Origin of the sequence: Streptomyces sp. NPDC002698, assembly GCF_042888945.1 — a bacterium.
GTDB lineage: Bacteria > Actinomycetota > Actinomycetes > Streptomycetales > Streptomycetaceae > Streptomyces.
Map to the genome: position 1 here is coordinate 1 of NZ_JBIAQM010000001.1, position 56,593 is coordinate 56,593.

A 56,593-nucleotide genomic window follows, 5' to 3' on the forward strand; every position below is an offset into this window, starting at 1 on the left:
GCTGCTTTTCGACGGCGCGCTCCGAGCCGGCGTGCGTCGCTTCCTGGATGCGGCGCTGCAGATCCGCGAGCTTGCCCGCGGTGGTGTGGATGTCGGGGTGGTGCAGCTCTTCCGGCTCGGACATCGGGTTGCGGCTCCCTGCCTGATCTAAGGGGACGTGAGGTGACTGCTCGGAAAACGCGGTGCTCAGAGCGGCGCTCAGAAGGGGGGCTTGCTACTCATCCGTAGCGTAGTGGCGTGCCTACCTATCGGCAGTGCGGCGTTTACCACACCTAGGGTGGGTTGCATGACGCCGCGAGATGCAGCAGACGCGAACGACAACCGGTGGTCCGACCTGGGCCGTCCGCCACTGAACGGGGCCGCCCTGCGCAGGGCGCTGGTCCGCGACGGCGGCCTGTGGTCCGACGTGGAGGTGGTGGAACGGACAGGATCGACCAACACCGACCTGGCGGGCATCGTCACGGGGGAGAAGGGGGCCGACGAGGGCGCGGTCCTCGTCGCCGAGGAACAGAACGCCGGACGCGGCCGCCTGGACCGCCGGTGGACCGCGCCGGCCCGCTCCGGCCTCTTCTTCTCCGTGGTGCTGAAGCCCACCGGAGTCCCCGTCGAACGCTGGGGCTGGCTGCCGCTGCTCACCGGCGTGGCCGCCGCGACGGCGCTCTCGCACTCCGCCGGGGTCGACACGGCACTCAAGTGGCCCAACGACCTGCTGGTCACCGTGGACGGAGAGGAACGCAAGGCCGGCGGCATCCTCGCCGAGCGCGCGGGCGCCGACGCGGTCGTCGTCGGCATCGGCGTCAACGTCTCGCTGCGCGCCGAGGAACTGCCCGTACCGGGCGCCGGATCGCTGGCACTGGCGGGCGCGACGACCACGGACCGTGACACCGTGCTGCGGGCCGTGCTGCGCTCCCTGGAGCAGTGGTACGTGCGCTGGCGGGACGCGGGCGGCGACCCCGTCGCGTCCGGCCTCCAGGAGACGTACGCGGCCGGATGCGCGACGCTCGGGCGCACGGTACGGGCCGAGTTGCCCGGCGGCCGGACGGTCGTCGGGGAAGCGGTGGCCCTGGACGGGGACGGGCGGCTGGTCATCGCGACCGCGGACGGCGTGCAGGAGCCGGTGGGGGCCGGGGACGTGGTGCATCTGCGGCCCGCGTGAGGCGACGGGCACGGCGGGCCGCCACGACCCGAGCGCACCCCGGCATCCTCTTCCGCCCGGTGTGCGGCGCCCTGGCCCGGCCCGACGGGCCGCGCGGGCCGGGGCGTCCCTGCCCGTGCGGCCCGTGCGGCCCGCGCGGTCGGGCCGCCCGTCGGCGCCTCCGTGGACAACCCCGGGGGCGCCCTGGACATCGAGCGGGCGCGCGCCGGGGACCGCACGGGCGCGGCCCGGCGCGGTGGGTGGTGCGAGGGCGTGGCCCGGCGTGGCGGACGGTGCGAGGGCGTGGTCCGGTGAGGGGTGTGACGGCCCGGACCCGCGAGTGGTCCAGGCCTTCGGCACCGCCCCCGGCCTCGGTCCCGCCGTCGGGAGTGAGCCAGCGCACACCTGCCGTAGAGTTGAGCGCGGTCGAACCTGACCGCGGCAGATCGGAAGGGCAGCAGGAGTGACCGTCGACGACACCGGCTCCGGCACGGGCGCCCACCCCGCCCCCGGCGGCGAGCCGGGCCGTACCGCCGGGCCGGTCACGGACGCGGCACCCGCACGGGCCGCCGCGGACGGCGAGGCCCGGCAGGACGCCCGTCCCGACGCCGGGACCGGCAGCCGCCCGAACCACCGCCCGGACGACCGCTCGCACGCGGGAACCGGCCTCCACGGGGACGACCGCTCCGACGAGGGGAGCGAGACCCGCGGGGACGGCCACGGTGGCGACACCCGTCCGGACGTCCGGCCCGACGCACGCCACGAGGCGACCGGCCGGGTGGACCCCCAGGCCGAGCCGGACTCGGGGGAGGACCCGCTCGCGCTGCGCCTGGAGGGGCTGATCCTCGGCGCCGAGCGGCGGTACACCCCGTTCCAGGCGGCCCGCAGCGCGGGCGTCTCCATGGAGCTGGCCTCCCGCTTCTGGCGGGCGATGGGCTTCGCGGACATCGGCCAGGCCAAGGCGCTGACCGAGGCGGACGTGCTCGCCCTGCGCCGGCTCGCCGGTCTCGTCGAGGCGGGCCTGCTGAGCGAGGCCATGGCCGTCCAGGTCGCCCGGTCCACCGGGCAGACCACCGCCCGTCTGGCCGAATGGCAGATCGATTCCTTTCTGGAGGGCCTGACCGAGCCCCCGGAACCGGGAATGACGCGCACCGAGGTGACGTACCCCCTGATCGAACTGCTCCTGCCCGAGCTGGAGGAGTTCCTCGTCTACGTCTGGCGCCGCCAGCTCGCGGCGGCCACCGGCCGGGTCGTGCAGGCGGCGGACGACGAGGAGATGGTCGACCGCCGTCTCGCCGTCGGCTTCGCCGACCTGGTCGGTTTCACACGGCTGACGCGCCGCATGGAGGAGGAGGAACTCGGCGAACTCGTCGAGGCCTTCGAGACCACCGCGGCGGACCTGGTGGCGGCCCACGGGGGCCGGCTCATCAAGACCCTCGGCGACGAGGTGCTCTACTCCGCGGACGACGCCGGTGTCGCCGCCGAGATCGCGCTGCGGCTCATCGAGACGATGGCCAACGACGAGACGATGCCTGAGCTGCGTGTCGGCATCGCCTTCGGCACGGTGACCACCCGGATGGGCGACGTGTTCGGTACGACCGTGAACCTGGCGAGCCGCCTCACGTCGATAGCGCCGCGCGACGCCGTCCTCGTCGACGGCGCCTTCGCCGAGGAGCTGACCCGCACCGGTGACGCGCCCGCCTCCGAGGCGGCTGCCGCGGAGGCGGCGGCCGCGGCGGAGAAGGAGGGCGAGGAACCCCCCTCGTACCGCTTCGCGCTCCAGCCGATGTGGCAGCGGCCCGTCCGAGGTCTCGGCGTCATCGAGCCGTGGCTGCTGGCCCGGCGGGCCGACGAGGCGTAGCAGGTCCCGGTCACCGGCCGTCCCGGCCGGGTGACAGCAGCTCCTTCACGCAGATCCCCACGATCGGCACGCACACGTCCGGCGGCTGATGGGACGGCGCCTGGGCGGTCGGGGTCGGGGACGGGGTGTGCCGCGGTACCTCCGCGGGCGCCGTGGCGGCCGGTGTGGGTCGCGCGGGCGGCGCCTTCGTCACGGGAGCCGTGGGGATGCCGGTGCCGCCCGGCGTCGTGGCGACGGGGGCCGCGCCGCGGGCCGCCGGGACCGTGGCGGCCAGCGTCCGGACCGACGCCGGGATCCGGCTCGCGTCCGAGGTGGGTGCGGGGCTCGTCCCGCCCATCGCGGGGCTCGCCGGTGCGGCCCCGGCCCACGTGGGCGAGGGCATGGCCGCGACGGTGGGGACGGCGTCGCCCGCAACGTCGTTGTCGGTGGCGGTCGCGACCGGCTCGGCCTCCGTGGCCCCCGCGTCCGCGTGCCCGGTCACCGGGTCCGGTGTCATCCGGGCGAGGCTCAGCACCCCCGCGGCGAGCGCGAGTCCGCCCGCGGCGAAGAGCACCCGGCGTCGGCGGGGCTTGCGGTGACGGCCCCGGACGGTACGGAGCCGGACGGGAGCGGGCTCGTCGTCGCGGGGGGCGTACGTGGGCTCGTCGCCGGAGACGTACGCGCGCTCGCGCACCCCGGCCGAACGCGGCGCCGGAACGATCCGTCGCCCCCGGCCGGCACCATCGGCCCCACCCGGCACCTCCCGGGCCCCGACCTCGGCTTCCCGGGCCCCGACCCCGGCTTCCCGCGCCTCCGCTCCGGCTTCCGGTGCCTTCGCCCCGGCTCGCGTCCCCTGAGCGCCCGGCGTGACGGTGGCTTTGCGCGGCTCGGCCGAGGCCTCCGCCTTCTCGGCGGCCGTCTTGGCTTCCGCCCGCCGGGTGTCCGCCGCGACGGTGGCCTCGCGCGTCTCGGCCGCGGCTTCCGGTGTCTTCGCCTTGGCCTGTGTCCCTTGAGCGCCCGGCGTGGCGGTGGCCTCGCGCGTCTCGGCCGCGGCTTCCGGCGCCTTCGCCTTGGCCTGTGTCCCCTGAGTGCCCGGCGTGACGGTGGCCTGTGCCGTCGCTCCGGCTTCCCGTGCCCCGGCCTGGGTGCCCCTTGCCTGCGTGACGGCTTCCCGCGTCTTCGCCCCGGCCTCCGTCCGCTGGGTGCCTGTCGCGACCGTGGCCTCCGTCCTCTCGGCGCCCGCCCTGGCTGCGGCCCCGCGTGCCGTCGCGGCCGCCGAGGTACCGGCTCCTCGTGCTCGCGTGCCCCCTCCGGCTCCGGCGGCCGGCCTCCCCGGTGAGGGGGCCCAGACCTTCGCGGCCCTGTCCGGCGTCGTCCCGGCCTTCCCCGCGGCGGTCGCTCCGCCCCGTGGGCCCGGGGCGCGCCTCTCGGTGGTCCCGGCGTCCTCGGCGCCGGTTCCTCCCGTGGCGGCCGCCGGGGCGGGGGCGGACAACGCCCGGTTGAGCGGCGTGACGCGGATCCACCCGGTGTCCGCCGGCGCGGCCGTGGCCGCCGTGGAGTCGGAGCGCCGGTCGGGCGAGGTACCGGGACCGGTGGCCCCGGACGACGCCCGCTGGGCCGGCGGTCGCGTGAGTGCGGGTCGCGGGCCCGGCCGGGTGCCGGCGGCCTGCGGTGTCTCGCGGTTCGTCATGGTCGTCCCTCCCCGGTGAGCCGGTGCCCCTGATGCGTTGCGGCGGTGCGCAGGTTATGCGCGGTCCGAGGGCGGAGAAACGAAGTCCGGCGACATGTCACTCGAACGAGGAGCTACGGCCCGAGGGGGCGGGTTTCGCCGGACGGCGCCTGCTGCGATGATCGGGGCATCGATTGTTAACCCGCGTTAACCGGGAGGGTGTCATGGCGCAGCACGAGGCGGACCGGACGGCGGAGCCGGCCGAGCGGAGGTTCGGGGAGTTCGTGGCCGTACGGCGGCACGGGTACGTCGCCGAGCTCGTCCTCGACCGGCCCAAGGCCATGAACGCCGTGTCCACGGACATGGCGCGGTCGATCGCCGGCGCCTGCGAGGCCCTCGCCGCCGACCGGGACGTACGCGTGGTCGTGCTGACCTCCACGCACGAGCGCGCCTTCTGCGTCGGCGCCGATCTGAAGGAGCGCAACTCCTTCTCGGACGCCGAGTTGGTGCGCCAGCGGCCGCTCGCGCGAGCCGCGTACACCGGTGTCCTGGAACTGCCGATGCCGACCGTCGCCGCCGTTCACGGCTTCGCGCTGGGCGGCGGGTTCGAGCTGGCGCTGTCCTGCGACCTGATCGTGGCCGACCGTACGGCGGTCGTCGGACTGCCCGAGGTGTCCGTCGGCGTGATTCCCGGAGGCGGCGGTACGCAGTTGCTGCCGCGCCGGGTCGGGGCCGCGCGCGCCGCCGAGCTCATCTTCTCGGCGCGGCGTCTGGAGGCCGCCGAGGCGCGGGAGTTGGGCCTGGTGGACGAGCTGGTGGAAGCGGGGCAGGACAGGGTGGAAGCGCTCGCCCTGGCCGCCCGGATCGCCGCCAACTCGCCGGTCGGACTGCGTGCCGCCAAGCGCGCCCTGCGACTCGGTCACGGACTCGACCTGCGGGCCGGCCTGGAGGTCGAGGACGCGGCCTGGCGCTCCGTCGCCTTCTCCGGTGACCGGGCGGAAGGGGTCGCCGCGTTCAACGAGAAGCGCAAGCCGGAGTGGCCGGGAGAGTAGCCCCGGAACCCTCGTCGTGCGACCCGTACCCCTGTTCGCTCCGCCGACGTCCCAAATGTGCGCAAATATACCTAGCCTGGGGTGATGGGTGAGGACAATCGGCTGAGGGCCGTGGTGACGCTGGCGCAGGGGATGGCGGCGGCGCACACCCCGCGGGAGTCGTGGCGGGCGGCGGCGCTCGGCGCGTGTCACGCGCTGGCCGGGAGCTTCGCCGCGCTCTCCGTGTGGGAGCGCGAACTCGGCCGGCTGCGGGTGCTGGCCAACGTGGGCGACCGCGCCCCGGACGAGGACGAGTTCCCCGACGGGGAGGCCTACCCGGTGCACCAGTTCCCGGAGATCACCGAGTTCCTGCACGAGCGCTGGGCGGGCGGCGGCGAGCCCAACGCCTGGGTCGAGACCTCCGACGGCCCCGTGGCCGGCGCCTTCGGGTACTGCCACCAGCGCGTGGCGGCGCTGCGCAGGCGCGGCCGCGGCTGCTGTGTCGTCGCGCCGATCGTGATGCACGGGCGGGCGTGGGGGGAGCTCTACGTGGCCCGTCCGGCCGGAGCCCCCGTCTACGGCCCGCAGGACGCCGACTTCGCGACCGTCCTCGCCTCCGTCGTCGCCGCCGGGATCGCGCAGACCGAGCGCCTGGAGGAGGCCCGGCGCCTGGCCTACACCGATTCCCTGACCGGACTCGCCAACCGCCGCGCCGTGGACGTACGGCTCGAGGAGGCCGTGGAGCGGCACAGGGAGGACGGTGTCGTGGTCAGTCTCGTCGTGTGCGACCTCAACGGACTCAAGCGCGTCAACGACACCCGGGGGCACGCCGTCGGCGACCGGCTCCTCGAACGGTTCGGGTCGGTGCTCTCGCTGTGCGGGGCCATGCTCCCGGGCACCCTGGCGGCACGGCTGGGCGGCGACGAGTTCTGTCTGCTGGCGGTCGGCCCGCCGGCCGACGACGTGGTCCGTGTCGCCGGTGAACTCTGCTGCCGGGCGGCCGAGTTGGAGCTCGGCGAGGGCGTGGCGTGCGGGGTCGCCTCGACCGGGGACGCGATCGGCCCCGTACGGTCGGCGCGTCGGCTGTTCCGGCTGGCGGACGCGGCGCAGTACCGCGCGAAGGCCGTCCGGGCCGCGAAGCCCGTGGTCGCCGGGCGCGAGGGCCCCGACGATCCCGTGGTGCGCCTCGCGGACGCGCCCCCGCCGGCGGCGGGCGAGCGCCGCAGGTTCCGCGGACGGCACGACAGGCCCCGCACGTGACGACGGCACGGCCGCCGCGGGCGGGGCGCGGCACGGTCGGCGCGTCCGTGACACGCCATCGGGCGGCGGCCGTGGCGGACGGAGCGGCCGTTGTGACGTACGCCGGAGTAAGGGGTCAACCCCCCGCCCGCTAGTGACATCATAGAATTCACTGCGTACGCTCCTGAATATGGATATGCACACTGTGGTGGTGGGGACGTCCGGAGTGACCGCGTCCGACGTTCTCGCCGTGGCGCGCGAAGGCGCCCGGATCGAGCTCTCCGGCGAGGCGGTGGCGGCCCTCGCCGCGGCCCGCGAGATCGTGGAGGCGCTGGCCGCGAAGCCGGAGCCCGTCTACGGCGTCTCCACCGGGTTCGGCGCCCTGGCGACCCGGCACATCAGCCCGGAACTGCGCGCCCAGCTGCAGCGCAACATCGTCCGCTCGCACGCCGCCGGCATGGGCCCGCGCGTCGAGCGCGAGGTCGTCCGCGCGCTGATGTTCCTGCGGCTCAAGACCGTCTGCTCCGGCCACACCGGTGTGCGGCCCGAGGTCGCGCAGACCATGGCGGACATCCTGAACGCGGGCATCACCCCGGTCGTCCACGAGTACGGCTCGCTCGGCTGCTCCGGCGACCTGGCGCCGCTGTCCCACTGCGCCCTGACCCTGATGGGCGAGGGCGACGCCGAAGGCCCCGACGGAGTCGTGCGCCCCGCGGGCGAGTTGCTCGCCGAGGCCGGCATCACCCCCGTCGAACTGCGCGAGAAGGAGGGGCTCGCCCTCCTCAACGGCACCGACGGCATGCTCGGCATGCTGGTCATGGCCCTCGCCGACCTGGAGACGCTGTACAAGTCGGCCGACGTCGCCGCCGCGCTCTCCCTCGAAGCGCTCCTCGGCACGGACAAGGTCCTCGCCCCCGAGCTGCACGCCATCCGCCCGCACCCCGGCCAGAGCGCCAGCGCCGCCAACATGCTGGCCGTGCTGAAGGGTTCGGAGCTCACCGGCCACCACCAGGACGGCGCCCCGCGCGTCCAGGACGCCTACTCCGTGCGCTGCGCCCCGCAGGTCGCCGGCGCCGGCCGGGACACCCTCGCGCACGCCCGCACGGTCGCCGAGCGCGAGCTGGCCTCCGCCGTCGACAACCCGGTCGTGCTGCCCGACGGCCGCGTCGAGTCGAACGGCAACTTCCACGGCGCCCCCGTCGCCTACGTCCTCGACTTCCTCGCCATCGCCGCCGCCGACCTCGGCTCGATCGCCGAGCGCCGCACCGACCGGCTGCTCGACAAGAACCGCAGCCACGGCCTCCCGCCGTTCCTCGCGGACGACGCCGGCGTCGACTCGGGCCTGATGATCGCCCAGTACACGCAGGCCGCGCTGGTCAGCGAGATGAAGCGGCTCGCCGTACCGGCGTCCGCGGACTCCATCCCCTCCTCCGCCATGCAGGAGGACCACGTCTCCATGGGCTGGTCGGCGGCGCGCAAGCTGCGCACCTCCGTGGACAACCTGACCCGGATCGTGGCGATCGAGCTGTACGCCGCCACCCGCGCGATCGAACTCCGCGAGGGTCTGACGCCCGCCCCGGCGTCGCGGGCGGTCATCGACGCGGTCCGCGCGGCCGGCGTCCAGGGCCCCGGCCCGGACCGCTTCCTCGCCCCCGACCTGGCGGCGGCGGACGCGTTCGTGCGCGCCGGCGGTGTGGTGGCCGCGGTGGAGCCGGTGACCGGCCCGCTCGCGTAGCGGAGTGCGCCGTATGTGGGCCGGGTGTGTCCCGGCCCACATACGGCACCTCGCCCCCTGGTGTCAGGGTGTGCTACTGTCTCATTGATACGTTTTTGGTACCCATTTACTTTGTGCGCCTGATCGGAATCCTCCGCAGGCGCGTTTTGTTTTACCGGCATCTCCGGCATTACCCGGTGCATCTCCGGATGGGGGCCCAACTACCTGTTCAGGAGAACAACATGGCTACTGGCACCGTGAAGTGGTTCAACTCGGAAAAGGGCTTCGGCTTCATCGAGCAGGACGGCGGCGGCCCCGACGTCTTCGCCCACTACTCGAACATCGCCAGCTCCGGCTTCCGTGAGCTCCTCGAGGGCCAGAAGGTCTCCTTCGAGGTCACGCAGGGCCAGAAGGGCCTGCAGGCGGAGAACATCGTTCCCGCCTAGTTCGAGCGCGCTTTTCCAGAGCCGGGTCCCGCGCCTTCGGGTGCGGGTCCCGGCTCAGCGCTGTGACAGCTCATGCAGTCGGTGAGCGCTGTGTGTGCAGTCCGTGGGCCCAGGAAGGAAATCCAGATCCAGCATGACTCGATCCGAACGTCCCGTCCGTAAGCGGCCGGCAAACGCGCGCGCCGCACAGACCGGCGGTTCCGCGAGGAACGCGGGCCGGAGTGCCGGGCGCCCCGGCGCCCGCAAGGTCGCGCCGCCGCAGGAGTTCTCCCTGCCCGAGACCATCACCCCGGCGCTGCCCGCGGTCGACTCCTTCGACGCGCTGGACATGCCGGCCGCCCTGACGAAGACCCTCGCGGCCCAGGGTGTCACCGATCCCTTCCCGATCCAGGGCGCCACGCTGCCCAACTCCCTCGCCGGGCGCGATGTGCTCGGCCGCGGACGCACCGGCTCCGGCAAGACGCTCGCCTTCGGGCTCGCGCTCCTCGCCCGTACCGCCGGCCGCCGGGCCGAGCCGCGCAGTCCGCTCGCGCTCGTCCTCGTCCCCACCCGCGAGCTCGCCCAGCAGGTCGACGACGCGCTGACGCCGTACGCCACCGCCGTCAACCTGCGCGTGACCACGGCCGTCGGCGGGATGTCGATCGGCCGGCAGGCCGGCACGCTGCGCCGCGGTGTCGAGGTGCTCGTGGCCACCCCCGGGCGGCTCAAGGACCTCATCGAGCGCGGCGACTGCGCCCTCGGACAGGTCGCGATCACCGTGCTGGACGAGGCCGACCAGATGGCGGACATGGGCTTCATGCCCCAGGTCACCGCGCTGCTCAAGCAGGTCGAGCCGGACGGCCAGCGGCTGCTCTTCTCGGCCACGCTCGACAAGAACATCGACCGGCTCGTCAAGATGTTCCTCACCGACCCCGTGGTGCACTCCGTCGACCCGTCCGCGGGCGCGGTGGTGACCATGGAGCACCACGTGCTGCACGTCGCCGACGAGACCGACAAGAAGGCGGTCGCCACGCGGATCGCCGCCCGCGACGGCCGGGTGATCCTCTTCGTCGACACCAAGCGCGGCGCCGACCGCTTCACCAAGCGGCTGCTCGCCAGCGGTGTCCGGGCCTCCGCCCTGCACGGCGGGCGCAGCCAGCCGCAGCGCAACCGCACCCTCGACCAGTTCAAGAACGGTCAGGTCACCGCCCTCGTGGCCACCAACGTGGCGGCCCGCGGCATCCACATCGACGACCTCGACCTCGTGGTCAACGTCGACCCGCCGACCGACCACAAGGACTACCTCCACCGCGGCGGCCGCACCGCCCGCGCCGGAGAGTCCGGCAGCGTCGTCACCCTGGTGCTCCCCGAGCAGAAGCGTGAGATGACCCGCCTGATGGCGGACGCGGGCATCACGCCGCGTACCGCCCGCGTCAAGTCCAGCGACGAGGAGCTCGCCCGCCTCACCGGCGCCCGCGAGCCTTCCGGCGTGCCGGTCGTCATCGAGGTCCCGCAGCAGGCCGAACAGCCGAAGGCTCGGCCCAAGGCGCGGCGTGCCACCGGAGGCGGGGCCAGGCGCCCGGCGGTCGCCGGCGGCGACACGGCCGGACGCACGGGCACAGGCTCCGACGGTCAGGCCCGCCGGCAGCGCGGCGGACGTCCGGGCACGGACGCCGCGACGGGCGACACGGCCGCCGGACGCCGCGCGAACACCGGGGGAGCGGCCGCGGGTCGTCGTGCCGAGACCGGTGGCGGCGCGGGTCGTCGTACGGAGGCCGGCGGTGGCGCGGGTCGTCGTGCCGAGACCGGCGGTGGCGCGGGTCGTCGTACGGAGGCCGGTGGCGGCGCGGGTGCCGGTCGCTCCGGTGGCCGCGGGCGTGCTCCGCAGCGCGGTGGCCAGAACGGCGGCCAGGGCGGTGGCGGCCGCAGGGCCGCCTGACCGGACCGGATCGTTCGGCTTCGCCGCGGTCCCGCACCCCCTGGCATCATGCCCGTGGGGTGCGGGACCGCCGCGTGAACGGACCACGCCCTGCGGCCGGGAGACCGCCTCTCGCGGTTCCCGGAGCTGAACCGGGCCGCGTAGCGCGGGGGTTCAGACGTCGCCGAGGAAACCCGGGTCGACCCCGTCCAGTTTCAGGGCGAAGTCCCGGTGCAGGCTGAGCAGTTCCGCCAGCGGCACCGCGCGGCGGCTGGTCGACATCAGATCGCGCCGCGCCTCCGCCGACCACAGGAACGGCATCACGGACAGCCCCTGCGTGCCCGTGAGGGCGCCGGACTCGGCCCGCCAGCCGGGCCAGCGCAGCGTGTCGTAGAACTTGTCCGTGCCCTCGCCCAGGAGCCACTGGAGCCATGCCCCGTGGCCCACTTCGAGCGCCTCCCACTTCAGTGAGTCCGGCGCGAAGTACACGACCTCGCCGGGATGACCGGGACGCCCCACCGACTCCGGGTCGGCGCCGTTGAGGACGAACACCCCGCCCAGCACGTCGTGGCCGACGACGAGCCCGCCGTCCCGCGGACGCCAGCCGGGATCGAAGTACTCGGGGAATCCGTTCACCTCGGCCAGCGAGGGCAGGTCCGTCGACCCGCCCGGCAGCCCCGTCGGCTCGTCCTCGGCCGGACTGCCGTAGATCCGCAGCCACCCGCTGTCCAGCACCACACCGCCGCAGTTGAGCACCATCCCGCCCAGCCAGGACCGTGCGGTGACCTGGAGCTGGAGCAGGCTCGCGCGGCCCAGGTCGGTGTCCACCGGGGGCACTTCCATGGACACCCCGCTCGCGGCGATCGCCTTGGACAGCAGCGGCCAGGCCGGTTCCTCGACGTCGGTCAGCTCGCTCAGCTCTCGCATGGCTTCCCCGTGGGTTGTCCGGACGCGGTCGACGCGCTCAGTAGCCCATCATGCGCTCTCGGCGCACGGAATACGCCACGAATCCGGCGCCCAGACCGAGGAAGAGCGTGCCGCCGACGAGATACGGAGTGGTGTCCACGGCGCCCGTGTCCGCGAGCCGGGTCCCGTCGTCACCGGAGAACGTGTGCGGCCCGCCGTCACCGGAGAGCGTGCCGGTCCCGTCGCCGTCCGCCTCCGCGGACGCCGGTGCCGGCACGGTGACGGTCGGTGCCGCGGACGTCGACGCCGTCGAGCCCGGTGTGGGTACGTCCTGGGTCGCGTTGGCGGACGGGACGAACCACAGGGCACCCAGGAGGGTCCCCGCTGTGGTGGCGGTCAGCAACGATCGACGTGCGGCGGACACGAAATATCGATCCCCTTGTGGCGCTTGCGAATTGGCCCTGGGGGCCGATGCTAGTGAAAGGCGCGGGTCGTGGGAAAGTCGCGCATGCCGGGGGCCGTACGCTCCCTCCCATGAGCACCTCAGAGACTTCACAGTTTGTACGGCTTCGTGTCGAACTCGTGCTGGAGATCGACGACGCCGACGCCGTCACCCGGGCCGCGCTGGCCCGGATCGGGGCCGACACGGACATGCCGGCCGACGAAAGAGCACATGCCGAGGGCGCAGTGACGGAAGACACGGCGGAGGCCCTCGCCTATCTCGTCGACCCGTTCGACCTGGTCAGCGAGGTGCCCGGAATCGAACTCGCGCAGGCCTCGTGGAGCAGCGAGCCCGTTGACTATGATCCCGATTCGCCGGATTGGGACATCGACGAGGATGATGCTGACGAGGACGACGAGGAAGACGCGCGCGGCTGAAGCGGTCCGGGAACCCTGACCCCGGCCGGCGACCGCCGTCCGGGGTTCTTTGTCCCCGGCGAAGCGCGGCCGCCTCCGCACCACCCCTCCGCACCACCCTTCCGTACCCGCTTCGGTCAATGTGTCCGTACGTGGTGGACGCGACGGACGTGGCGTGGGCCACACTTCCGTGTGAAGTGGAACGGGGCGAACCAGTTGGGGCGTTCTTACGAGTTACGGGACTGCCGTGGTCCTTTTCGGGAATCGGCGACGATGGAGAAGCGTGTGATGACGAACAGTAAGCGGCGCAGGCGTCTTGTGGCGGCGTCCGCACTGCTCGGCGGGGTGCTGGTGCTCTCTGCGTGCAGCGGAGGCGAGGACAAGGCCGGCGCGTCGGACGGCGGCGACTCCACGTCGCAGGCCAAGGTCGACGAGGCGGCGGCCAAGAAGACGTCCGAGGCCCTGATCAAGATCACGCCCAAGGACGGCTCCGACAACGCCTCGATCAACAACGGCACCGCCGTAACGGTCACCAAGGGCTCGCTCACGTCCGTCACGATGAAGACCGCGTCCGGCACCGCCGTCGCCGGTCAGATATCGGCGGACAAGAAGAGCTGGAAGCCCCTCAACCGGCTGGAGCGCGCCACCACGTACAAGATCGCCGCCGAGGCCGCCGACTCCGAGGGCCGCACCGCCCACGAGAACGCGTCGTTCACCACGGTCTCCCCGGCCAACAGCTTCATCGGCAACTTCACGCCCGAGGACGGTTCCACCGTCGGTGTCGGCATGCCGGTCTCGATCAACTTCGACAAGGCGATCACCGACAAGGCCGCGGTGCAGAAGGGGATCACCGTCTCCTCCAGCAGCGGCCAGGAGGTCGTCGGGCACTGGTTCAACGCCAACCGCCTGGACTTCCGCCCCGAGAGCTACTGGACCGGCGGCTCCACCGTCACCCTCAAGCTGGACCTCGACGGGGTCCAGGGCGCGAGCGGTGTCTACGGCGTGCAGCAGAAGACGGTCACCTTCAAGATCGGCCGCAACCAGGTCTCCATCGTCGACGCCAAGACCAAGACGATGCAGGTCACCCAGGACGGCAAGGTCGTCAAGACCATCCCGATCTCCGCGGGCGCCCCGGAGAACACCACGTACCAGGGCCAGATGGTGATCTCCGAGAAGTTCAAGGAGACCCGGATGGACGGCTCGACGGTCGGCTTCAAGGACGAGAAGGGCAAGGGCGAGTACGACATCAAGGACGTGCCGCACGCCATGCGCCTGTCGAACTCCGGCACCTTCATCCACGGCAACTACTGGGGCCCGAAGTCCATCTTCGGCTCCGTCAACACCAGCCACGGCTGCGTGGGTCTGTCGGACACCAAGGGTGCCAACGACGCCAACACGCCCGCCGCGTGGTTCTTCAGCCACTCGCTGATCGGTGACGTCGTGGTCGTCAAGAACACCGGCGACAAGACCATCGCCCCGGACAACGGCCTCAACGGCTGGAACCTGGACTGGGCGGCCTGGAAGGCCGGTTCGGCCGCCTGAGCCGAAGCGCGAGCCCGACGGTCCGCGGAGGCCGAGGCGGGACCTGACGGTCCGCCGAGGCCGGGACGCGAACGAACACCGATGCGGCGGTGGCCCCCACGGGCCGCCGCCGCATCGGCGTTCTCGCGCATCGGCGTTCTCGCGCATCGGCGTTCCCGCACATCGGCGTCTCCCAAAGATTTCCGGGCCCGGCCACAGCCTTCTCATGGTTCTCTTATTTCGGCCTTATTCCTTCATCACGCGCCGTAACTAGCTTGCGGCCATGTTCTTCACCTACCTGAGGCGCGAACTGCGCCGCCGCAGAAAGGCGGCCCTCGTCGTCGCCTCCGGGCTCGCCCTGGGCATAGCACTGGTCATCGTGGTCAGCTCCGTGTCCTCGGGCATGGAGAAGGCGCAGGGCAAGGTCCTCCAGTCGCTGTACGGGCTGGGGACCGACATGACGGTCACCAAGGCCGCCGCCGCCCAGGGCACCGGCGACCGCCCCCGCTTCAACTTCGACGCGAAGGACAGCGATTCCGACAAGGAACAGAGCAGCGACCGCGTCATGGTCCAGGGCTTCCAGACCCTGGCCTCCTCGACCGTCTCCAAGGTCGACGCGCAGAAGGGCGTCGCGGACTCCGTCGGCGGTCTGAGCCTCCAGGTCATCCGCATCAACGGCCAGTTCACCCGCGGCCAGTTCAAGCAGGACCCGAACAGCGGCGGCGGCAGCCGGCAGGGCGGCCCCGGGGCCCAGCAGTCCCCGCAGGGCCGCGTCGAGGGCGGCGGCGCCAACTTCGACGTCAACAACTACTCGGTCTACGGCACCGACGTCACCAAGCCGTCCCTGGGCCCGCTGACCTCGTCGAAGATCACCAGCGGCCGTACGTTCAAGACCTCCGAGACGAACGCCGAGGTCGTCGTCGCGGACAAGTCGTACGCCAAGGAGAAGAAGCTCAAGCTCGGTGGCACCGTCACCATCAAGAGCGTCAAGTACAAGGTCATCGGCATCGCGACCCCGGACAGCGGTGACGCGGCGGCCAACCTCTACATCCCGCTCCAGCAGGCACAGACGCTCAGCGACTCCAAGAACAAGGTCACGACGATCTACGTCAAGGCGTCGGACTCGCAGCAGATCGCCGGCGTCAAGAGCACCATCCAGAAGAACATCTCGGGTACGACGGTCACCACCTCCGCCGACCTCGCGGACACGGTCTCCGGCTCCCTGTCCACCGCCTCCGACCTCGCCTCGAGCGTGGGCAAGTGGCTGTCGATCGCGGTGCTCGTGGCCGCGTTCCTGGTCGCCGGTCTGCTCACCTCCTCCGCCGTGTCCCGCCGGGTGCGCGAGTTCGGCACCCTCAAGGCGCTCGGCTGGAAGTCGAGCCGGGTGACCCGCCAGGTGGTCGGCGAGGCCATCGTCAACGGTCTGGTCGGCGGTGCCCTCGGTATCGCCCTCGGCCTCGCCGGCGCCTACGTCGTCACCGAGATCAGCCCCAACCTCCAGGCACAGCTGGGGAACACGGGCGGCGGCGGCCAGGGCGGCGGTCCCGGCGGCGGCTTCGGCGGCCCGGCGCGGCAGACCGCCTCCAAGGCCCTCGACGTCGCGCTCACCGCTCCCGTCAGCGTCGACACCATCGTCATCGCGGTCGTCCTGGCCGTGGCCGGCGGCCTGATCGCCGGAGCCTTCGGTGGCTGGCGTGCCTCCAGGCTGCGCCCCGCCGACGCCCTGCGCCGCGTCGAATAAGCCCCGCCCCTCACGTACTTACGTATCCCAGGAGTAAGACCATGTACGAACTCAGAGGCGTCACCAAGCGCTATGCGCGGGGCAAGGAAACGATCGACGCGCTCGCGGGGATCGACCTGACGATCGGCGACGGCGACCGGCTCGTCATCCAGGGGCCCACCGGCGGAGGCAAGTCCACCCTGCTCCAGATGCTCGGCGGGCTCGACCGTCCCACCGCGGGCAGCGTCGAACTCGACGGCGTCGACATGGCCAAGCTGTCCGAGGCGAAGCTCACCAAGGTGCGCAGCGAGAACATCGGCTTCGTCTTCCAGAGCTTCAACCTGATCCCCACGCTCACCGCCCAGGAGAACGTCGAGACCGCGCTCGTACCGCTGCGCGTGAAGGCGAAGGAACGGCGCGAGAGGGCCGCGGCGGCCCTGGAGTCCGTGGGGCTCGCCGAGCGGCTCGGGCACTTGCCCGCCGAGCTGTCGGGCGGTCAGCAGCAGCGCGTGGCGATCGCCCGCGCCCTGGTCAAGCAGCCCAAGGTGCTGCTCGCCGACGAGCCCACCGGCAACCTCGACGAGGGCATGCGCGACGAGATCATGGACGTGCTCGAAGCCATGTGGAAGGAGCACGGGCTGACCTTCATCATGGTCACCCACGACTCCGCGATCGCGAAGAAGGCCCCGCGCGTCGCGACGATCCGCAAGGGGAAGATCACCGTCAAGGAGAACGCGGGAGCGTAGGGCAGGTTCTAGCGGCGGCGGACACGGGATCGCGGGGCGGGGCGTGCGTGCTCCGGCCGGCGGCTCCGGCCCGTTCCGCGCGGCGCGGAAGTGAGCCCGCAGCGAAAGGGCCACCGGAAAGAGAGCTTCCGGTGGCCCTTCCGTGTTTGTGTGGGGGCATGACCGTCTCGACAGTCGAATACGTCCGCTACCGGATTCCCGAGGAGCAGTCGGCCGAGTTCCTGGCCGCCTACACCCGCGCCGCCGTCCAGCTCGCCGCGGCCCCGCAGTGCGTCGACTACGAACTCGCACGCTGTGAGGACGACTTCGAGCACTTCATCCTGAGGATCACCTGGACCTCGACCGAGGACCACATCGAGGGCTTCCGCACCTCCGAGCTCTTCCCCGACTTCCTCGCCGAGATCCGCCCCTACATCGGCAGCATCGAGGAGATGCGCCACTACAAGCCGACCTCGGTACGGGGCCAGGGCGCCTCCGTGCCCACGCTCTACGCCTGGGCGGGCGGCGCCGAGGCCTTCGCCCGTCTCACCGAGGCCTTCTACGGCAAGGTCCTCAAGGACGACCTCCTCGCGCCGCTGTTCGCCGGCCTCGCGCCCGAACACGCCGCCCATGTCGCCCTCTGGCTCGGCGAGGTCTTCGGCGGACCGCCCGCCTACTCCGAGACCCAGGGCGGCCACGGCCACATGGTCGCCAAGCACCTGGGCAAGGGCATCACGGAGGTCCAGCGCCGCCGCTGGGTGAACCTGCTCCAGGACGCCGCCGACGACGCGGGACTCCCCGCCGACGCCGAGTTCCGCTCCGCCTTCCTCGCCTACGCCGAGTGGGGCACGAGGCTGGCCGTGTACTTCTCCGGCCCGGACGCGAAGCCGCCGGCGGAGCAACCCGTACCGAGGTGGACGTGGGGCGCGGCGCCGCCGTACATGCCGTGAGCCCGGATCCGTCAGAGGGGTGAGGACGCGCCCGCCCGGGTCGCGTCCGTCCCCCACGACGCCAGCAGCCGCAACGCCTCGGCGGAGCCGGACCCCGGCTCCGCGTGATACGTGACCAGCGCCAGCTCGCTGTCGCCGATCAGCCGGAACGACTCGAACTGCAGAGCGAGGTCGCCCACCAGCGGATGCCGCAGCAGCTTCACCCCGTGGCTCTTCTCCTTCACGTCGTGCGTCGCCCACAGCCGCCGGAAGTCCTCGCTCTTCACGGACAGCTCCCCGACCAGCGCGGCCAGCCGCGGATCGTCCGGATGGCAGCCCGCGTCCATGCGCAGCAGACAGACGATGTCGATCGCCTTCTGCTCCCACTCCACGAAAAGATCCCGGTACTCGGGCCGCAGAAAGACCATCCGCGCCCAGTTCCGCTCCTGTGGCGGCAGCTCCGACCAGTCCCCGAACACGGCCGCGGCCATCCGGTTCCACACGAGCACGTCCGAGCGCCGGCCGGTGATGTACGCGGGGACGCCGTCGATCGTGTCCAGCAGCTGGCGCAGGGAGCCGCGCACCTGCTGCGGCCTGGCCGCCGACCTCTTCTTGTGCTGCTTGGGCTTCGCGAGGTGCGTGAGGTGGTTGTGCTCGGCATCCGTCAGGCGCAGCGCCCGCGCGATGGAGTCCAGCACCTCGGCCGACACATTGCGGCCGTTGCCCTGCTCGAGGCGTGTGTAGTAGGCGACGGACACCCCGGCCAGCTGGGCCAGCTCCTCGCGGCGCAGCCCGGGCACCCGGCGGTGCCGCCCGAAGTCGGGCATCCCGACGTCCTCCGGCTTCAGCCGGGCGCGGCGGCTGCGCAGGAACTCGCTCAGCTCGGCGCGCCGGTCGAGAGCGTGGGCCGCCTCCCCGGCGGGCACTTCGGAGGGCTGTTCATCCATACGTCCAGTATCGACGGTCGTACGCCGCGGAGCCTGACCCCGCCAGTGGTAGGACCAGCGAACGTACGCAGAACCGTGGTCTGGGTGAACCCCGGGGGACCGGGCAGGCTGGACGCCGTGCCCGGCGTGAGACAGCCGGGCACGGACCACCCCCCCTCCCGAGGAGAACCCCGGCATGACCACTGTCGTTGCGTACGCCGCGCCCGCCGCCAAGGCTCCGCTGGAGCGCACCACCATCGAACGCCGTGAGGTCAGGGAGCACGACGTCCTGATCGACATCAAGTTCGCCGGCATCTGCCACTCCGACATCCACCAGGCCCGCGAGGGCTGGGGGAAGGCGACCTTCCCGATGGTGCCCGGCCACGAGATCGCCGGCATCGTCGAGGAGGTCGGCTCCGGTGTCACCAAGTTCAAGGTCGGCGACCGCGTGGGCGTCGGCTGCCTGGTCGACTCCTGCCGTGAGTGCGACAACTGCGCCGCTGGTCTGGAGCAGTACTGCACCGGCGGCGGCGTCGGCACGTACAACTCCGTCGGCAAGGACGGCGAGCCCACCTACGGCGGCTACTCCCAGAAGATCGTCGTCGACGAGAACTACACCCTGCGCATCCCCGACGGCATCTCCCTCGACGTGGCCGCGCCGCTGCTCTGCGCCGGCATCACCACGTACTCCCCGCTCAAGCACTGGAACGCCGGCCCCGGCAAGAAGGTCGCCGTCCTCGGCATGGGCGGTCTCGGCCACATGGGCGTCAAGATCGCGCACGCGCTCGGCGCCGAGGTCACGGTCCTCTCCCAGTCGCTGCGCAAGAAGGACGACGGCCTGAAGCTCGGCGCCGACCACTACCACGCCACCAGCGACCCGGAGACCTTCAAGGCGCTGCGCGGCACGTTCGACCTGATCCTGTCCACCGTCTCCGCCCCGCTGGACCTGGACGCCTACCTCGCGCTGCTGCGCACGGACGGCGCCTTCGTGAACGTGGGCGCCCCCGAGGAGCCGGTCCGCCTCAACCTCTTCTCGGTGATCGGCGGCCGCAAGACCCTCGCGGGTTCCGGCATCGGCGGCATCCAGGAGACCCAGGAGATGCTGGACTTCTGCGCCACGCACGGCTTCGGCGCCGAGATCGAGCTGATCGACGCGTCGGAGATCAACGAGGCGTACGAGCGGGTCCTGGCGAGCGACGTCCGCTACCGCTTCGTGATCGACGCGGCCACGATCGGCTAGTCCCGGCGAACCGGCCACGATCCGCCGGTTCCGGCCGGGCGGTCCGGCCGTCTCGCGAGGCAGGACCCCTGGGCGCCGTTCCGGTCGTACGACCGGAACGGCGCCTTCGTGCTTCTCACCGGAGGTGACCTGCCAGAATGCCCGGTTCCGGCGGCCGCTGTCCCGTGGATGTGCGGGACGGTGATTACTGGATAGAGTCACCCTTTTACACATGGTTGTGGGGACAACCAACGGGGCCTTTCGGGCTGCCGGCATCGGGGGAGGGCCTGCACCACATGAGTCGTCGCTCTACGGGTTTCGTCGGCGTCTGGGCCGAGGTTCAGCGGCAGCAGCAGCGCCAGCGGGAGCTCGACGCGCGACGGCGCCGGCAGGAGGAGCAGCAGGCGCGGGCCCGGCAGCGGCGCGCCGCCACGGAGTACCGCGAGTACCGGCAGGCCGAGGCGCGGCGCCGTACCGAAGAACTGGACGCGCAGGTCGCCTCGTTGCAGGGCCTGCTCGCCGCGGGCTGCCGGGCGCCCGCCTTCCGGGCGGCCGCGCTCCTGCGCCCCGAGGACATCCAGCCCTTCGCCCCGGGGCCGCTGGCCCAGCCGGTGGTCATGCCGGACATCGGCCGGTACCAGGCACAGAGCGGCTGGACCGCGAACCGCCGGGCGCAGGCGCAGGCCGAGGCCCAGGCGCGCTTCGAGCGGGACTGGCACGCGGCCCAGGCCGCCGAGGCGCACCGGCAGCGGCAGCTGGCGTCGTACCAGCGGGAGTACCGGCAGTGGGCCGACGGCCGGCTGGCGGAGGTACGGCGGCACAACGCGGGTGTCGCCGAGGTGGCCGAAGGGGTCCGCCGCAGGGATCCCGACTCCGTGATCGAGTACTTCTCCGCCGCTCTCTACTCGTCCTCGGCCTGGCCGGAGGGCTTTCCGCGCCGGATCGCCGCCGCCTACGACGCGGCGGCCGGGCAGCTCGTCCTCGACTGGGAGCTGCCCGCGTACGACGTCGTCCCCGAGGTGAAGTCCGTCCGGTACCTGTCCGGGGCCGATCAGGACAAGGAGACCGCCCGTCCCGTGACCCAGCGGCGGAGCCTGTACCGCGAGGTCCTCGCGCAGTGCGCGCTGCTCGTGCTGCACGAGCTCTTCGGAGCCGACGAGCAGGGCGCACTCGAATCGGTCGTCCTGAACGGCTTCGTGGACGGACACGACCCCGCCACGGGCCGGCCGGACCACATCGTCCTCGTCACGGTCATGGCGGCCCGCTCCTCGTTCCTCGGACTTCACCTGGCGCAGGTGGACGCGGGCAGCTGTCTGACGGACGGACTGCGCGGGCAGCTCTCGGCCCGCCCGGACCAGCTCACGCCCGTACGGCCGGGCCGGCGGCCGCAGGACGTCGGGAACCGTGTCGTCGCCCACGGCAGCGACGAGGAACCCGACCTGTACGCCATGGACCCGATCGCGTTCGAGGAGCTCGTGGCCGAGCTCTTCCGGGCCATGGGGATGCAGGCGGTGACGACGCAGCGCTCGAACGACGGCGGCGTGGACGTCGACGCGCTGGACCCGGCGCCGATCCGGGGCGGCAAGATCGTCGTCCAGGTGAAGCGGTACCGGAACACCGTGCCGCCCACCGCCGTACGCGATCTGTACGGGACGGTGCAGGACGCGGGCGCCAACAAGGGCGTGCTCGTGACGACGTCGGGGTTCGGCCCCGGCTCGCACACCTTCGCCGACGGCAAACCGCTGGAGCTGATCGCGGGCCCCGAACTCGTGGACCTGCTGCATCGCCATGGGCTGCGGGGGAGGCTGGGCGACGCGGGCCGCTCGCGGGCGGAACCGGCCTCCCGGCCGTCACCGCGACCGTCCCGGTCCTCAGGGAGGCCCTCGCAGCCGTCGTCGCAGCCGTCACGGCCGGATCGGGGGCCCGGGCGGCAGGGGCCCGGACAGCCGGATCCGGGGCCCCGGCTGCCCGACGACCACAACATCCTGGGCATGGGATGGACCGGAAGCGTCGCCCTGGACGTCTGCGCGCTCGTCTGCCGGGGCGGCCGTGTCCTCGGCGACGATCACTTCGTCTTCTACAACAACCCGCGGACACCGGATGGTTCGGTGTGCGCGCTGCCCGCGTCGCCGCCCGACAAGGCCGCGATCGGCGTCTCCTTCGACGCGCTGCCCGCGGAGGCCGACCGGGTCGTCCTCGTGGCCGCCGTCGACCCCGAGGCCGCCCCGGACACCGACCTCTCAGGTTTCACGGACGCCTGCGTCCGGCTGCTCGGCCAGGACCTCGCCGAACTGGACCGGCTCGACGTCTCCGACGGCCGGCCGGGCGAGACCGCCCTGGTGCTCGGTTCCTTCCGCCGCCGGAACGACGGGAACTGGAAGTTCGTCCTCGGAGGCAAGGGCTATCCGGGCGGTCTCGAGGAACTCGTACGGGACTTCGGCATCGCGGTGGAGTAGGACCGCCCGTCGGCGGTCGCGGGGGCGAGTCTCAGGGGTTGACCACCGCGCCGGCGTAGACGTTGTCCGGGGTGACGATCTCCGTGACGGCCCTGGCGACCAGGGTGGACGGCTCCTGGCCCTGGTGGGTGATGTCCGTGTTGATCATGACGACGAGGGTGGCCTTCCTCGTGGGCAGATGGACGGTCACGGTCTCGTATCCCGGAAGGGAGCCGTTGTGCCCGATCCATCCACCGGCGTCGAAGACGCCGAGGCCGTACGACGTTCCCGGGAAGCCGGTCGGCAGTGTCCTGAGGCGCTGTGCCTGGGTCGCGGGGCTGAGCAGCGTGCCGGTGGCGACGACCTCGGCCCAGTGGCGCAGGTCCTGGAGGTTGGAGATCATCGCCCCGGCGGCCCAGGCCCAACTGGGGTTCCAGTTCGTGGAGTTCGCGACCTCGCCGCTCAGCGTCTGGTCGGTGTAGCCCTGCGGGTGGGGCTTGGGGAACTCGTTCCCCTTCGGGAACAGCGTGTGCCGCAGACGGGCCGGGCGCAGGACCCGCCGCTCGATGACGTCGCGCAGCTGGTGACCGGTGACCTTCTCGACGACCAGGCCCAGCAGGACGAGGTTCGTGTTGGAGTACTCGAACCGCGCGCCCGGAGCGAAGGTGTTCGGGTGCTTGAAGCCGTACGCGAGCAGCTCCCGCGGGGTGAAGGCGCGCTGCGGGTCGCTCAGCAGGTCGTGATCGAAGTCCGCGTCGGAGGTGTACGGGAACAGTCCGCTGCGCATCTCGGCGAGCTGGCGCAGCGTGATCCGGCGGCCGTTCGGCACGCCGGGGACGTAGCGGGAGACGGGGTCGTCCAGCCGGACCCGGTGCCGGTCGACGAGTTCGAGCAGCGCGGTGACGGTGAAGGTCTTGGTCTCGCTGCCGATCCGGACGTAGGAGTCGGCGGACATCGGCTCGCGGGTGGCCTTGTTCGCGACACCGGTCGCGCGGACGTAGTTCCCCTTGCCGGGCATCCACAGCCCGACGACGACGCCGGGAATACCGGCCTGCCGGCGGACGTCCGCGATGGCCTTGTCCAGCCGGGCGCTCAGCGCGGGGCTGAGACTGTCGCGTGCGCCGTCGTCCTTGCCGTATCCGTCCGTGTCCGTCGTGCGGACGCCGGTCGTGCGGACATCCGCCGCGTGGACGGCCGCGGCCCGCGCCGCTGTCATCGGGGCCAGCACGGACGCCGCGAGCAGCGCCGCGGCGAACGAACTGCGGTAGGGGGTACGTCGCATGGGAGGGAGCCTCTTCCGGATCAGATCCAGCTCACGGGAACAGACGGCAACACCACCATCCGCACCCCCGGCAGGAGCCCCGGTCCGATGAGCGTTCCGGCAAGTCCACTCGTTCGGCGCCACAGAGGCTCGGGGTGCGGGGCCTGGGGCACGGAGAACCGGGGCCGGGGGCACGGAGAACCGGGGCCTGGGGCACGGAGACGAGCGATACGGCCCGCAACCCTTCGGCTCACCCGCGTGTCTGGCTGTACGGCGTGGACGACCGGGACAGGCGTGGTCACGGAGCGCGGAGCGGGACGAGCGGAACGGGACGAGGGGAACGGGATGAGGGGACGGACGAACCGTCGGGACCGGCTCCGGGAGGGGGCGTCGGTACGGCGTCCGCTGCTCGTGATCGCCGGTCTGTTCGCCGTGGGCACGCTCGTGACCTGGCTCGCGGTGACGCATCTCGCGTACGCCACGGGTGCGGCGGGCACGTCCGGTCACCTCGGCGTCCAGTCCTGCTCGTGGAGCCGTACCGGAGGCCACCGGTATCCGCACTGCCACGGCGTCTTCCGTTCCGACGACGGGACCGTGGTGGACCCCGACGCCACGATCGACAGCGACCTGCCGGTCGGCAGCACGGTCGCGTTGCGGCGGACGGCCGGCGACACCTATGAACAGATCGGAGCGGACGCCACGTTCGGCTGGCTGGCGCTCTCCTTGTCCGGCCTGGTGGTGCTGGTCCTGGGGGCCATGGCCGTACGCGCCCGGGCGGGTGCGCGGGGCAGCTCCCGGGCGCTGTCGGTACTGCTCGGCGTGCTGGTCGCCGCGATGCTGACCAGCGCGTTCATCGGCGGGGTGGCGGGGATCGCCGAGTCGTTCTGACTCCGGCCCTCCGGAACGCGCTCGCAGGCGTGATCACCGCACCGCGAACGTCGCGTTCGGCATGTTCAGGGTCGTGCCCCCGTGCCGGCGCCCCGACTCACCGTGTCGAGAGACCGACGGCCATGTGAGCCCGGCAGCCCGGAAGCGGCCTGCGGACGCGGCTCGACGATCCCGTCGAGCCGCGCTCACCAGTCTTCCGCGTCACCGCTCTCCTGGGTTTCGAGAAGTTCGTCACCGTGCTCGGTCATCCAGCGTCCGAGCGCCGTCAACGGGCCTTCGACCAGGCTCTGTCCCAAGCCGGTCAGGGCGTAATCGACACGGGGCGGCGCCTCGGCACGCGCGTGGCGCTCGATCAGTCCGCTCGCGAGCAGACGGCGCAGGGAGTCGGTCAGGACCTTGTCGCTGATGCCGCCGATCGCGGCGCGCAGCTCGCGGCGTCGGCGCGGACCCACGCGAAGTGCCGTCAGTACAACGGGATCCCAGGTGTGAGCGAAGAGATCGGTGGCCGCGCGCAAACGGCAGTCGGCGACCAACTCGTAGCAGTGCGCATCGTCATTCGTCATCTCGCCGCCCATCCTCGCGCGTCGGTCGCGCACCGATCGGTGCGCAATGCCTTCTCTACCGTGACCACCGGACCGAACACCCTTCGGAGAGGCGGAGACGATGCGTATCGGGATCCTGGGAACCGGGACACTGGCGGCGGCCCTGGGCGAGGGCTGGGCGCGTGCGGGACATGAGGTGGTGATCGGCGGACGGTCACGGATCAAGGCGGAGAAGCTTGCCGAGCGGCTGGGCCACGGAGTGCTCGCAGTCGCGCCGCGTGAGGCGGTCGCAGGGCGCGACGCGGTACTGCTCGCCGTGTCCTGGGACGGCGTCGAGGACATGATGGGATCGGTGAGCGCGTCCGACGGCGCGCTCGGGGGGACACCGTTGATCGATCCCACGAACGCTGTCACGCATGGCGTCGGCACTCTGCTCACCGGACACCGCGAGTCGATGGCGGGGCGGATCGCCCGGCTTGCTCCAGGGGCCCGGGTCGTGAAGGCGTTCCATCTCTTTCCCGCCGACCGGTGGACGAGCCCGCCCGGGGGCGGCCGGTCCCGTGTGACGGTGGCGATGTGCGGTGACGACGCGACGGCGCTGGACGTCGTCGGCGAACTGGTCCGTGACGTCGGCGGGATCCCGGCGACACTGGGGACGCTGGAGCGCGCCCGCCAGCTGGAGGAGGTGGCGGGTTTCGTCATCGGCCTGGCCTTCGCGGGCTTCGACCCCAACTCCGCCGTCCCTCAAGTCCCCTCGGTCGACAGGCACGCCGGCTCACAGGGGTAGCCGGCCCTCTCGCCCGCCCGGGGCCGCACCCGGACGCGGACCTGATTCGCCCGTACGTCGCCCGGCAACGGGATCCGCCGGCTTTCCTGACAGGGTGGACCAGGCCGTCACCGCTCCGGGCAGCCGACCGGCGAAGCGTCGAACGTCGAGACGACCGGGAGCCGTTGAAGGCTCCGTCGCGTGTCTTGGCGTTCTCGTGGAAGGAGACCGACCGGATGGAGTTCGTATTCTCCGGCCGAGTGATCGAATGGCGCGGACCGTCGCCGTACTACTTCGTGCGTGTACCGGACGAGGAGTCCGCCGACATCCGTGAGGTGGCCGCGATGGCCACCTACGGCTGGGGCGTGATCCCGGTCGAGGCCCGGATCGGAGAGGTCGCCTTCGAGACGTCGCTCTTCCCCAAGGACGGCGGCTACTTGCTGCCGCTCAAGGTGGCCGTGCGCAAGCCGAGCGGCCTCTCGGCAGGGGACGACGTGACGGTGAGGATGACGGTCCGGCTCCAGGAACCCGGGCCCCGCCAGGTCCGCGGTCACGGCACCGCTTGTTCCGCGAGGAAGGCGAGCCCGGGCGCGAGGAGTCGGTGATGTCGGTCCAAGCCCGACGAGGAGTGCGGGTCAGGGATGGCGGAAGCCTCGGTCCGGGTCGCGGGCGCGGTCGTCGTCGAACGGGCTGAACCAGTCCAGCGGCGCCGGGTCGACCGTGCCCATGACCTGGTCGATGTCGCTGTCCTCGATTCCGTCGATTCCGTCGATTCCGTCGAGGACATCGTCGAGCATCGAAACGCCACGGCCCGCGAACAACAGGTCGAAGCATGCGTACCAGTCGAAGTCGCGGGCCTCGGCCGGCAGCCCCTCCACGGCCTGGGCGAGCAGCCCGGGCCGGTTTCGATGGATGTTCTGGGCCCGGCGGATGCCCAGGTCCAGGGCCATCACCTCGCCCCTGCACAGCGGCACCACCTCGCCGTCGGCGAGGTCGGCGGCCAGGTCGTCGAAAACGCGCGCCATCTGCCGCCGCCAGCCGCTCTCCTGCCGCAGTATCACCAGCGGAAGGGAACCGAAGAGACCGCCCGCGCCTCGCGGCAGCGCTTCGTCACCCAGCGCGGCGATCTCCTGCCACGCCTCCTGCGACAACTGCTCCACGGCCAGGCGGAGCAGGCCTGCCGTGCGCGGGGTGAGGGCCTGGTACTCCTGGTTCTCGAACCAGTCCTCCTCGTCCAGGTCATCGCGGTCGACACCGCCGTGCCGGGCACGGTCGACCAGATGATCCCGTACCCGGATAGCGGCGCTTGTGAGAGCGCCCGTCGAGGTGTCCAGGACCAGCAGCCCGTCGGTGAACCCGACGGCGGTCAGCAACGTCCCCGCCTGCTCCAGCAGCCGCGCGCCGACACTGCCGGGTGCGCCGGCGCGGGGGAAGACCACGGCGAAGGAGCTGTCGGTCAGCCGGTCGATGACGGCGGTGACCACCCCGGCGACCGTCAAGGCGTCGTCCCACGGCGGCACCATCTCGCACCGGTCGAAAATCAGCATGTGCTCGGGCCGTTTGACCAGCTCGGTGAAGGCAGCGGTGAACGACCCGTCCGGATCCAGCAGTTGCTGCGCCACCTCGGCGAGGAAGGCCCCTTCGTCGATGAGGCGCTCGCGCAGGCGGATGGCCGTCCACCACAGACCCCGGGTGGCCTGCAGGCTGCCCACCGGCTCGCCGTCGGCGGTGATGCGCACCCGCCAGATCTGCACACCCGCCAGCGTCGGGTCCATCAGCCGGCCGCCGTGGTGGAACTCCAGCGCCAGCCGTTCCGGGTCCGCCGGCGCCCGGCCGGCAGCGGCCGTGGCGGCGTGGTCGGTCATCGGAGTCCTCCTCGGACAGCGCCATGGAAGAGATCGGTGGCGGGCGTGGCCGGGTCATCCTAAGGACGTGCGGGCGGTCACGGAGGCGATATCCGATCACCGCTTGGGCATCTGGCTCTCCAGTCGGGCCCAAGTCCATCAGCCTGCGGGAGATCAGCCCTGGATCTGTCGGACGGGCGGCACGGGCCAATACCCTGAGCCCCGTCCGCACCATCTGGGAGAGGCATGACAAGTAGGTTCACGGAGTTGGTCGTTGACTGTCACGATCCGGAGAGGCTCGCGGCGTTCTGGTGCGAGGTCCTGGACTTCGAGGTGATCGACCGGAGCGAGGGCAAGGTGGAGATCGGCTCCTGGGTGCCGACCGTCGAGGGCGTTCGGGCCCGCCAGATGCCGCCCACCCTGCTGTTCATCCAGGTGCCCGAGGGCAAGACCGTGAAGAACCGGCTTCACCTCGACGTCAGCCCGATCGACGGCAGCACCGAGGACGAGGTGACCAGATTGCTCGGCCTCGGCGCCACGAAGGCGGATGCGGGCCAGGGTCCGGACCGGAACTGGGTGGTCATGGCGGACCCGGAGGGCAACGAGTTCGATGTCCTCCGCACGCTGGCACCGCAGGACTAGGGTCTGCCGTTCGGATCAGGTGGTGCCGAGGCGCGGTGCCTTGTCGGCCGGGCCGCGCCCGTCAGTGCCCGTGAGCGTCGGTGAGCGCCCGGCGGGCGGGTGAGTTCCCGGGGCACGCTCACCGCCGCGCGGCGCCGTCAGTGCGACAGCGTCGCCGGGCTGCCGCCGTTCGCCTCGTAGCCCGCCACCGCCAGCGCGCGGTATATCGCGTAGTCCGAGGCCGGGTCGGGGCTCAGGGTCCAGGGCAGGGCGCCGACGTGGCCGTCCACGCGCACCAGCTGGTCCATCGCCTCGGACCAGCGCTCGCCGCGGACCAGGAAGCAGATCAGCAGATGGCGGACGTGGGCGAGCATCGGGTCGTCGGGGCGGGCCGCGTGGACCGCGTACAGCGCGCCGTGGACGGCCTTGGTCACGACCTCGCTCTGGTAGAAGCTGCGGACCAGGTTCACCTCGGGAAGGTGCTCGAAGACCGCGAAGAGCGGCATCGCCGCGAGGAGGGAGCCCTGCGGCGCGCGTGCCGCCGCGGCCTCGGCGAACGCGTACGCCGTCTCCCGCGAGCCGTGCCACTTCTCGCACCAGTAGTGCAGGGCCGCCAGATGCGCGCCCATGTGGGAGGGCGAGCGGTCCAGGATCTTCAGCCAGAGCTTCTCGAACTCCGGCTGGGAGTAGCCGAGTCCACGGGCCACCGACAGCTCGATGATGTACGGGATCGGGTCACCGGGGGACAGCAGCGCCGCGTCGCCGCAAGCGGACCGCGCCTCCTCCATGATGATCCGGAAGTCGTCGGACCCGGGCGTCGACGTCCGCCAGGCCTGCTGCACCAGGAACTCGGCGTGCACCGCGGCGCCGCCCGCGTCCTTGGGGGCCTCGGCACGCCACACGCGCAGCCACTGGCCGCCCGGTGTCTCGCCGACCCCGCCGGGGCGCTGCTGGAGCTCCAGGGACGCGGCGCCCGCGAAGGCCTGCACCCGCTGCCAGCGGGTCTCGCCCTCGGTCTCCGTGCCGGCCAGGAGCTGCGAGGCCGCGCGGTAGTCCTGGGTCCGCTGCACCACGTCCAGGACGTCCAGCAGATCCGCGTCCGGGCCGGGCATGCGGATGTCCAGCTCCTCCTGGCGCAGGAAGCCGTAGTTCGCCGGGTCCGCGGCGTCCGGGTCACCGGGTGTGACCAGTCGTATACCGGAGCGCCTGCGCCGGAACACCGGCAGCAGGACCACGCTGAACATGGCCAGCGCCATCAGGACCCAGAGAATCTGCATGCCTCCAGCGAACCAGACGGGTCCGACAATTGGCCAACCCGGTCCGTCACGCCGTGCGCGAAGCCCTCCGCGCCGCCGGGCGCACGCGTGAAGGCCCTCCGCGCCGCCGGGCGTACGCCGTCATGAACTCCTGGAGAGCACTAGGCTCGGGACTCATGAGCGACAGGCACATCAGTCAGCATTTCGAGACGCTCGCGATCCACGCGGGCAACACCGCCGACCCCCTCACCGGAGCGGTCGTCCCGCCGATCTACCAGGTCTCGACCTACAAGCAGGACGGCGTCGGCGGCCTGCGCGGCGGTTACGAGTACAGCCGCAGCGCCAACCCCACCAGGACCGCACTGGAGGAGAACCTCGCAGCCCTGGAGGGCGGCCGCCGCGGCCTCGCGTTCGCGTCGGGCCTGGCGGCCGAGGACTGCCTGCTGCGTACGCTGCTCAGCCCCGGTGACCACGTGGTGATCCCCAACGACGCGTACGGCGGCACCTTCCGGCTCTTCGCCAAGGTCGTCTCCCGGTGGGGCGTGGAGTGGTCGGTGGCCGACACCAGCGACCTCGAGTCCGTACGGGCCGCCCTCACCCCGAAGACCAAGGCGATCTGGGTCGAGACCCCCTCCAACCCGCTCCTCGGCATCACGGACATCGCCGCGGTCGCGCAGATCGCGCGCGAGGCGGGTGCCCGGCTCGTCGTCGACAACACCTTCGCGACCCCCTACCTCCAGCAGCCGCTCGCGCTCGGCGCGGACGTCGTCGTGCACTCCCTGACCAAGTACATGGGCGGCCACTCGGACGTCGTGGGCGGAGCCCTGATCACCGGCGACCAGGAACTCGGCGAGGAACTGGCGTACCACCAGAACGCGATGGGCGCGGTCGCCGGGCCCTTCGACTCCTGGCTGGTGCTGCGCGGCACCAAGACGCTCTCCGTGCGCATGGACCGGCACAGCGAGAACGCGGGCCGCGTCGCCGAGATGCTCACGCGTCACGCGCGCGTGACGCGTGTCCTGTACCCGGGCCTCCCGGAGCACCCCGGTCACGAGATCGCCGCCAAGCAGATGCGGGCCTTCGGCGGCATGGTCTCCTTCCAGGTCGAGGGCGGCGAGGAGGCGGCCGTCGAGGTCTGCAACCGCGCCAAGGTGTTCACGCTCGGTGAGTCGCTGGGCGGGGTGGAGTCCCTGATCGAGCACCCGGGACGCATGACGCACGCCTCGGTCGCCGGTTCCGCGCTGGAGGTGCCCGCCGACCTCGTCCGTATCTCCGTGGGCATCGAGAACATCGACGACCTGCTTCAGGACCTCCAGCAGGCCCTGGGCTGAGCCGGAGGGTCCGGGCCGCCACTCCGGTCCCGGGCCCGCCACCGTCGCCCGCGGCCGGACCACCGGCCCGCGGGCGACGGTGTCCGGTCGCCGGCCCGTCAGCGGTGGTGGCCCGCGGTCACCAGCCCGTCAGCGGTGGAGTCGTCTCCGAAGGCGGCTCCACCCACGGACGGGCCGTCACCGCCCAGACGGCGAAGACGACGGCCGCGCAGAACAGCGCCAGCCACAGCAGCCGCCGCATCGCCTTCCCGCGGCGCTGCATGCGCCTTCCGCGGCGTACGGCCTCGTCGTACAGGCCGGACGGCACCAAGGGCGCGGGCGCCCGCTCCAGCAGCTGCCGTACGGCCGCCTCGCGCTCCGGCAGATTCATGACGGCGCCACCTCCACCCGGGCCGGCGCCGGGTCGCGGGGCGGGTGCAGCAGGGTCGCCACGGCGCGGGCGCAGACCGCCCGTACCCGTTCCGCGGGGACCCCGAGCAGCGCCGCCGCCTGCTCCTCGGCGATCCCCTCGTACAGCCTGACGACGAGGACCAGCCGTTCCTGCGGCGTGAGCCCGGCCAGGACGTGGTCCGGGGAGGCACGCCGGCGCCGCAGGCTCCCGTACCGGTGCCAGGCGGTGCGCTGGAAGCGGGCGATCAGCTGCCGACGGGCGCTGTCGTAGGGATCCCCGCCGTGCGGGCGGTCCCAGGAGGCGTACGTATGGGCGAGGGCCAGGGTCAGCAGCCGCCGCGCGCGCGGGTTGGCGTTCACGGGCTCCGCGGTGAGCAGCGTGGCGGTGTGCAGCAGCCGTCCTGAGGCGCCCGCCACGAACGTCTCGAACTCCCGGGTACGGCGGACGCCCTGGGAGGCACGCCTTTCTCGCACCACGCCTCCCGCCCGAGGACGACCCCCTGAGGGCGACCTCTGAGAAAGGGCCCGCGGCCGCGTGCGACCCGGCGCACCCCGTACGACGAGGACCCGGTCTCATATGAGGGCAGGTGGTGCCTTCCGGTCAAGAGTTCGGCGCACACGCGCGCGTGCGTGCGGGGCGGCGGAGACCCGGGGGCCCCGGGCACGGACCGCGGCCCGCTCCCGGGGCGCGGTTCAGGAGGCCTGCTCGGACTCCGGCGCCGGCATGCCCTGGGCGGCCTGGCGGGCGGAGAGCGCGCCGTTGAAGCGGGTGAGGAGCGCGCAGAACACCTCACGCTCCTCCGGTGCCCATTCGTGTGTCAGCTCGGCCATCAACTGACGCCGGGACGCGCGTACTTCGTCGAGCCGGGACTGGCCGCGCGGGGAGAGCTGGAGCACCACGGCGCGTCCGTCCTCGGGGTGCGAGGTGCGCTTGACGAGCCCGGTGTCGACCAGCGGGGCGACCTGCCGGGTGACCGTCGAGGAGTCGATCCCCATGCTCGCCGCGAGCGCCTTGACGCCCATCGGGCCTTCCTTGTCGAGGCGGTTGAGCAGCAGGTAGGCGGCCCGGTCCATGGAGTTGCGCACCTGCCCCACCCCGCCTAGCCGGGTCTGTTCCGCACGGCGCGCGAAGACGGCGACCTCGTGCTGAAGGGCTTCGAGAAGACCGGTGTCACCGACGGTCGTCATGTCCATCGACATCTCTGGTGTAGTGGGCATGGCCGGGGGCTCAATTCATGCGTGGGGAGCTGGGTTGGGGGACAGGTTACGCGGCCGGGGCGCGGGCCGTACCGGCGCTGCGCAAACCGAGTCTCGGAGCGTGGTCACCACGGGAGTGCGCCCGCGTGAACTGCGAGACTGGTGGTCATGAGCTACAGCGCGGCTGACTCCTTTCCCAGTGTGACTCTCGACGACGTGCGCGGCGCGCAGAAGATGCTCACGGGTGTGGCGCGGGTGACCGCGATGGAGGGCAGCAGGTATCTGACCCAGCTGGTGGGCGCACCGGTGCAGTTCAAGTGCGAGAACCTCCAGCGGACGGGCTCGTTCAAACTGCGCGGCGCGTACGTGCGGATCGCTGGCCTGCTTCCGGAGGAGCGCGCCGCGGGCGTCGTCGCGGCGAGCGCGGGCAACCACGCGCAGGGCGTCGCGCTCGCCTCCTCGCTGCTCGGCGTGCGGTCCACCGTGTTCATGCCGAACGGCGCCCCGCTGCCCAAGGTCGCGGCCACCCGCGACTACGGCGCCGAGGTGAGGCTGCACGGTCAGGTGGTCGACGAGACCCTGGCCGCCGCGCAGGAGTACGCGCGGCGGACGGGCGCGGTGTTCATCCACCCCTTCGACCACCCCGACATCATCGCGGGGCAGGGCACGGTCGGCCTGGAGATCCTGGAGCAGTGCCCGGAGGTGCGCACGATCGTCCTGGGGATCGGCGGCGGCGGGCTCGCGGCGGGCGTGGCCGTCGCGGTGAAGTCGCTGCGCCCGGACGTACGGATCATCGGGGTGCAGGCGGAGGGCGCGGCGGCGTACCCGCTCTCGCTCGCGGCCGGGCGGCCGCTGTCGGTCGAGAACCCGGCGACGATGGCCGACGGGATCAAGGTCGGCCGCCCCGGCGACGTACCGTTCCGCCTGGTCGAGGAGCTGGTCGACGAGGTCCGTACGGTCTCCGAGAACGACCTGTCCAGCGCGCTGCTGCTGTGCCTGGAGCGCGCCAAGCTGGTCGTCGAACCGGCCGGCGCGAGCTCCGTGGCGGCCCTGCTGAGCGATCCCGGCGCCTTCGAGGGCCCGGTCGTGGCGCTGCTGTCGGGCGGGAACGTGGATCCGCTGCTGATGCAGCGCATCCTGCGGCACGGCATGGCGGCGGGCGGCCGCTACCTGGCGGTCACGCTGCGGCTCACCGACCGGCCCGGTGCCCTGGCGACGCTTCTCGGGGTGTTGTCAGTGGCGGACGCTAACGTCCTCGACGTGAGCCACGTACGGACCGATCCACGGCTCGGGCTCACGGAGGTGGAGGTCGAGCTGCACCTGGAGACCAAGGGGCACGATCACTGCGCCGAGGTGAACGCGGCGCTGCGCGAGGCGGGATACACGGTCATCGACTGAGGTCGCGGCCGCCCGTGGGGCCAGGCCGTCCCACTCGGGAAAATCCATTGAGTGACGCGATACATCGCGTTACGGTGGGTCCGCGGATCGGCGCCGACGGGCCGGGCCGATGACTTTGTCGTCCCGTACGAGTCCCCAGTACGCGCACATCCGAAAGTACGCGCACATCCGAAAATCCCCAACGACGTGGAGACCACTCATGCCAGGCGCCATCTACGCCGAAGGCCTGGTGAAGACCTTCGGTGACGTAAGGGCTCTGGACGGCGTCGACCTCGATGTCCCGGAAGGCACCGTGCTCGGCCTGCTCGGGCCGAACGGCGCGGGCAAGACGACCGCGGTCCGCTGTCTGACGACCCTCCTGCGCCCCGACAGCGGCAAGGCCGTCGTCGCGGGCGTCGACGTGCTCAAGGACCCCGACGCGGTACGGCGCAAGGTCGGCCTCTCCGGGCAGTTCGCGGCGGTCGACGAATACCTGACCGGCCGCGAGAACCTCCAGATGGTCGGCCGGCTCTACCAGATGCGGGCGAAGGCCGCGAAGGTCCGCGCGGACGAGCTCCTGGAGCAGTTCAACCTCGCCGACGCCGCCGACCGCACCGCCAAGACGTACTCGGGCGGCATGCGGCGCCGTCTCGACCTGGCGGCGGCCCTGGTCGTGTCGCCCCCGGTGATGTTCATGGACGAGCCCACGACCGGCCTCGACCCGCGCAACCGCCAGCAGCTCTGGGACGTCATCAAGCAGCTCGTCTCCGTCGGTACGACGCTGCTGCTGACCACCCAGTACCTCGAAGAGGCCGACCACCTCGCCCACGACATCTGCGTCGTCGACCACGGCCGCGTCATCGCCCGCGGCACGGCCGACGAGCTCAAGGCGCGGACCGGCGGCGAGCGCGTCGAGGTCGTCGTGCACGAGCGCGAGCACATAGCGACCGCCTCCGAGGTGCTGCGCGGCTTCGGCAAGGGCGAGGCGACGGTCGAGGAGCACACCCGCAAGCTCACCGTGCCCGTCACCGGCGGCGCGAAGCTCCTCGCGGAGGTGATCCGCGAGCTGGACGGCCGGGGCATAGAGATCGACGACATAGGCCTGCGCCGCCCCACCCTGGACGACGTCTTCCTCTCGCTCACCGGCCATGTCGCCGAGGAGAAGGCCGAGGAGAACGGCGGTTCCGGGGACGGCCGGGGCGGCAGGGGCAAGGACGCCCGGAGCGACAAGAGCAGGAAAGAGGCCGCGAAGTGAGCGCCGTCAGCGACGCCGTGCGGATCACGGCACCCTCGAACCCGGTCTACCAGTCCATCCGGGACTCCCTGGTCATCGCCAAGCGGAACCTGATCAGAATGTCCAGGATCCCCGAGATGGTCATCTTCGGACTGATCCAGCCGATCATGTTCGTGGTGCTGTTCACCTACGTCTTCGGCGGGTCCATGAAGATCGGCGGCAGCACCAGCGCCACCGACTACACCAACTTCCTGATGGCCGGCATCTTCGCCCAGACCGTCACCTTCGCGACCGCGGGCGCCGGAGCGGGCATCGCCGACGACATGCACAAGGGCCTCATCGACCGCTTCCGGTCGCTGCCCATGGCGCGGGGCGCGGTGCTCACCGGCCGCACCCTGGCCGACCTCGTGCAGACCGCGCTGACCCTGCTGGTCCTCGCGGTGGTCGCCGTGATGGTCGGCTGGCGGGTCGGCTCGAACGGCAGCACCGACGCGTTCCGCGTCCTCGGGGCCTTCGGGCTGCTGCTCCTGCTCGGGTACGCGTTCACCTGGATCGGCGCGCTCATCGGCCTGTCCGTGCGGACGCCCGAGGCGGCCACCTCCGGCGGGCTGATCTGGCTCTTCCCGGTCACGTTCATCTCGAACGCGTTCGTGGACACCAGCAACATGACCCCCTGGCTGCGGCATGTCGCGGACTGGAACCCGTTCAGCGCCACCGTGCAGGCTTGCCGGGTGCTGTTCGCCAACCCGGGCGTGTCGACGTCCGACGCCTGGCCCATGCAGCACCCCGTCTGGGCCTCGGTGATCTACTCGGTCCTGATCGTGGTGGTCTTCCGGACGCTCGCGGTCCGCAAGTACCGCTCGGCGACGGCGTGAGGTACCGCTCGAAGACGGTGTGACGCCGACGCCGCCCTCGACGCGGATATGACGATGCCCCCGGCGTGCTGCCGGGGGCATCGTCGTCGCCGGTCTCGGGCTCAGCCCCGGTGCGGTTCGGCCTTGAGGATCTTCACCGAGGCGAGCTTGCCGTTCGGCAGCTCGTACTGGGCGTCCTCGCCGACCTTCTTGCCGTTCACTCCGGCGCCCAGCGGCGACTGCGGAGAGTACGTCTCCATGTCGGAGCTCGCGTACTCGCGGGAACCGAGCAGGAAGTCCAGGGTGTCGTCCTCGTCGCCGTCGAAGGCGATGGTCACGATCATGCCGGGCGCGACCACGCCGTCCGCCGCGGGAGCCTCGCCGACCTTGGCGTTCTCCAGGAGCTGGGTCAGCTGGCGCACACGGAGCTCCTGCTTGCCCTGCTCTTCCTTGGCCGCGTGGTACCCGCCGTTCTCGCGCAGGTCGCCCTCCTCGCGCGCGGCCGCGATCTTGGCGGCGATCTCCGTGCGCGCAGGACCAGACAGGTACTCCAGCTCGGCCCTGAGCTGGTTGTACGCCTCCTGGGTCAGCCAGGTGACGTTCTCGCTGGTCTGGGTCACAGGTGCTCCTCGTAGGTACTGGGAATACAAAGCATCGCCCTACCCAGAAGGATGTTCTCTCACGGGTGGGCGAAACCACGAGCCTAACAATTCAGCGGCTCTGAGGGGAGGACATAAGACATCAGAATTGCATCAACGCAGGTCAGCCGCATCCCGGCCGTAGGGTCAGGCCCTGGTCGCCCAGAGTGACGCCGGCCTGGGCCGATGCCGTCGGGCCCCGGCCGGCGGTGCCGCTCAGCCCGAGTGGCAGCCGAGGAGTTCCGCCGTGGTGCCCCGCGCCGTCGTACGCAGGGTGACCACCTTGTCGAGGCGGGAGGAGTCCTGCTCGAAGCGGAAATCGGCGCGGCCCACCTCGAGGCCGTCGGCGTCCTGCGACCGCAACGTGCAGTAGCCCTTCGTACCGGCGTCCTTGTGCACCTCCAGGTGCACCTCGACCGCGCTGTCCGAGACCGCCTTGAAGGTGATCACCTGCGCGCTGATCTCGGACCCGGCGATGTAGTCGTAGCCGAACCAGCCGACCACACCGATCAGGGCGACTCCCAGGACACCGCCGATGACCCTGAGCTTCCGGTCGGCCCGCTCGTCCGCGGAGCGGCCGTACCGGCCCTCGGGCAACGTGCTCGCCGTACTCATGATCGTCCTCTCGGCCGGGTTCCAGAGCCGGACCCCGGAATTAATCGCCCCCCGATTCCGTCACTATAGAAGCCGCCCGCAGCGCGGAATCACGCCGGGCGCCGACAGCCGACCGACTCAGGCGACAGCCGACCGACCGAGGATTGAGTCTTGACTGACCAGCTGCGACTGATGGCCGTGCACGCCCACCCCGACGACGAGTCGAGCAAGGGTGCGGCCACCATGGCGAAGTACGTGTCCGAGGGGGTGGACGTGCTGGTCGTGACCTGCACGGGCGGGGAGCGCGGCTCCATCCTCAATCCCAAGCTTCAGGGCGACAAGTACATCGAGGAGAACATCCACGAGGTACGCAAGAAGGAGATGGACGAGGCCCGCGAGATCCTCGGCGTCAAGCAGGAGTGGCTCGGCTTCGTCGACTCCGGTCTGCCCGAGGGCGACCCGCTGCCGCCGCTGCCCGAGGGCTGCTTCGCCCTGGAGGACGTCGACAAGGCGGCCGGCGAGCTGGTCAAGCAGATCCGCTCGTTCCGCCCGCAGGTGATCACCACGTACGACGAGAACGGTGGCTACCCGCACCCCGACCACATCATGACCCACAAGATCTCGATGGTGGCCTTCGAGGGCGCGACGGACACCGAGAAGTACCCGGAGTCCGAGTTCGGGCCGGCGTTCCAGCCGCGGAAGCTGTACTACAACCAGGGCTTCAACCGGCCGCGCACCGAGGCCCTGCACCACGCGCTCCTGGACCGCGGGATGGAGTCGCCCTACGGGGACTGGCTGAAGCGCTGGAGCGAGTTCGAGCGCACCGAGCGCACGCTGACCACGCACGTTCCGTGCGCGGACTTCTTCGAGATCCGTGACAAGGCGCTGATCGCGCACGCCACGCAGATCGACCCGGACGGCGGCTGGTTCAAGGTCCCCATGGACATCCAGCGGGAGGTCTGGCCGACCGAGGAGTACGAGCTCGCGAAGTCCCTCGTGGACACATCCCTCCCCGAGGACGACCTCTTTGCGGGCATCCGCGACAATGCCTGACATGAGCGCAAGCCTGGCACTGACGCACCTCGTCCCCCTCGCCAAGGAGGTCGACGAGAACAAGGTCACCCCCGGCGTCCTCGGCTTCATCGTCTTCGCGGTGATGGCCCTGGCCGTCTGGGGCCTGATGAAGTCCATGAACCGTCACATGGGCAAGGTCTCCTTCGAGCAGGACCCCGAGAACGAGGCGGCGTCCGCCGACGGCTCCGGCACCGGCGGGAAGACCGCTCCCGCGAAGGGCTGAGCGATGACCGGCACCCCGGTGTGAGGCCCTCAGGGCACACGCCGGGCTCCGGCGCGCGCCCGGAACCCGGCCGGAACTCCATCCGGAGGCCTGGCCGGCCGCTCCGGCGTGTGCCCGAGGCGGCCGCCTCACGTCGTGGTCACGTCACATCGTCACGGGCACGCCCATCACCTCGCGGGCGTGCCGTCCCGGCACCATGCCCAGCCGCCAGGCCTGCCAGCCGGCGTCCAGGTCCACGCCCCGCTCCAGCAGCAGCCGGTACGCCTCGATGAAGTCGTCCAGCCTGCCGTCGCGGGTGTCGTGGCCGGCCCGCGAGAGCTGCGACAGCTCCTCCAGGGCCACCGCGGCACCCACCTCGTGACCGCCCGGCGCCGCGTAGGGGAGCAGCGTGCAGCGCAGGAAGCGGGCCCAGTCCTCCCCGCGCCGGTCGCCGTACGAGGCGAACAGACCGGTGGCCTCGTCGCACAGCGACAGCGCCTGCTGGGTACGGGCGTTGCCCGCGTCGACGACGGCGAGTTCCAGGCAGGTCCACGCCTCGCCGTGAGCCACCCCGATGCGCTGGAAGTCCGCGCGGGCGTCGACGAGGAGCTGGCGGGCGAAGCCCGAGTTCCGCAGGGAGCCCGTCTGCGCGGCGCGCTGGTCGCGGGTCACGCGGGCGGAGTGGTGACGGGCGCAGGCCAGCCCGTAGACGTCCCGCATGCGCGAGAACATCGTCCTCGACCGCTCCAGCTCCCGCACCGCCTGGTCCAGGTTGCCGGTCTCCTCCAGGGACTGGCCCAGGTAGTACACCGTCCAGGCCTCGCCGCGCGCGTCCTCGTTCTCGCGGTGCCGGGAGGCCGCCTGGCGCAGCCCGTCGACCGCGGCGGAGGGGTCGCCCTCGACGAGTCTCGCGCGGGCGAGCTGAGTGAGCGCCCAGGCCTCCCCACGGGCGTCGCGCGTACGGCCGTACAGATCGAGCGCCTCGCGCAGTTCACGCTCCGCGCGCGGTACGTCGCCCATCCGCAGCCCGAGCTGGCCGAGCTGGAAGTGGGCCCAGGCCTCGCCGTGGACCGAACCGCTCTCGCGGTGCAGGACCAGGGCCTCGGTGAGGAGGCCCAGTGCCTGGCCGAGCCGGGACCGGTCGCGCTCCACCGCCGCGAGCGCGTGCATCGTCCAGGCGCGGTCGGCCGCCAGCTCGGGTGAGGCCTGAAGGTCCATCGCCTCCTGGAGCTTGGCCGCCGCCTCGACGAGGCCGCCCTGGTGGTGCAGCGTGATGCCGAGGGAGCACAGCGCCCTCGCGGCCCCCGCGTCGTGATGGGCCTCGAAATAGAGATCCACCACCGCGGCCAGGGTCGTCCGCGCCTTGTCCAGCTCGCCGAGCTGGCGGGCCGCGATACCGGTGCGCCACTGCACCGAGCGGACCAGGAGCCCCTGGTCGACGGCCTGGGTCAGCTCGCTGATCTCGCCCAGCCGGTACAGGTCGCCGCGCAGCAGGCAGTAGTCGCACAGGGCGCCCAGCAGATGGAGCACCGCCGCCTGGTCCACCCCCTCCGCGTGCCGCAGGGCCGCCGTGATGAAGCTCGACTCGTCGTCCAGCCAGCGCAGCGCGGCGTCCAGGGAGGTGAAGCCCTGCGGCCCGAACCGGTCGGCGCGCGTCGACGTCCTGCCGTCCACCAGGCGGATCACCGAGTCGGCGAGTTCCGCGTAGTTCACGATCAGCCGCTCCTGCGCCGCCGTGCGCTCCGAGGCCTCCTCCTCGTCGAGGAGGCGGGCCGCCGCGAAGGTCCGCACGAGATCGTGCAGGCGGTAGCGGCTGCCGCGCACGTGGTCGATCAGACCCGCCCGGGACAGCGCGGTCAGATGACGGACGGCCTCGGGTTCGTCCGTGGCGAGCAGGGACGCCGCCGCCGCCGCGCCCAGCGAGGCCCGGCCGGCCAGGGCCAGCCGGCGCAGCAGCCGGCGCGCCGTGTCCGACTGGTCCGTGTAGCGCAGCCACAGCACCCGCTCCACGGGCTCCACCGGGCCGTAGGCCGCGAGGTCGCCGGCGAGGGCGCGCGGGGTGCGGGGGCCGAGCGAGGAGCCCGCCACCCGCAGCGCCAGCGGCAGACCGCCGCACAACTCCCGTATCCGGTCGGAGGATTCGGCGTCGTACGGGCCGGAGGCGTCCTGGGCCGCCGCGCTCAGCAGCTCCTCGGAGCCCGCCGCGTCCAGTGCCTCCACGGGGAGCTGGTGCACCCAGGCCGAGAGACCGGCGGACAGGTCGAGGGGTTTGCGCGCGGTCACCAGGACCAGGCTCTCGGAGCGCTCGGGGACCAGGGTGCGTACCTGCTCGGCGTCGCTCGCGTCGTCCAGCACGATCGTCACGGGCAGGCCGGTCAGATGCTGGTGGTACAGCTCGCTCAGCCGCTTGACCTGCTGGTCCTGCGAGGAGCGCTCGCGGAAGAGGAGCTGTTCGCGCGGGGCGCCCAGCCGGTTCAGCAGGTGGAGGAGCGCGTCGCGGGTGGTGAGCGGCGGATCGTCCGGGCTGTCGCTGCGCAGGTCGACCACGCACGCGCCGCGGAACTGGTCCTTGAGGGCGTGCGCCGCCCGGACCGCGAGGGTGCTGCGGCCGGAGCCGGGGGCGCCGTGCAGCACGACGACCGTCGGTCTCGTCTCCGTGCTCGCGCGGGCCGCGTGAACCCACTGCGCGATCCGCGACAGTTCCGCACGGCGCCCGGTGAACGGGCCTTCCTGTTCCGGGAGCTGACCGAACGACTGCTCCAGCACGCTGCGCCGGCGGGCGGCCGCGCTCTTGTCGGTGCGCCGCAGCTGGGGGGCGCCCTTCTTGGCGCCGGTGGTGGCGCTGAGCACCCGCTGCTGGTCGAGGAACGGCCGGATGCCCCGTACCTCCAGGGCCGTCAGCCACTGGAGGCGCAGCTGCTCGGGGCCGCCGGGCTGCCCCAGGGCTCCGGCGCGGCGGCTCGCGGCGGGTACGTGCGAGGCCGTCACCCTGAGGACGGTGGCGGTCGCGCCCGCCACGGCCACCGTCGCCCCGGTGCCGACGGCCGTGCCGGCGCCGGTGCCGAGGGCCAGGTCGCAGGCGACGGCGGCGAGCGCGCCGACCGCGGCCACCAGCAGGGGAGTTCCGGATCCCTCGCGGGCGAACCGCTGCCCGAAGGTCTGCCGTCCGGCCGCGGACTCGTCCAGCGCCCGTGTGTACGCCGTGTACTCCTCGGCGGCCGTCTCCGCCATCGCGTCGAGCGAGGCCCGGGCCCGGGACAGTAACGCGGTCCCGTCCGCACGCCCCCCTGAGCGGCGCACCTCCTCCTCGACGGCCCGGACCAACAGCCGCTCGGCCTCCACCCGATGGCCGTCCCGCATGTCACGTCCCCCTCCGGCAGCAACTCCCTGGCCTACGAGTGTCCTTCGGCCGGGACGCGAACGCGAGGGGGCGTCGATCATTCGCCGCGATCGCGTGTGCCCGGCTCCGGGGCCGGCCCCAGCGGCGGCACGGGATCCGGCTCCCGCGTCCCGTCCGCGGACACCGGGCGCCCGCGGACCGGTACGGCCGGCTTCGTGAAGATGTCCCCGGCGGGCCACGCCCGGCGTACCTGCGCTTCTCCGCCGTCCCGGACGCCGTGGGAGAGTGGCAGGGTGAACCGACTGGCCCATGAGACGTCCCCGTATCTGCTCCAGCACGCCGACAACCCCGTCGACTGGTGGCCGTGGTCGGCCGAGGCCTTCGACGAGGCCCGCAGAACCAACCGGCCCGTTCTGCTGAGCGTCGGGTACAGCAGCTGCCACTGGTGTCATGTCATGGCCCACGAGTCCTTCGAGGACGAGGCGACGGCCGCCTATCTGAACGAGCACTTCGTCAGCGTCAAGGTCGACCGCGAGGAACGGCCGGACGTCGACGCCGTCTACATGGAGGCGGTGCAGGCGGCGACCGGGCAGGGCGGCTGGCCGATGACCGTGTTCCTCACCCCGGACGCCGAGCCCTTCTACTTCGGCACCTACTTCCCGCCCGAGCCGCGCCACGGCATGGCCTCCTTCCGGCAGGTGCTGGAGGGTGTGTCGACCGCCTGGAGCGACCGGCGGGACGAGGTCGCCGAGGTCGCCGGGAAGATCACGCGGGATCTCGCCGAGCGGGAGATGTCCTTCGGGGACAGCCGGGTGCCGGGCGAGGAGGAGCTGGCCGGCGCGCTGCTCGGGCTCACCCGGGACTACGACGCGGCGCGCGGCGGATTCGGCGGTGCGCCCAAGTTCCCGCCGTCCATGGTGATCGAGTTCCTGCTGCGCCACCACGCGCGGACCGGTTCCGAGGGCGCGCTCCAGATGGCCGTGGACACCTGTGAACGGATGGCGCGCGGCGGTCTCTACGACCAGCTCGGCGGCGGATTCGCCCGCTATTCCGTCGACCGGGACTGGGTGATCCCCCACTTCGAAAAAATGCTCTACGACAACGCCCTCCTCTGCCGGGTCTACGCCCATCTCTGGCGTTCCACCGGGTCCGAGCTCGCGCGGCGGGTCGCGCTGGAGACGGCGGACTTCCTGGTGCGCGAACTCCGCACCGACGAGGGCGGGTTCGCCTCGGCGCTCGATGCCGACAGCGAGGACGGCACCGGCAGGCACGTCGAGGGCGCGTACTACGTGTGGACGCCGGCGCAGTTGCGTGAGGTGCTCGGGGACGCGGACGCCGAGTTCGCGGCGCGGTACTTCGGGGTCACCGAGGAGGGCACCTTCGAGGAAGGGGCCTCCGTGCTCCAACTGCCGCAGCAGGAAGGGGTCGTCGACGCCGAGAGGCTCGCCTCGGTACGGGATCGGCTGCTCGCGGCGCGGGCCGGGCGGCCCGCCCCGGGGCGCGACGACAAGGTGGTCGCCGCCTGGAACGGGCTCGCGGTGGCCGCCCTGGCGGAGACCGGCGCCTACTTCGGCCGCCCCGACCTGGTGGAGGCCGCGATCGGCGCCGCCGACCTCCTCGTACGGCTGCACATGGACGACCGGGCGCGCCTTGTCCGTACCAGCAAGGACGGCCGGGCCGGGGCCCACGCGGGGGTGCTGGAGGACTACGCGGACGTCGCCGAGGGTTTCCTCGCGCTGACGTCCGTGACCGGGGAAGGGGTCTGGCTGGAGTTCGCCGGGTTCCTGCTCGACCACGTCCTCGTGCAGTTCACGGACGCCGAGTCGGGTGCGCTGTACGACACGGCGGCCGACGCCGAGCGGCTGATCCGCCGCCCGCAGGACCCCACCGACAACGCGACGCCCTCGGGGTGGAGCGCGGCGGCCGGGGCGCTGCTGTCGTACAGCGCGCAGACCGGCGCGGAACCCCATCGCACCGCCGCCGAGCGGGCGCTCGGCGTGGTGAGGGCGCTGGGTCCCCGGGCGCCTCGTTTCATCGGGTGGGGGCTCGCGGTGGCCGAGGCGCTGCTCGACGGCCCCCGGGAGGTCGCGGTGGTGGGCGGGGCGGACGATCCGGCCACGACGGCCTTGCGGCGTGCGGCACTCATGGGCACCGCGCCGGGGGCCGTCGTGGCGGTGGGGGTGCCGGAGAGTGAGGAGCTGCCGCTGCTCGCGGGCCGCCCGCTGGTGGACGGGAAGCCGGCCGCGTACGTCTGCCGTAACTTCGTCTGCGACGTCCCGACGACCGATCCCGACCGGCTTCGCGCGGTCCTGAACGGCCGAAACGCGTAACCCCCAACCGGTCCAAACGCCCCCAGAGAGCGGTTTGTTCGGCAATTTGACCGAGCGTGATGAAACACGCTCTTCATCGGGGCAACCCGTGTCCTTCACAGATCACCCATAGCTTCTGCGTGGGGTCGTGACAGCCATGACGCGCTGTCACGACGGGGGTTCGGGGATCTGGGGGGATCTGTTGCTGACGTCTGTCTTCATCACTGCCGTTTCACTGGCGCTCTTCTGCATGGCGGCCTTCACCCTGTGGTGGCAGATGCACGCGTGGCGTACGCCCGAAGTGCTGGCTTCCACCCGGTTCAGCAGTCCGGACGGGGGCGAGAGCCTGTCCTTCTCGCTGCTGCTGCCCGCGCGGCACGAGCAGGCGGTGCTCGACCACACCATCCAGCGCCTGCTGGAATCCGGCCACACCGACTTCGAGATCGTCGTGATCGTGGGTCACGACGACCCGGAGACCGCGGAGGTGGCCCGGAGCGCGGAGGCGCGCGATCCGCGGGTGCGGGTCGTGGTCGACCACCACGAGACGAAGAACAAGCCGAAGGCCATGAACACGGCCCTGCCGCACTGCCGCGGCGATGTGGTCGGGGTCTTCGACGCCGAGGACCAGGTGCATCCGGAGCTGCTGGCCCACGTCGACCACGCGTTCCGCACGACGGGAGCGGACGTCGTCCAGGGCGGGGTGCAGCTCATCAACTTCCACTCCAGCTGGTACAGCCTGCGCAACTGCCTGGAGTACTTCTTCTGGTTCCGCTCGCGCCTTCATCTGCACGCGCAGAAGGGGTTCATACCGCTCGGCGGCAACACCGTCTTCGTACGGACGGAGGTCCTGCGGGAGGCCGGCGGATGGGACCCCGACTGCCTGGCGGAGGACTGCGACCTGGGCGTACGCCTGTCCAGCGTCGGCAAGAAGGTCGTCGTCGCGTACGACTCCGACATGGTGACCAAGGAGGAGACTCCCGGCTCGCTCGTGTCGCTGCTCAAACAGCGCACCCGGTGGAACCAGGGCTTCCTCCAGGTCTACCGCAAGCGCGACTGGAGACAGCTGCCCACCTTCGGGCAGCGGCTGCTCGCCCGCTACACGCTGATGACGCCGTACCTCCAGGCGGTCTCCGGGGTGATCATCCCGCTCAACGTGGCGGTCGCCCTCTTCCTCGACGTGCCCGTCGGGATCGCCTTCGTCACGTTCCTGCCGGCCGTGACCGCCCTGGTCACCTTCGTCTTCGAACTCGTCGGGCTGCACGACTTCGGCAAGCAGTACGGGCTTCGCGTGCGCTTCGTGCACTACCTGAAGCTCGTCGTCGGCGGCCCCTTCTACCAGGTGCTGCTGGCGGGTGCCGCCGTGCGCGCCGTCTGGCGTGAGCAACGCGGCCGCAACGACTGGGAGTTGACCAGTCACGTCGGCGCGCATCTCACCGACGCGATCCGAGAGGACGTTCCCGCGTGACCTCCACCCTTCCCGCGGCGACCACACCCACGGTCCCCGCGCAGCGGCCTCCCGCGCCCAAAACCGTCCCGGCGCTCATCGCGGCACCGAGATTTCGCAGCTCGCGCGCCGATCTGATCCTGTGCGCGGCGCTGCTCACGGCGATCCTCCTCGTGCAGGGCTGGAACATCTCCGCCTATCCGGCCCTCAGCGACGACGAGGGCACCTACCTCGCCCAGGCCTGGGCCGTCCAGCACGGCAAGGGCCTGGCCCACTACACGTACTGGTACGACCATCCGCCGCTCGGCTGGATCCAGATAGCCCTGCTGACCTGGATCCCCGCGCACATCAGCCCGTCCCTGATGACGGTGGGCTCGATGCGCTTCGCGATGCTCGTGGTCAGCGCGGTGAGCGCGGTCCTGCTGTACGTCCTGGCGCGCCGGCTGTCGCTGCCGCGGTGGGCGGCCGGGCTCGCGATGGTCCTCTTCGGGCTCTCCCCGCTCTCGGTCGTGCTCCAGCGGGAGATCTTCCTCGACAACATCGCGGTGACGTGGACGCTGCTCGCGTTCTGCCTGGCCGCCTCGCCGAGCCGTCATCTCTGGCACCACTTCGGCGCGGGCCTCGCGGCCGCCGCCGCCGTGCTGACCAAGGAGACGATGCTCGTCATCCTGCCCGCGCTGTTCGTCACGATGTGGCGGCACAGCCACCGCGACACCCGCAAGTTCGCGCTCACCGGCGCCGTCACCGCATGCGTGCTGATCGGCACCGCGTATCCGCTCTTCGCCCTGCTCAAAGGCGAGTTGTTCCCCGGCGGAGGACATGTCTCGCTCTGGGAGGGCATCACCTACCAGATGAGCCGCCCCGGCTCCGGATTCGTCCTGGAACGCGGCACCGGCTCGTACGGGGTCCTCCATTCCTGGCTGTACTACGACCGGATCCTGCCGCTCGGCGGACTCGCGGGCGCGCTGCTGCTCCTGGTCACCTTCCGCTGGTCGGTGACGGCCCGCGCCCTGGCCGGACCCGCGCTCACCGTGGCCGTCCTCGCCGTGGTGGCGCTGCGCCCGAGCGGCTACCTGCCCGCGATGTACGTGATCCAGGCGCTCCCCTTCCTCGCCCTCGTCCTCGCCGGAGGCACCGCGAGCGTGGCCCACGCCGTGCTGCGCAGACGGCGGACCGAGCAGGAGCGGACGTATGTGACCTGGGGGCGGCGCGGGCTGGCCGCGGCGCTGGCGGTGGCCGCGGGCGCCTATGTCGTGCCCCGCTGGTACGACGGTGACCGCACCGCCATGACGGCCGACGCCAACGCCCCCTACCGGGCGGCCTCCTCATGGCTGCGGACCGAGGTGAAGGACCCCGGGGACACCCGGGTCCTGGTCGACGACGCGCTCTGGCTCGACCTCGTGCACGACGGCTACCGGCCGGGCCTCGGCGTCATCTGGTTCTACAAGGCCGACCTCGACCCCGCGGTCACCAGGACGATGCCCCGGGGCTGGAAGGACCTCGACTACGTGGTCGCCTCCCCGACGGTACGGCGTGACGCGCCCGACCTGCCGAACGTGAAGGCCGCGATGGAGCACTCCACGCCTGTCGCCACGTTCGGCAGGGGCGAGGACCGCGTCGAGATCCGGCGGATCGACGACAGCGACACCACCACCACCACCGCCACCACCGTCCGTTCTTCCGGAGGCGATCGATGAGCGGCTTCGAGAGCACCGCACCGCAGGAACTGGCCGATCCGGCCGTACGCGCCGCCGGGGTCCCGGAGCCGGGCGCCGTCACCGTCGTCGTACCGACCTTCAACGAGTCGGCGAACATACGGCAGTTGCTGCGGCAGATCACCGAGTCGGTGCCGGCCCGGCTGCCCTGCGAGGTCGTCTTCGTGGACGACTCCACCGACGACACCCCCGAGGTGATCACCGAGGCGGCGCGGGACTGTCCGTTCCCGGTGACCGTGCTGCACCGAGAGACGCCCGAGGGCGGGCTCGGCGGCGCGGTCGTGGAGGGGCTGAAGGCGGCGACCTCCCAGTGGATCGTCGTCATGGACGGGGACTGCCAGCATCCGCCGTCCCTGATACCGGAGTTGATCGCCTCGGGGGAGCGGGCGAACGCGGGCCTCGTGGTCGCGAGCCGGTACATCAAGGGCGGCAGCCGGGAAGGGCTCGCGGGCGGCTACCGGATCGCGGTGTCGCGCGGCGCGACCTGGCTGACCAAGTCGCTCTTCCCACGCAGGCTGCGGGGCATCAGCGATCCGATGAGCGGGTTCTTCGCGATCCGGCGCAGCGCGGTGACCGCCGAGGTCCTGCGGCCGCTCGGCTACAAGATCCTGCTCGAACTCGCCGTACGCAGCCGCCCCCGCCAGGTCACCGAGGTGCCGTTCGTCTTCCAGGACCGCTTCGCGGGAGAGTCCAAGTCGAGCGCGCGGGAGGGCTTCCGGTTCCTGCGCCATCTCGTCGGGCTGCGCACCGCCTCGCCGGTGGCCCGCATGGTGGTCTTCGGGCTGATCGGCGCCACCGGCTTCGTGCCGAACCTGCTCGGTCTGTACGCCCTCACGGCCGCCGGACTGCACTACCTACCGGCGGAGGTCCTCGCCAACCAGCTCGGCGTGGCCTGGAACTTCCTGCTCATCGAGCATCTGCTGTTCCGGGAGCGACGCAGGCACCGCAACCGGTGGGACCGCGTGGGCCGGTTCGCGCTGCTCGCCAACGCCGACCTGCTGCTGCGCATCCCGCTGATCGCGCTCTTCGTCGACCGCTTCGGCATGGGCGCCCTGTCCGCCACGGCACTGGCCCTGGTGACGACCTTCGTCCTGCGCTTCGCCGGCACCGAAGCGCTGGTCTATCTGCCGCGCCGCAGCCGCGAGAGCGGGCGCGGGGGCCGTACCGCGAGGAGGACCGTGTGAGATTCCGGGTGAGACCACGACGCAGGACGTCACTCCTGGCCGTGACAGGTCTGGCCGCCGGACTGCTGCTCGTGTCACCGCAGCCCGCGTCCGCCGCCAACCTGGTCACGAACCCGGGCTTCGAGACCGACGGCACGGACGGCATGCCGTCCTGCTGGGAGAAGTCCGGCTGGGGCGACAACGACTTCAGCTTCGCGACCGTGACCGACGCCCATTCCGGCTCCAAGGCCATGAAGGTGACGCTGACCCGCCGGGTGGACGGTGACCGCAAGGCGCTGATCACCGAGTCCGCCGCGTGCGCGCCGGTGGTCACCGTGGGCAAGCAGTACGACCTCGGGCTCCACTACAAAACGACGACCCCCGACGCGGCGATCACGCTCTTCCGGCACGACACCACGGCGGGCTGGCAGTACTGGACCGACCTGAAGACCCTGGACATGGCGGCGGCCTGGACGCGGGCGACGGTGCGCACCCCGGCCGTCCCGGCGGGCACCGACCGTGTCACCTGGGGTGTCTCCGTGTACGGCACGGGCTCCGCGACCACCGACGACTACACGATGGAACAGGTCTCCGACCCCGTTCCGCCGGCCACCTGCACGGGCACGGCCGAGGAGTGCGCGAACGGGAGGTGGACGGTCCTGCCCACGCAGAACCCGGTCCGCTCCATGCACTCCGTCGTCCTCAGCAACGGCAAGGTGCTGCTGATCGCGGGCTCCGGGAACAGCGAGGAGAACTTCGCCGCGGGCACCTTCACGTCGGCGGTGTACAACCCGGCGACCGGCTCGTACAAGGTGATCCCCACCCCCAAGGACATGTTCTGCGCCGGGCACGTCCAGCTCGCCGACGGGCGGGTGCTGGTGATGAGCGGCAACAAGGCCTTCCCGGTCGTGGGCGGGCACGGGTACGAGGGGTACAAGGACTCGTACGTCTTCGACCCGGTCACCGAGACGTACAGCAGGACGAACGACCTCAACGACGGTCACTGGTATCCGTCGGCCACCGAGCTGGGCAACGGGGACATCATCTCGTTCGGCGGTCTGCGCGAGGACTCGTCGGGTTCGGTGACGGCCGAGCGCTGGTCGAACGCCCAGCAGCAGTGGCTGCCGCTGTGGCAGGTCAACCAGACGTGGTCGTTCTGGGGTCTGTACCCGTCGATGATCCTGATGCAGGACGGCCGGCTCTTCTACTCGGGCAGCCATGTCTTCGGCAACGGCACCCCGGGCACCGGCTCGGCGATCTACGACTACGACGCCAACACCACGACCGCGGTCCCCGGCCTGCGGAACAAGGACGAGCGCGACCAGTCCGCGAGCGTGCTGCTGCCTCCCGCGCAGGACCAGAAGGTCCTCACCCTCGGCGGCGGCAACATCGACTCGAACCCGGCCGCGAACCGGCTCACCGACATCATCGACCTCAAGGCCGCCAGCCCGGCGTACACGACGGGCCCGCCGATCCCGCAGGGCACGGTGGACCTCGGCAACGGCAAGGTCGCCCAGACCGGCGCCCAGGGCAAGATGTACGTCTCGGCGGTGCTGCTGCCCGACGGGAAGGTCCTGGAGACGGGCGGCGGACTGCACAACCGTGCCGACCCGGTCTTCGAGGCGTCGCTCTTCGACCCGGCGACCTCGGCCTTCGACCCGGTGGCCGCCGACCCGGAGGCGCGCGGCTACCACTCCTCCGCGTTCCTGCTGCCCGACGGCCGTGTGATGGCCACCGGTGACAACCCGGGCAACGGCACCTGGAACCACAACGTGTCCATCTACACCCCTCCGTACCTCCTCAAGGGCACCCGCCCGACGATCACCTCGGTGATCGACAACGAGTGGGTGTACGGGGACACGCAGCGCATCACCGTCGACCGGCCCGTCGTGAAGGCGGAGTTGATCCGGCCGGCCGCCGTGACCCACTCCTCCGACCCCAATCAGCGGTTCGTGGACCTGCCGCTGAGCGTGGACGGCAACAACGTCGACCTCAATGTGACGAGCAACCCCAACATGGCGCCGCCCGGCTGGTACATGCTCTTCGCGGTCGACGCCAACGGCGTTCCGTCGGTGGCCAAGTGGGTGCATCTCCAGGGGCCGTCCGCGCTCGCCGCGGACACCCCCTCGGCGCACGTCCACGCCTTCGCCGACTCACCCGAGGGCGCGGTCACCGAGCCGGGCGGGAAGCGGACCTCCCAGAAGGTGTCCACGACCGTCTCGGGCTGCGACCGCCACTACGGCACGGTCAACGTCTGTGTGCCGACGGTCTTCCCGGAGGGCGTGAAGAAGACGACGGTCTCCCGCTGCGCCTGGCTGAAGAAGAACGACTACGGGCGGCTGAGGATCAACGGCAAGGACGATCCGCTCGGACTCGACCCCAGCGGGGACGGGCTGGCCTGCGGGAAAAAGGATCTGATCAGGCGTTAGGCCGGGAGCGGGGCTGTGGGCCGGGGGTCAGCCCCCGGCCGGCGGCCCGTCAGGTCCCGAACTCCGCGAGGGCGCGCTCCACGACGGTCTCCAGCCGGTCGTGGTGCGCGCCCTTCCAGTAGGCGCGCCCGCACTCGGCGCACTGCGCGAAGACGTCGTACGACCGCTCGGTGCCGCTCTCCAGCTGGTCCGCGACCTGTTCCTTGGTGGCCTTCGCGAGCAGGCCGTTGCACGCGGTGCAGCGCGACCAGGGTTTCAGTTCGGGCGCGAACCGGCCCAGGACGTCACGGAGTTGGTCGTCTGGCCGGGTGCTGTAGACGAAGCCGCCGGCCCACAGTTCGCGGCGGTGCAGCAGTCCGCGGTCGCGGCTGAGCAGGACGCGCCGCTCGGCCGCCGAACGGGCGGCGAGCGCCGGGTCGCCGATGTCGGTGGACTCGTACGCCGTGTCGACGCCGAGCAGGCGCATCCGGCGGGCCAGGGTGCCGAGATGGACGTCCAGGAGGAAGCGCAGCGGCGCGCCGGGGACCCGCTGGGGGCGTTCGACGGCGCGGACCCGCACGGACTCGCCGGCCGCCGGGATGTGCGAGAAGGGCACCTCGCGCCCGTCCACGACCAGGGCGCCGACCTCGGTGAGCGGGACGCCCAGCGACTCGACGACATGGCCGAGGGTGGAGGAGCCGTCGGTGCCGACGGGGGTGACCCCGGAGCGGCGGGCGTGCGGGACGAACAGCCCCAGTTCGGGGGCGAATTCGATGTGGATCTCCGGTCCGTTCACGCGGTCAGGATGTCATGCGGGGTGTGCCCCGGTCCTCCGGGTTTCGCGGCGGCAGACCATGCTCCAGGACGTTCACGGTCCGCTCGACGAGATCGGCGAGGTCGTCCCCCTGGCCGGTCTCGGCCCAGTACAGAGAGGCCTCCATGAGTGCGCCGATCAGCGACATCGCGAAGACCCGGACCTCCAGGCCGTCCGGGTCCCGGCCGGTGCGCTCCCCGATGACCCGGCTCAGCAGCCGCCCGGTGACGGACATGCTCTCCATCATCCGCGAACGCACCGCGGGCACCTCGACCATGAGCCGCGTGCGGAGCCGGCTGATCTCGGGATCCTCGGAGGTGCCGATGCCGACGGCCTTCCTGAGCACATGACGCAGGGAGTCGAACCACGGCTCGTCCGCGGGGCGTTCCCGCAGTTCCTGTTCGAGGAGCGGGTCGTACTCGTCCGTGAGGACGATGTCCTCCTTGGTCGGGAAGTAGCGGAACACCGTGGACGGGGAGACCTCGGCCGCCTCCGCGATCTGCTCGATCGTCGTCGCGTCGTACCCCTGCCGCCCGATCAGCCGGTACGTCGCCTCGCGGATCGCGATGCGGGTCTTGATCTTCTTCCGCTCGCGGAGCCCCAGCCCCGGCTGGGGCTCCGCGGCGGGAGCGGAACTCTGAGTGGTGGCGGCCATGGTTCCTATTGTCCGGCATCCGCCGGGGCCGGGGCCATGGCGGTGTCCTCCTCGGGTGCCGGGCCGGCCTGCCGCGGGCTCGGCAGCAGCGCCGCCGCCAGCAGCGCGGTGACCAGCGCCGCGATCCCGCTGACCAGCAGGACCAGATCCATGCCGTGGAGGTACGCGGCGTTCGCGGAGGCGGCGAGGGCCGGGTCGCCGAGCCGGTCCGCGACCACATGGGCGCCGACCACCGAGCCGTCGGCGGCGTCCGCGGCGGCACGCGGCAGCGCGGACGTGTCGAGACGGTCGGCGTACGTGCTCGCGAGCAGGGAGCCGAGCAGGGCGATACCGATCGCGCTGCCCACCTGGCGCACCGTCATCAGCAGCCCGGAGCCGCTGCCGGCCCGGTCGCGGGGGAGTTCGCCGAGGGCGGCGGACATGGCGGGCACCACGGCGAAACCGAAGCCGAGCCCGGCGACGGACAGCCACAGTGCCGTGGCGCCGTACCCGTCGTCGACGGTCGTACGGCTGCCGAGGAACGCGGCGAAGGCGAGGACGGCGAGACCCGCGCTGATCACCGAGCGCGACCCGAAGCGGGCGACCAGTGGCTGCGCGCCCCGGGAGGCGACCAGCAGTCCGCCCATCATCGGCAGCATCCGGACCCCGGTCGCCAGCGCGTCGTGTCCGAGCACCGCCTGGAGGTACTGCGGCAGTACGAACATCAGGCCGGACAGGACGAACATGACGAGTGTCGCGGCGAGGGCGTTGAGCAGGAAGCCGCGCTGGGCGAGCAGGGAGAGATCGAGCATCGGCCGGGGGCTGCGGCGTTCGCGGACGACGAGCAGTCCGATCAGGACGACGGAGGCGGCGAAGCAGCCGAGGACGAACGGGTCGCCCCAGCCGCGGGCCGGGGCCTCGATGATGGCGTAGATCAGGACGCTGAGGCCGACCGCGGTGAGCGCGGTGGAGAGCGCGTCGACCTCGGGCGACGCCGGGTCCCTGGTCTCGGGGAGCAGGAAGGCGCAGGCGGTGATCCCGATGGCCGCCATCGGCACGTTGACCAGGAAGACCGAGCCCCACCAGAAGTGGTTCAGCAGCCAGCCGCCGATGATCGGGCCGAGCGGCAGGCCGAGCGCGGAGGCGGCGGAGACGGCTCCGACCGCCTTGGTGCGCTCGTCGGGTCCGAACAGCGAGGGCAGGACGGCGAGCGCGAGCGGCATCACCAGCGCGCCGCCGACACCCATCAGGGCGCGGGCGACGATCACCCAGGTGACGTCGTCGACGAGGGCGCCGGCCAGGGAGCCGACGAGGAAGACCGCGAGGCCCGTGATGAGCATCCGGCGCCGCCCGAAGCGGTCGCCGAGCAGGCCCGCCGGGAGCATCAGCGAGGCGAAGACGACGACGTACGCGTCCGCCATCCACTGCTGCTCCCCGGTGGACGCGCCGAGGTCCCGGGCCATCGTCGGCAGTGCCACGTTGAGGATCGTCATGTCGAAGCCGAGCACGAGCATGCTCGCGACCAGGGCCCCGAGGGCCCACCAGCGTCGGGGGTCGCGCCGAACGGCGTCGTCCTGTGTGAGAGTCACCATGAAATGAAAGTAACTCTCAAAAGCTATATGATGTCAATCGGGCACGGCTTTCAGACTGGTGGCGGGTGTCGTCGCGGCGGAGGCGTGATGGCCGCGCCGGCCGGAAAACGCGCAGTGGCCGCGGCTGGGGAGCCGCGGCCACTGAAGAAGGGGGGAGTCGGAGGATCAGCCGTGCTGGTAGGCCACCAGGGAGATGCCGACGTAGTGCACGATGAACGCCGCGAGGGTCAGGGAGTGGAAGACCTCGTGGAACCCGAACCAGCGCGGTGACGGGTTGGGCTTCTTGATGCCGTAGATCACCCCGCCGGCGCTGTAGAGCAGCCCGCCGACGATCACCAGGACGAGGACGGCGATGCCGCCCGTGCGCATGAAGTCGGGCAGGAAGAACACGGCCGCCCAGCCCATCGCGATGTAGCAGGGCGTGTAGAGCCAGCGCGGTGCGCCGACCCAGAACACCCGGAACACGATGCCCGCCGCCGCGGCGGCCCAGATGCTCCACAGGAGCCACTGCCCCTTGGCCTCCGGCAGCAGCAGCATGGTCAGCGGCGTGTAGGTGCCCGCGATGATCAGGAAGATGTTCGCGTGGTCGAGTCTGCGCAGGATGCCGTCCATGCGCGGACTCCAGTCGCCGCGGTGGTAGAGGGCGCTCACGCCGAACAGCAGGCACGCCGTCAGGGCGAAGATCCCGCAGGCGATACGTCCACGGGGTGAGTCCGCCAGGGCGGTGAGGACCAGTCCGGAGACGAGGGCGGCCGGAAACATGCCGAGGTGCAGCCAGCCGCGGAGCTTGGGCTTGATCTCTTCCGACAGGGAGTGCGCGACAGACGTCCGGCCGGCGGCCGGCGAGTCCGTGGGCGCGTCGGGGACGGACGCAGTCATGCGCCGAATCGTACCTACGGAACCGTAAGTTACGCGTCAGTCCCGCGCGAGCGAGCCGCGATAGTGGCCATGATCTCACGATGTCGACGGGATCCGCGGGGTACTCGCGGTGAACCCCGGGTGAGCGGGCGGAAACCTCCCCGGAAGTGGCGATGCTCACTCCGCTCAGGTGTGAGGCCCTCTGGACATATGCGCGGCCCGGTCGGATCATCAAATGAGTGCGGTCGGCACCGGATGAGCGCCAGGGGTTCCATCACCGTGAAGCATCCGGGTCGCAGCCCCCACGGGGCACCAAAACAAAACCCTTCATTTAGGAGCAATCGTGGCGCGCGACATCGCGGCTCCCGTCCCGACCAACCACAAGGAACTGATCTCGTGGGTCAACGAGATCGCCGAACTGACCGAGCCGGACAGTGTGGTCTGGTGTGACGGATCCGAGGCCGAGTACGAGCGACTGAGCGAGGAGCTCGTCCGCAAGGGCACCTTCAAGAAGCTCGACCCGATCAAGCGCCCCAACTCGTACTACGCCGCTTCCGACCCGACCGATGTCGCGCGGGTCGAGGACCGGACGTTCATCTGCTCCGAGAAGGAAGAGGACGCGGGTCCGACCAACCACTGGAAGGCCCCCGCCGAGATGCGGGAGATCTTCCAGGGCGAGGGCGGCCAGGGCGGCGTCTTCCGCGGCTCGATGCGCGGCCGCACGATGTACGTGGTCCCGTTCTGCATGGGCCCGCTCGGCTCGGACCTCTCCGCGATCGGCGTCGAGATCACCGACTCCGCCTACGTCGCCGTGTCCATGCGCACCATGACCCGTATGGGACAGCCCGTCCTCGACGAACTCGGCTCCGACGGTTTCTTCGTGCGTGCCGTGCACACGCTCGGAGCGCCGCTGGCCGAGGGCGAGGCGGACGTGCCGTGGCCCTGCAACTCCACGAAGTACATCTCCCACTTCCCCGAGACCCGCGAGATCTGGTCGTACGGCTCCGGCTACGGCGGCAACGCGCTCCTCGGCAAGAAGTGCTACGCCCTGCGCATAGCCTCCGTGATGGCGCGCGACGAGGGCTGGCTCGCCGAGCACATGCTGATCCTCAAGCTGACGCCGCCGCAGGGCGAGTCGAAGTACGTCGCCGCCGCGTTCCCGAGCGCCTGCGGCAAGACCAACCTCGCCATGCTGGAGCCCACGATCTCCGGCTGGACGGTCGAGACCATCGGTGACGACATCGCCTGGATGCGGTTCGGCGAGGACGGCCGCCTCTACGCGATCAACCCCGAGGCCGGCTTCTTCGGTGTCGCGCCCGGCACCGGTGAGCACACCAACGCCAACGCGATGAAGACGCTGTGGGGCAACTCCGTCTTCACCAACGTCGCGCTCACCGACGACAACGACATCTGGTGGGAGGGCATGACGGAGGAGACTCCGGCACACCTGACCGACTGGAAGGGCAACGACTGGACCCCGGAGTCCGCCACGCCCGCCGCGCACCCCAACGCCCGCTTCACCACGCCCGCCTCGCAGTGCCCGATCATCGCGCCCGAGTGGGAGGACCCCAAGGGCGTGCCGATCTCGGCGATCCTCTTCGGTGGCCGCCGCGCCACGGCCGTCCCGCTGGTGACGGAGTCCTTCGACTGGAACCACGGTGTCTTCCTCGGCGCGAACGTCGCCTCCGAGAAGACCGCCGCCGCCGAGGGCAAGGTCGGCGAGCTGCGTCGCGACCCCTTCGCCATGCTGCCGTTCTGCGGCTACAACATGGGTGACTACATGGGGCACTGGGTCGACGTCGCCAAGGACAAGGACCAGACGAAGCTCCCGAAGATCTACTACGTGAACTGGTTCCGCAAGAACGACGCCGGCAAGTTCGTGTGGCCCGGCTTCGGCGAGAACAGCCGCGTCCTGAAGTGGATCGTCGAGCGCCTCGACGGCAAGGCCGAGGGCGTCGAGACCCCGATCGGCGTCCTGCCGACCCGCCAGGCCCTCGACACCGACGGCCTCGAACTGGCCGACGACGACCTCGACTT

Annotated in this window: 47 protein-coding genes and 1 pseudogene (1 of these 48 cut by a window edge); 30 read left to right on the forward strand and 18 right to left on the reverse strand. The window is 71.6% G+C overall.

Annotation, left to right across the window (positions count from 1 at the left end; all coding sequences use genetic code 11):
• Window positions 1–286: 286 nt before the first annotated feature.
• Both ACFYW9_RS00005 and ACFYW9_RS00010 read left to right on the forward strand, forming a co-directional pair.
• A complete protein-coding gene (locus ACFYW9_RS00005) occupies window positions 287–1,156 on the forward strand; it encodes a biotin--[acetyl-CoA-carboxylase] ligase (RefSeq protein ID WP_351875816.1) in 870 nt (289 codons plus the stop codon).
• A gap of 442 nt (window positions 1,157–1,598) precedes the next feature.
• Window positions 1,599–2,996, forward strand: coding sequence for an adenylate/guanylate cyclase domain-containing protein (locus tag ACFYW9_RS00010; RefSeq protein WP_389142556.1), 1,398 nt, complete (start codon window positions 1,599–1,601; stop codon window positions 2,994–2,996).
• 10 nt (window positions 2,997–3,006) lie between these two features.
• On the opposite strand, the gene ACFYW9_RS00015 is transcribed toward ACFYW9_RS00010, so the two are convergent.
• Window positions 3,007–4,665, reverse strand: coding sequence for a hypothetical protein (locus tag ACFYW9_RS00015; RefSeq protein ID WP_389142559.1), 1,659 nt, complete (start codon window positions 4,663–4,665; stop codon window positions 3,007–3,009).
• Window positions 4,666–4,868: 203 nt separating this feature from the next.
• On the opposite strand from ACFYW9_RS00015, the gene ACFYW9_RS00020 reads away from it, so the two are divergent.
• From ACFYW9_RS00020 to ACFYW9_RS00040, 5 genes are all read left to right on the forward strand, one after another.
• The gene (locus ACFYW9_RS00020; RefSeq protein ID WP_351875825.1) at window positions 4,869–5,696 is read left to right on the forward strand and encodes an enoyl-CoA hydratase-related protein; all 828 of its coding nucleotides are present in this window, start codon (window positions 4,869–4,871) and stop codon (window positions 5,694–5,696) included.
• Window positions 5,697–5,780: 84 nt separating this feature from the next.
• Window positions 5,781–6,935 carry a diguanylate cyclase domain-containing protein gene (locus tag ACFYW9_RS00025; RefSeq protein ID WP_389142563.1) on the forward strand — a complete coding sequence of 385 codons (1,155 nt, stop codon included), beginning with the start codon at window positions 5,781–5,783 and terminating at the stop codon, window positions 6,933–6,935.
• A gap of 175 nt (window positions 6,936–7,110) precedes the next feature.
• Complete coding sequence (hutH, locus tag ACFYW9_RS00030) at window positions 7,111–8,649, forward strand: histidine ammonia-lyase (RefSeq protein ID WP_389143529.1); 1,539 nt, start codon at window positions 7,111–7,113, stop codon at window positions 8,647–8,649.
• A 221-nt stretch (window positions 8,650–8,870) separates the two neighbouring features.
• Window positions 8,871–9,074 (forward strand): cold-shock protein, encoded by a 204-nt coding sequence (locus tag ACFYW9_RS00035; RefSeq protein WP_030362889.1) that lies wholly within the window; start codon window positions 8,871–8,873, stop codon window positions 9,072–9,074.
• Window positions 9,075–9,207: 133 nt separating this feature from the next.
• Entirely contained in the window at window positions 9,208–10,992 is a 1,785-nt protein-coding gene (locus tag ACFYW9_RS00040; RefSeq protein WP_389142568.1) for a DEAD/DEAH box helicase, read from the forward strand.
• Window positions 10,993–11,145: 153 nt separating this feature from the next.
• On the opposite strand, the gene ACFYW9_RS00045 is transcribed toward ACFYW9_RS00040, so the two are convergent.
• Window positions 11,146–11,898 (reverse strand): DUF2625 family protein, encoded by a 753-nt coding sequence (locus ACFYW9_RS00045; protein WP_389142571.1) that lies wholly within the window; start codon window positions 11,896–11,898, stop codon window positions 11,146–11,148.
• 37 nt (window positions 11,899–11,935) lie between these two features.
• On the reverse strand, window positions 11,936–12,301 hold the full coding sequence (locus ACFYW9_RS00050) for a hypothetical protein (protein WP_389142574.1): 366 nt from the start codon (window positions 12,299–12,301) through the stop codon (window positions 11,936–11,938).
• A 110-nt stretch (window positions 12,302–12,411) separates the two neighbouring features.
• Here ACFYW9_RS00050 and ACFYW9_RS00055 point away from each other — a divergent pair, with 110 nt between their 5' ends.
• The 5 genes from ACFYW9_RS00055 to ACFYW9_RS00075 all read left to right on the forward strand — a co-directional run bounded on the left by ACFYW9_RS00055 (window position 12,412) and on the right by ACFYW9_RS00075 (window position 17,651).
• Window positions 12,412–12,756, forward strand: coding sequence for a hypothetical protein (locus ACFYW9_RS00055; protein WP_351875841.1), 345 nt, complete (start codon window positions 12,412–12,414; stop codon window positions 12,754–12,756).
• A 252-nt stretch (window positions 12,757–13,008) separates the two neighbouring features.
• Entirely contained in the window at window positions 13,009–14,277 is a 1,269-nt protein-coding gene (locus ACFYW9_RS00060) for an Ig-like domain-containing protein (RefSeq protein ID WP_389142578.1), read from the forward strand.
• A gap of 262 nt (window positions 14,278–14,539) precedes the next feature.
• Window positions 14,540–15,997, forward strand: coding sequence for an ABC transporter permease (locus ACFYW9_RS00065; protein ID WP_389142581.1), 1,458 nt, complete (start codon window positions 14,540–14,542; stop codon window positions 15,995–15,997).
• A 41-nt stretch (window positions 15,998–16,038) separates the two neighbouring features.
• Window positions 16,039–16,722: an ABC transporter ATP-binding protein gene (locus ACFYW9_RS00070; protein WP_326785843.1), complete on the forward strand. Its 684-nt coding sequence runs from the start codon at window positions 16,039–16,041 to the stop codon at window positions 16,720–16,722.
• A 158-nt stretch (window positions 16,723–16,880) separates the two neighbouring features.
• Window positions 16,881–17,651: an antibiotic biosynthesis monooxygenase gene (locus tag ACFYW9_RS00075; protein WP_351875853.1), complete on the forward strand. Its 771-nt coding sequence runs from the start codon at window positions 16,881–16,883 to the stop codon at window positions 17,649–17,651.
• A gap of 11 nt (window positions 17,652–17,662) precedes the next feature.
• On the opposite strand, the gene ACFYW9_RS00080 is transcribed toward ACFYW9_RS00075, so the two are convergent.
• Window positions 17,663–18,577 carry a helix-turn-helix transcriptional regulator gene (locus ACFYW9_RS00080; RefSeq protein WP_351875856.1) on the reverse strand — a complete coding sequence of 305 codons (915 nt, stop codon included), beginning with the start codon at window positions 18,575–18,577 and terminating at the stop codon, window positions 17,663–17,665.
• A gap of 175 nt (window positions 18,578–18,752) precedes the next feature.
• Here ACFYW9_RS00080 and ACFYW9_RS00085 point away from each other — a divergent pair, with 175 nt between their 5' ends.
• Complete coding sequence (locus ACFYW9_RS00085; RefSeq protein ID WP_389142587.1) at window positions 18,753–19,796, forward strand: NAD(P)-dependent alcohol dehydrogenase; 1,044 nt, start codon at window positions 18,753–18,755, stop codon at window positions 19,794–19,796.
• Between the two features lie 275 nt (window positions 19,797–20,071).
• Complete coding sequence (locus ACFYW9_RS00090) at window positions 20,072–22,231, forward strand: restriction endonuclease (RefSeq protein WP_389142590.1); 2,160 nt, start codon at window positions 20,072–20,074, stop codon at window positions 22,229–22,231.
• A 31-nt stretch (window positions 22,232–22,262) separates the two neighbouring features.
• Here ACFYW9_RS00090 and ACFYW9_RS00095 read toward each other — a convergent pair whose 3' ends face one another.
• On the reverse strand, window positions 22,263–23,492 hold the full coding sequence (locus tag ACFYW9_RS00095) for a serine hydrolase domain-containing protein (protein WP_389142593.1): 1,230 nt from the start codon (window positions 23,490–23,492) through the stop codon (window positions 22,263–22,265).
• 324 nt (window positions 23,493–23,816) lie between these two features.
• On the opposite strand from ACFYW9_RS00095, the gene ACFYW9_RS00100 reads away from it, so the two are divergent.
• Window positions 23,817–24,359, forward strand: a complete 543-nt coding sequence (locus ACFYW9_RS00100) for a hypothetical protein (RefSeq protein ID WP_389142596.1) — start codon at window positions 23,817–23,819, stop codon at window positions 24,357–24,359.
• A 185-nt stretch (window positions 24,360–24,544) separates the two neighbouring features.
• On the opposite strand, the gene ACFYW9_RS00105 is transcribed toward ACFYW9_RS00100, so the two are convergent.
• Entirely contained in the window at window positions 24,545–24,922 is a 378-nt protein-coding gene (locus ACFYW9_RS00105) for a helix-turn-helix domain-containing protein (RefSeq protein WP_351858825.1), read from the reverse strand.
• A 100-nt stretch (window positions 24,923–25,022) separates the two neighbouring features.
• On the opposite strand from ACFYW9_RS00105, the gene ACFYW9_RS00110 reads away from it, so the two are divergent.
• Both ACFYW9_RS00110 and ACFYW9_RS00115 read left to right on the forward strand, forming a co-directional pair.
• A complete protein-coding gene (locus ACFYW9_RS00110; RefSeq protein ID WP_351858828.1) occupies window positions 25,023–25,688 on the forward strand; it encodes an NAD(P)-binding domain-containing protein in 666 nt (221 codons plus the stop codon).
• A gap of 215 nt (window positions 25,689–25,903) precedes the next feature.
• Window positions 25,904–26,188, forward strand: a pseudogene (locus ACFYW9_RS00115) (DUF1905 domain-containing protein); the annotation flags it as partial.
• A gap of 114 nt (window positions 26,189–26,302) precedes the next feature.
• On the opposite strand, the gene ACFYW9_RS00120 reads toward ACFYW9_RS00115, so the two are convergent.
• Window positions 26,303–27,532, reverse strand: a complete 1,230-nt coding sequence (locus tag ACFYW9_RS00120) for a hypothetical protein (protein ID WP_389142601.1) — start codon at window positions 27,530–27,532, stop codon at window positions 26,303–26,305.
• A gap of 225 nt (window positions 27,533–27,757) precedes the next feature.
• Between ACFYW9_RS00120 and ACFYW9_RS00125 the strand changes: the two genes are divergently transcribed.
• Window positions 27,758–28,153, forward strand: a complete 396-nt coding sequence (locus ACFYW9_RS00125; protein WP_389142604.1) for a VOC family protein — start codon at window positions 27,758–27,760, stop codon at window positions 28,151–28,153.
• 137 nt (window positions 28,154–28,290) lie between these two features.
• Here ACFYW9_RS00125 and ACFYW9_RS00130 read toward each other — a convergent pair whose 3' ends face one another.
• Window positions 28,291–29,409 carry a hypothetical protein gene (locus tag ACFYW9_RS00130; RefSeq protein WP_389142607.1) on the reverse strand — a complete coding sequence of 373 codons (1,119 nt, stop codon included), beginning with the start codon at window positions 29,407–29,409 and terminating at the stop codon, window positions 28,291–28,293.
• Between the two features lie 155 nt (window positions 29,410–29,564).
• On the opposite strand from ACFYW9_RS00130, the gene ACFYW9_RS00135 reads away from it, so the two are divergent.
• Window positions 29,565–30,719 carry a cystathionine gamma-synthase gene (locus ACFYW9_RS00135; RefSeq protein ID WP_389142610.1) on the forward strand — a complete coding sequence of 385 codons (1,155 nt, stop codon included), beginning with the start codon at window positions 29,565–29,567 and terminating at the stop codon, window positions 30,717–30,719.
• A gap of 118 nt (window positions 30,720–30,837) precedes the next feature.
• Here ACFYW9_RS00135 and ACFYW9_RS00140 read toward each other — a convergent pair whose 3' ends face one another.
• The 3 genes from ACFYW9_RS00140 to ACFYW9_RS00150 form a co-directional block, all read right to left on the reverse strand.
• Window positions 30,838–31,089: a hypothetical protein gene (locus tag ACFYW9_RS00140; protein ID WP_389142613.1), complete on the reverse strand. Its 252-nt coding sequence runs from the start codon at window positions 31,087–31,089 to the stop codon at window positions 30,838–30,840.
• A complete protein-coding gene (locus ACFYW9_RS00145; protein WP_389142616.1) occupies window positions 31,086–31,583 on the reverse strand; it encodes a sigma factor-like helix-turn-helix DNA-binding protein in 498 nt (165 codons plus the stop codon). Before ACFYW9_RS00145 ends, ACFYW9_RS00140 begins: the two co-directional genes overlap by 4 nt.
• A 219-nt stretch (window positions 31,584–31,802) precedes the next feature.
• A complete protein-coding gene (locus tag ACFYW9_RS00150; RefSeq protein WP_389143532.1) occupies window positions 31,803–32,309 on the reverse strand; it encodes a MarR family winged helix-turn-helix transcriptional regulator in 507 nt (168 codons plus the stop codon).
• 165 nt (window positions 32,310–32,474) lie between these two features.
• Between ACFYW9_RS00150 and ilvA the strand changes: the two genes are divergently transcribed.
• The 3 genes from ilvA (at window position 32,475) to ACFYW9_RS00165 (ending at window position 35,792) form a co-directional block, all read left to right on the forward strand.
• Window positions 32,475–33,704: a threonine ammonia-lyase gene (gene ilvA, locus ACFYW9_RS00155; RefSeq protein ID WP_389142619.1), complete on the forward strand. Its 1,230-nt coding sequence runs from the start codon at window positions 32,475–32,477 to the stop codon at window positions 33,702–33,704.
• A 199-nt stretch (window positions 33,705–33,903) separates the two neighbouring features.
• Window positions 33,904–34,938, forward strand: coding sequence for an ATP-binding cassette domain-containing protein (locus tag ACFYW9_RS00160; RefSeq protein WP_389142622.1), 1,035 nt, complete (start codon window positions 33,904–33,906; stop codon window positions 34,936–34,938).
• Window positions 34,935–35,792: an ABC transporter permease gene (locus ACFYW9_RS00165; RefSeq protein WP_351858851.1), complete on the forward strand. Its 858-nt coding sequence runs from the start codon at window positions 34,935–34,937 to the stop codon at window positions 35,790–35,792. The genes ACFYW9_RS00160 and ACFYW9_RS00165 overlap by 4 nt, the downstream gene beginning before the upstream one ends.
• Before the next feature lie 101 nt (window positions 35,793–35,893).
• Here ACFYW9_RS00165 and greA read toward each other — a convergent pair whose 3' ends face one another.
• Window positions 35,894–36,391, reverse strand: a complete 498-nt coding sequence (gene greA, locus ACFYW9_RS00170) for a transcription elongation factor GreA (protein WP_326785819.1) — start codon at window positions 36,389–36,391, stop codon at window positions 35,894–35,896.
• Window positions 36,392–36,625: 234 nt separating this feature from the next.
• Window positions 36,626–37,024 (reverse strand): DUF4307 domain-containing protein, encoded by a 399-nt coding sequence (locus ACFYW9_RS00175; RefSeq protein ID WP_351858854.1) that lies wholly within the window; start codon window positions 37,022–37,024, stop codon window positions 36,626–36,628.
• A 171-nt stretch (window positions 37,025–37,195) separates the two neighbouring features.
• On the opposite strand from ACFYW9_RS00175, the gene mca reads away from it, so the two are divergent.
• Together mca and ACFYW9_RS00185 are read left to right on the forward strand one after the other, a co-directional pair.
• Window positions 37,196–38,056, forward strand: a complete 861-nt coding sequence (gene mca / locus ACFYW9_RS00180) for a mycothiol conjugate amidase Mca (RefSeq protein ID WP_351859600.1) — start codon at window positions 37,196–37,198, stop codon at window positions 38,054–38,056.
• Window positions 38,049–38,300 carry a hypothetical protein gene (locus ACFYW9_RS00185; protein WP_351858856.1) on the forward strand — a complete coding sequence of 84 codons (252 nt, stop codon included), beginning with the start codon at window positions 38,049–38,051 and terminating at the stop codon, window positions 38,298–38,300. The genes mca and ACFYW9_RS00185 overlap by 8 nt, the downstream gene beginning before the upstream one ends.
• Before the next feature lie 144 nt (window positions 38,301–38,444).
• Here the strand turns inward: ACFYW9_RS00185 and ACFYW9_RS00190 are convergent, their stop codons facing one another.
• Window positions 38,445–41,639 (reverse strand): tetratricopeptide repeat protein, encoded by a 3,195-nt coding sequence (locus ACFYW9_RS00190; protein WP_389142629.1) that lies wholly within the window; start codon window positions 41,637–41,639, stop codon window positions 38,445–38,447.
• A gap of 273 nt (window positions 41,640–41,912) precedes the next feature.
• On the opposite strand from ACFYW9_RS00190, the gene ACFYW9_RS00195 reads away from it, so the two are divergent.
• The 5 genes from ACFYW9_RS00195 to ACFYW9_RS00215 all read left to right on the forward strand — a co-directional run bounded on the left by ACFYW9_RS00195 (window position 41,913) and on the right by ACFYW9_RS00215 (window position 50,679).
• Window positions 41,913–43,949: a thioredoxin domain-containing protein gene (locus tag ACFYW9_RS00195; RefSeq protein ID WP_389142632.1), complete on the forward strand. Its 2,037-nt coding sequence runs from the start codon at window positions 41,913–41,915 to the stop codon at window positions 43,947–43,949.
• A 181-nt stretch (window positions 43,950–44,130) separates the two neighbouring features.
• On the forward strand, window positions 44,131–45,393 hold the full coding sequence (locus ACFYW9_RS00200) for a glycosyltransferase (RefSeq protein ID WP_326785811.1): 1,263 nt from the start codon (window positions 44,131–44,133) through the stop codon (window positions 45,391–45,393).
• Window positions 45,390–47,069 (forward strand): ArnT family glycosyltransferase, encoded by a 1,680-nt coding sequence (locus ACFYW9_RS00205; protein WP_389142637.1) that lies wholly within the window; start codon window positions 45,390–45,392, stop codon window positions 47,067–47,069. The genes ACFYW9_RS00200 and ACFYW9_RS00205 overlap by 4 nt, the downstream gene beginning before the upstream one ends.
• On the forward strand, window positions 47,066–48,271 hold the full coding sequence (locus tag ACFYW9_RS00210; protein ID WP_389142641.1) for a glycosyltransferase: 1,206 nt from the start codon (window positions 47,066–47,068) through the stop codon (window positions 48,269–48,271). The genes ACFYW9_RS00205 and ACFYW9_RS00210 overlap by 4 nt, the downstream gene beginning before the upstream one ends.
• 143 nt (window positions 48,272–48,414) lie before the next feature.
• On the forward strand, window positions 48,415–50,679 hold the full coding sequence (locus ACFYW9_RS00215) for a galactose oxidase-like domain-containing protein (protein ID WP_389143537.1): 2,265 nt from the start codon (window positions 48,415–48,417) through the stop codon (window positions 50,677–50,679).
• Between the two features lie 49 nt (window positions 50,680–50,728).
• Here the strand turns inward: ACFYW9_RS00215 and ACFYW9_RS00220 are convergent, their stop codons facing one another.
• From ACFYW9_RS00220 to ACFYW9_RS00235, 4 genes are all read right to left on the reverse strand, one after another.
• A complete protein-coding gene (locus tag ACFYW9_RS00220) occupies window positions 50,729–51,454 on the reverse strand; it encodes a Mut7-C RNAse domain-containing protein (protein WP_389142644.1) in 726 nt (241 codons plus the stop codon).
• A gap of 4 nt (window positions 51,455–51,458) precedes the next feature.
• Window positions 51,459–52,127 (reverse strand): TetR/AcrR family transcriptional regulator, encoded by a 669-nt coding sequence (locus tag ACFYW9_RS00225; protein WP_389142647.1) that lies wholly within the window; start codon window positions 52,125–52,127, stop codon window positions 51,459–51,461.
• Between the two features lie 5 nt (window positions 52,128–52,132).
• Window positions 52,133–53,698, reverse strand: coding sequence for an MFS transporter (locus ACFYW9_RS00230; RefSeq protein ID WP_389142650.1), 1,566 nt, complete (start codon window positions 53,696–53,698; stop codon window positions 52,133–52,135).
• A 165-nt stretch (window positions 53,699–53,863) separates the two neighbouring features.
• The gene (locus ACFYW9_RS00235; RefSeq protein WP_389142653.1) at window positions 53,864–54,577 is read right to left on the reverse strand and encodes a hemolysin III family protein; all 714 of its coding nucleotides are present in this window, start codon (window positions 54,575–54,577) and stop codon (window positions 53,864–53,866) included.
• A 322-nt stretch (window positions 54,578–54,899) separates the two neighbouring features.
• On the opposite strand from ACFYW9_RS00235, the gene ACFYW9_RS00240 reads away from it, so the two are divergent.
• Window positions 54,900–56,593, forward strand: the 5' portion of a protein-coding gene (locus ACFYW9_RS00240; protein WP_389142656.1) for a phosphoenolpyruvate carboxykinase (GTP). Its footprint extends 133 nt past the window's final position; the window shows 1,694 of its 1,827 coding nt (coding positions 1–1,694); the start codon lies at window positions 54,900–54,902; its stop codon lies off the right edge, out of view.

Excerpts from the sequence above, each read along its gene's own strand:
- ACFYW9_RS00005 (WP_351875816.1), top strand. The coding sequence starts at position 287 with ATGACGCCGCGAGATGCAGCAGACGCGAACGACAACCGGTGGTCCGAC.
- ACFYW9_RS00015 (WP_389142559.1), bottom strand. The coding sequence starts at position 4,665 with ATGACGAACCGCGAGACACCGCAGGCCGCCGGCACCCGGCCGGGCCCG.
- ACFYW9_RS00020 (WP_351875825.1), top strand. The coding sequence starts at position 4,869 with ATGGCGCAGCACGAGGCGGACCGGACGGCGGAGCCGGCCGAGCGGAGG.
- ACFYW9_RS00025 (WP_389142563.1), top strand. The coding sequence starts at position 5,781 with ATGGGTGAGGACAATCGGCTGAGGGCCGTGGTGACGCTGGCGCAGGGG.
- hutH (WP_389143529.1), top strand. The coding sequence starts at position 7,111 with ATGCACACTGTGGTGGTGGGGACGTCCGGAGTGACCGCGTCCGACGTT.
- ACFYW9_RS00035 (WP_030362889.1), top strand. The coding sequence starts at position 8,871 with ATGGCTACTGGCACCGTGAAGTGGTTCAACTCGGAAAAGGGCTTCGGC.
- ACFYW9_RS00040 (WP_389142568.1), top strand. The coding sequence starts at position 9,208 with ATGACTCGATCCGAACGTCCCGTCCGTAAGCGGCCGGCAAACGCGCGC.
- ACFYW9_RS00045 (WP_389142571.1), bottom strand. The coding sequence starts at position 11,898 with ATGCGAGAGCTGAGCGAGCTGACCGACGTCGAGGAACCGGCCTGGCCG.
- ACFYW9_RS00055 (WP_351875841.1), top strand. The coding sequence starts at position 12,412 with ATGAGCACCTCAGAGACTTCACAGTTTGTACGGCTTCGTGTCGAACTC.
- ACFYW9_RS00060 (WP_389142578.1), top strand. The coding sequence starts at position 13,009 with ATGGAGAAGCGTGTGATGACGAACAGTAAGCGGCGCAGGCGTCTTGTG.
- ACFYW9_RS00065 (WP_389142581.1), top strand. The coding sequence starts at position 14,540 with ATGTTCTTCACCTACCTGAGGCGCGAACTGCGCCGCCGCAGAAAGGCG.
- ACFYW9_RS00070 (WP_326785843.1), top strand. The coding sequence starts at position 16,039 with ATGTACGAACTCAGAGGCGTCACCAAGCGCTATGCGCGGGGCAAGGAA.
- ACFYW9_RS00075 (WP_351875853.1), top strand. The coding sequence starts at position 16,881 with ATGACCGTCTCGACAGTCGAATACGTCCGCTACCGGATTCCCGAGGAG.
- ACFYW9_RS00080 (WP_351875856.1), bottom strand. The coding sequence starts at position 18,577 with ATGGATGAACAGCCCTCCGAAGTGCCCGCCGGGGAGGCGGCCCACGCT.
- ACFYW9_RS00085 (WP_389142587.1), top strand. The coding sequence starts at position 18,753 with ATGACCACTGTCGTTGCGTACGCCGCGCCCGCCGCCAAGGCTCCGCTG.
- ACFYW9_RS00090 (WP_389142590.1), top strand. The coding sequence starts at position 20,072 with ATGAGTCGTCGCTCTACGGGTTTCGTCGGCGTCTGGGCCGAGGTTCAG.
- ACFYW9_RS00095 (WP_389142593.1), bottom strand. The coding sequence starts at position 23,492 with ATGCGACGTACCCCCTACCGCAGTTCGTTCGCCGCGGCGCTGCTCGCG.
- ACFYW9_RS00100 (WP_389142596.1), top strand. The coding sequence starts at position 23,817 with ATGAGGGGACGGACGAACCGTCGGGACCGGCTCCGGGAGGGGGCGTCG.
- ACFYW9_RS00105 (WP_351858825.1), bottom strand. The coding sequence starts at position 24,922 with ATGACGAATGACGATGCGCACTGCTACGAGTTGGTCGCCGACTGCCGT.
- ACFYW9_RS00110 (WP_351858828.1), top strand. The coding sequence starts at position 25,023 with ATGCGTATCGGGATCCTGGGAACCGGGACACTGGCGGCGGCCCTGGGC.
- ACFYW9_RS00120 (WP_389142601.1), bottom strand. The coding sequence starts at position 27,532 with ATGACCGACCACGCCGCCACGGCCGCTGCCGGCCGGGCGCCGGCGGAC.
- ACFYW9_RS00125 (WP_389142604.1), top strand. The coding sequence starts at position 27,758 with ATGACAAGTAGGTTCACGGAGTTGGTCGTTGACTGTCACGATCCGGAG.
- ACFYW9_RS00130 (WP_389142607.1), bottom strand. The coding sequence starts at position 29,409 with ATGCAGATTCTCTGGGTCCTGATGGCGCTGGCCATGTTCAGCGTGGTC.
- ACFYW9_RS00135 (WP_389142610.1), top strand. The coding sequence starts at position 29,565 with ATGAGCGACAGGCACATCAGTCAGCATTTCGAGACGCTCGCGATCCAC.
- ACFYW9_RS00140 (WP_389142613.1), bottom strand. The coding sequence starts at position 31,089 with ATGAATCTGCCGGAGCGCGAGGCGGCCGTACGGCAGCTGCTGGAGCGG.
- ACFYW9_RS00150 (WP_389143532.1), bottom strand. The coding sequence starts at position 32,309 with ATGTCGATGGACATGACGACCGTCGGTGACACCGGTCTTCTCGAAGCC.
- ilvA (WP_389142619.1), top strand. The coding sequence starts at position 32,475 with ATGAGCTACAGCGCGGCTGACTCCTTTCCCAGTGTGACTCTCGACGAC.
- ACFYW9_RS00160 (WP_389142622.1), top strand. The coding sequence starts at position 33,904 with ATGCCAGGCGCCATCTACGCCGAAGGCCTGGTGAAGACCTTCGGTGAC.
- ACFYW9_RS00175 (WP_351858854.1), bottom strand. The coding sequence starts at position 37,024 with ATGAGTACGGCGAGCACGTTGCCCGAGGGCCGGTACGGCCGCTCCGCG.
- mca (WP_351859600.1), top strand. The coding sequence starts at position 37,196 with ATGGCCGTGCACGCCCACCCCGACGACGAGTCGAGCAAGGGTGCGGCC.
- ACFYW9_RS00185 (WP_351858856.1), top strand. The coding sequence starts at position 38,049 with ATGCCTGACATGAGCGCAAGCCTGGCACTGACGCACCTCGTCCCCCTC.
- ACFYW9_RS00190 (WP_389142629.1), bottom strand. The coding sequence starts at position 41,639 with ATGCGGGACGGCCATCGGGTGGAGGCCGAGCGGCTGTTGGTCCGGGCC.
- ACFYW9_RS00210 (WP_389142641.1), top strand. The coding sequence starts at position 47,066 with ATGAGCGGCTTCGAGAGCACCGCACCGCAGGAACTGGCCGATCCGGCC.
- ACFYW9_RS00215 (WP_389143537.1), top strand. The coding sequence starts at position 48,415 with ATGCCGTCCTGCTGGGAGAAGTCCGGCTGGGGCGACAACGACTTCAGC.
- ACFYW9_RS00225 (WP_389142647.1), bottom strand. The coding sequence starts at position 52,127 with ATGGCCGCCACCACTCAGAGTTCCGCTCCCGCCGCGGAGCCCCAGCCG.
- ACFYW9_RS00230 (WP_389142650.1), bottom strand. The coding sequence starts at position 53,698 with ATGGTGACTCTCACACAGGACGACGCCGTTCGGCGCGACCCCCGACGC.
- ACFYW9_RS00235 (WP_389142653.1), bottom strand. The coding sequence starts at position 54,577 with ATGACTGCGTCCGTCCCCGACGCGCCCACGGACTCGCCGGCCGCCGGC.